Source organism: Bradyrhizobium sp. 62 (genome assembly GCF_023073035.1).
In the GTDB taxonomy this organism is placed as follows: Bacteria; Pseudomonadota; Alphaproteobacteria; order Rhizobiales; family Xanthobacteraceae; genus Bradyrhizobium.
In genome coordinates this window covers 1612143-1669145 of the sequence record NZ_JADPIT010000015.1, presented here as the reverse complement: position 1 = coordinate 1669145, position 57003 = coordinate 1612143, and the positions used below count along the sequence as shown (strand labels likewise).

The 57003-nt window shown below is 64.2% G+C and carries 50 protein-coding genes and 2 pseudogenes; 27 read left to right on the top strand and 25 right to left on the bottom strand.

Features of this window, described 5'->3' with window-relative positions:
• Together IVB47_RS18685 and IVB47_RS18680 are read left to right on the top strand one after the other, a co-directional pair.
• A partial coding sequence (locus IVB47_RS18685; protein ID WP_276576874.1) for a TCP-1/cpn60 chaperonin family protein occupies positions 1 to 512 on the top strand: 512 nt, incomplete at its 5' end.
• 201 nt (positions 513 to 713) lie between these two features.
• Positions 714 to 1925 (top strand): hypothetical protein, encoded by a 1212-nt coding sequence (locus IVB47_RS18680; RefSeq protein ID WP_027565441.1) that lies wholly within the window; start codon positions 714 to 716, stop codon positions 1923 to 1925.
• Positions 1926 to 2052: 127 nt separating this feature from the next.
• Here IVB47_RS18680 and IVB47_RS18675 read toward each other — a convergent pair whose 3' ends face one another.
• On the bottom strand, positions 2053 to 2451 hold the full coding sequence (locus IVB47_RS18675) for an META domain-containing protein (RefSeq protein WP_007614988.1): 399 nt from the start codon (positions 2449 to 2451) through the stop codon (positions 2053 to 2055).
• Positions 2452 to 2588: 137 nt separating this feature from the next.
• Entirely contained in the window at positions 2589 to 4253 is a 1665-nt protein-coding gene (locus tag IVB47_RS18670; RefSeq protein WP_027565443.1) for an L-lactate permease, read from the bottom strand.
• Positions 4254 to 4567: 314 nt separating this feature from the next.
• Here IVB47_RS18670 and IVB47_RS18665 point away from each other — a divergent pair, with 314 nt between their 5' ends.
• On the top strand, positions 4568 to 6331 hold the full coding sequence (locus IVB47_RS18665; protein ID WP_247463067.1) for an ABC transporter ATP-binding protein/permease: 1764 nt from the start codon (positions 4568 to 4570) through the stop codon (positions 6329 to 6331).
• Positions 6332 to 6568: 237 nt separating this feature from the next.
• On the opposite strand, the gene IVB47_RS18660 is transcribed toward IVB47_RS18665, so the two are convergent.
• The 5 genes from IVB47_RS18660 to IVB47_RS18640 form a co-directional block, all read right to left on the bottom strand.
• Entirely contained in the window at positions 6569 to 7573 is a 1005-nt protein-coding gene (locus IVB47_RS18660; RefSeq protein WP_247284644.1) for a TorF family putative porin, read from the bottom strand.
• 415 nt (positions 7574 to 7988) lie between these two features.
• Complete coding sequence (locus IVB47_RS18655; RefSeq protein WP_027565445.1) at positions 7989 to 8375, bottom strand: hypothetical protein; 387 nt, start codon at positions 8373 to 8375, stop codon at positions 7989 to 7991.
• A 100-nt stretch (positions 8376 to 8475) separates the two neighbouring features.
• On the bottom strand, positions 8476 to 9798 hold the full coding sequence (gene glcF / locus IVB47_RS18650) for a glycolate oxidase subunit GlcF (protein ID WP_247403996.1): 1323 nt from the start codon (positions 9796 to 9798) through the stop codon (positions 8476 to 8478).
• The gene (locus IVB47_RS18645) at positions 9799 to 11034 is read right to left on the bottom strand and encodes an FAD-binding protein (RefSeq protein ID WP_247463065.1); all 1236 of its coding nucleotides are present in this window, start codon (positions 11032 to 11034) and stop codon (positions 9799 to 9801) included. It abuts the gene before it with no gap.
• A 63-nt stretch (positions 11035 to 11097) separates the two neighbouring features.
• Positions 11098 to 12591 (bottom strand): FAD-linked oxidase C-terminal domain-containing protein, encoded by a 1494-nt coding sequence (locus tag IVB47_RS18640; RefSeq protein WP_085350117.1) that lies wholly within the window; start codon positions 12589 to 12591, stop codon positions 11098 to 11100.
• A 272-nt stretch (positions 12592 to 12863) separates the two neighbouring features.
• On the opposite strand from IVB47_RS18640, the gene cycA reads away from it, so the two are divergent.
• On the top strand, positions 12864 to 13259 hold the full coding sequence (gene cycA / locus IVB47_RS18635) for a cytochrome c-550 CycA (RefSeq protein WP_247357923.1): 396 nt from the start codon (positions 12864 to 12866) through the stop codon (positions 13257 to 13259).
• Between the two features lie 113 nt (positions 13260 to 13372).
• Here the strand turns inward: cycA and IVB47_RS18630 are convergent, their stop codons facing one another.
• Complete coding sequence (locus IVB47_RS18630) at positions 13373 to 14329, bottom strand: alpha/beta hydrolase (RefSeq protein WP_247463063.1); 957 nt, start codon at positions 14327 to 14329, stop codon at positions 13373 to 13375.
• 325 nt (positions 14330 to 14654) lie between these two features.
• Here IVB47_RS18630 and IVB47_RS18625 point away from each other — a divergent pair, with 325 nt between their 5' ends.
• The gene (locus tag IVB47_RS18625; RefSeq protein ID WP_007596968.1) at positions 14655 to 14837 is read left to right on the top strand and encodes a hypothetical protein; all 183 of its coding nucleotides are present in this window, start codon (positions 14655 to 14657) and stop codon (positions 14835 to 14837) included.
• 12 nt (positions 14838 to 14849) lie between these two features.
• On the opposite strand, the gene IVB47_RS18620 is transcribed toward IVB47_RS18625, so the two are convergent.
• The 3 genes from IVB47_RS18620 to ykgO all read right to left on the bottom strand — a co-directional run bounded on the left by IVB47_RS18620 (position 14850) and on the right by ykgO (position 16108).
• On the bottom strand, positions 14850 to 15110 hold the full coding sequence (locus IVB47_RS18620) for a hypothetical protein (protein WP_247463061.1): 261 nt from the start codon (positions 15108 to 15110) through the stop codon (positions 14850 to 14852).
• A gap of 123 nt (positions 15111 to 15233) precedes the next feature.
• Positions 15234 to 15875: a tetratricopeptide repeat protein gene (locus IVB47_RS18615; RefSeq protein WP_007596972.1), complete on the bottom strand. Its 642-nt coding sequence runs from the start codon at positions 15873 to 15875 to the stop codon at positions 15234 to 15236.
• Positions 15876 to 15982: 107 nt separating this feature from the next.
• Positions 15983 to 16108, bottom strand: coding sequence for a type B 50S ribosomal protein L36 (gene ykgO, locus IVB47_RS18610; protein ID WP_006611362.1), 126 nt, complete (start codon positions 16106 to 16108; stop codon positions 15983 to 15985).
• A gap of 351 nt (positions 16109 to 16459) precedes the next feature.
• Between ykgO and IVB47_RS18605 the strand changes: the two genes are divergently transcribed.
• Positions 16460 to 17344 carry an amidohydrolase family protein gene (locus IVB47_RS18605; protein ID WP_027565452.1) on the top strand — a complete coding sequence of 295 codons (885 nt, stop codon included), beginning with the start codon at positions 16460 to 16462 and terminating at the stop codon, positions 17342 to 17344.
• Positions 17345 to 17395: 51 nt separating this feature from the next.
• Here IVB47_RS18605 and IVB47_RS18600 read toward each other — a convergent pair whose 3' ends face one another.
• On the bottom strand, positions 17396 to 18130 hold the full coding sequence (locus tag IVB47_RS18600) for an SDR family oxidoreductase (RefSeq protein ID WP_247404007.1): 735 nt from the start codon (positions 18128 to 18130) through the stop codon (positions 17396 to 17398).
• Positions 18131 to 18214: 84 nt separating this feature from the next.
• Between IVB47_RS18600 and IVB47_RS18595 the strand changes: the two genes are divergently transcribed.
• Positions 18215 to 18637, top strand: coding sequence for a helix-turn-helix domain-containing protein (locus IVB47_RS18595; protein WP_247463059.1), 423 nt, complete (start codon positions 18215 to 18217; stop codon positions 18635 to 18637).
• Between the two features lie 24 nt (positions 18638 to 18661).
• Here the strand turns inward: IVB47_RS18595 and IVB47_RS18590 are convergent.
• Positions 18662 to 19000 (bottom strand): annotated as a pseudogene (locus tag IVB47_RS18590) (MerR family transcriptional regulator).
• 84 nt (positions 19001 to 19084) lie between these two features.
• Here IVB47_RS18590 and IVB47_RS18585 point away from each other — a divergent pair.
• The 3 genes from IVB47_RS18585 to IVB47_RS18575 all read left to right on the top strand — a co-directional run bounded on the left by IVB47_RS18585 (position 19085) and on the right by IVB47_RS18575 (position 21434).
• Positions 19085 to 20092: an NAD(P)-dependent alcohol dehydrogenase gene (locus IVB47_RS18585; protein ID WP_247463057.1), complete on the top strand. Its 1008-nt coding sequence runs from the start codon at positions 19085 to 19087 to the stop codon at positions 20090 to 20092.
• Between the two features lie 92 nt (positions 20093 to 20184).
• Positions 20185 to 20916, top strand: coding sequence for a haloacid dehalogenase type II (locus IVB47_RS18580; RefSeq protein ID WP_247404015.1), 732 nt, complete (start codon positions 20185 to 20187; stop codon positions 20914 to 20916).
• 41 nt (positions 20917 to 20957) lie between these two features.
• Complete coding sequence (locus tag IVB47_RS18575; protein ID WP_247404018.1) at positions 20958 to 21434, top strand: YbaK/EbsC family protein; 477 nt, start codon at positions 20958 to 20960, stop codon at positions 21432 to 21434.
• Here IVB47_RS18575 and IVB47_RS18570 read toward each other — a convergent pair.
• Together IVB47_RS18570 and IVB47_RS18565 are read right to left on the bottom strand one after the other, a co-directional pair.
• Positions 21431 to 21781: a hypothetical protein gene (locus tag IVB47_RS18570; RefSeq protein ID WP_247404020.1), complete on the bottom strand. Its 351-nt coding sequence runs from the start codon at positions 21779 to 21781 to the stop codon at positions 21431 to 21433. The two genes, IVB47_RS18575 and IVB47_RS18570, sit on opposite strands and share 4 nt — an antisense overlap.
• Before the next feature lie 95 nt (positions 21782 to 21876).
• Positions 21877 to 22860: a tripartite tricarboxylate transporter substrate binding protein gene (locus IVB47_RS18565; protein ID WP_247404023.1), complete on the bottom strand. Its 984-nt coding sequence runs from the start codon at positions 22858 to 22860 to the stop codon at positions 21877 to 21879.
• Positions 22861 to 23014: 154 nt separating this feature from the next.
• Between IVB47_RS18565 and IVB47_RS18560 the strand changes: the two genes are divergently transcribed.
• The gene (locus tag IVB47_RS18560; RefSeq protein WP_027520456.1) at positions 23015 to 23272 is read left to right on the top strand and encodes a hypothetical protein; all 258 of its coding nucleotides are present in this window, start codon (positions 23015 to 23017) and stop codon (positions 23270 to 23272) included.
• Between the two features lie 155 nt (positions 23273 to 23427).
• Here IVB47_RS18560 and IVB47_RS18555 read toward each other — a convergent pair whose 3' ends face one another.
• Positions 23428 to 24363, bottom strand: coding sequence for a LysR family transcriptional regulator (locus IVB47_RS18555; protein WP_247463055.1), 936 nt, complete (start codon positions 24361 to 24363; stop codon positions 23428 to 23430).
• 117 nt (positions 24364 to 24480) lie between these two features.
• Between IVB47_RS18555 and IVB47_RS18550 the strand changes: the two genes are divergently transcribed.
• The 3 genes from IVB47_RS18550 (at position 24481) to wrbA (ending at position 26650) form a co-directional block, all read left to right on the top strand.
• Entirely contained in the window at positions 24481 to 25233 is a 753-nt protein-coding gene (locus IVB47_RS18550; protein WP_247463053.1) for an SDR family oxidoreductase, read from the top strand.
• A 36-nt stretch (positions 25234 to 25269) separates the two neighbouring features.
• Positions 25270 to 25968, top strand: coding sequence for a pirin family protein (locus IVB47_RS18545; protein WP_027565463.1), 699 nt, complete (start codon positions 25270 to 25272; stop codon positions 25966 to 25968).
• 82 nt (positions 25969 to 26050) lie between these two features.
• Positions 26051 to 26650 (top strand): NAD(P)H:quinone oxidoreductase, encoded by a 600-nt coding sequence (gene wrbA, locus IVB47_RS18540; protein WP_027565464.1) that lies wholly within the window; start codon positions 26051 to 26053, stop codon positions 26648 to 26650.
• Between the two features lie 43 nt (positions 26651 to 26693).
• Here wrbA and IVB47_RS18535 read toward each other — a convergent pair whose 3' ends face one another.
• The 3 genes from IVB47_RS18535 to IVB47_RS18525 all read right to left on the bottom strand — a co-directional run bounded on the left by IVB47_RS18535 (position 26694) and on the right by IVB47_RS18525 (position 30410).
• A complete protein-coding gene (locus IVB47_RS18535; RefSeq protein ID WP_247463052.1) occupies positions 26694 to 27839 on the bottom strand; it encodes a GNAT family N-acetyltransferase in 1146 nt (381 codons plus the stop codon).
• Positions 27840 to 27904: 65 nt separating this feature from the next.
• Positions 27905 to 29305: an O-antigen ligase gene (locus IVB47_RS18530; RefSeq protein WP_247463050.1), complete on the bottom strand. Its 1401-nt coding sequence runs from the start codon at positions 29303 to 29305 to the stop codon at positions 27905 to 27907.
• 40 nt (positions 29306 to 29345) lie between these two features.
• Positions 29346 to 30410 (bottom strand): glycosyltransferase family 1 protein, encoded by a 1065-nt coding sequence (locus IVB47_RS18525; protein WP_247357906.1) that lies wholly within the window; start codon positions 30408 to 30410, stop codon positions 29346 to 29348.
• Positions 30411 to 30657: 247 nt separating this feature from the next.
• On the opposite strand from IVB47_RS18525, the gene IVB47_RS18520 reads away from it, so the two are divergent.
• Entirely contained in the window at positions 30658 to 31644 is a 987-nt protein-coding gene (locus IVB47_RS18520) for a glycosyltransferase (RefSeq protein ID WP_247463215.1), read from the top strand.
• A 15-nt stretch (positions 31645 to 31659) separates the two neighbouring features.
• Here the strand turns inward: IVB47_RS18520 and IVB47_RS18515 are convergent, their stop codons facing one another.
• Positions 31660 to 32688 (bottom strand): glycosyltransferase, encoded by a 1029-nt coding sequence (locus tag IVB47_RS18515; RefSeq protein ID WP_247463047.1) that lies wholly within the window; start codon positions 32686 to 32688, stop codon positions 31660 to 31662.
• A 394-nt stretch (positions 32689 to 33082) separates the two neighbouring features.
• Here IVB47_RS18515 and IVB47_RS18510 point away from each other — a divergent pair, with 394 nt between their 5' ends.
• The 4 genes from IVB47_RS18510 to IVB47_RS18495 all read left to right on the top strand — a co-directional run bounded on the left by IVB47_RS18510 (position 33083) and on the right by IVB47_RS18495 (position 37954).
• Positions 33083 to 33883 (top strand): methyltransferase, encoded by an 801-nt coding sequence (locus IVB47_RS18510; protein ID WP_247463045.1) that lies wholly within the window; start codon positions 33083 to 33085, stop codon positions 33881 to 33883.
• A gap of 291 nt (positions 33884 to 34174) precedes the next feature.
• A complete protein-coding gene (locus IVB47_RS18505; protein ID WP_247463043.1) occupies positions 34175 to 36538 on the top strand; it encodes a Wzz/FepE/Etk N-terminal domain-containing protein in 2364 nt (787 codons plus the stop codon).
• Positions 36531 to 37337: a WecB/TagA/CpsF family glycosyltransferase gene (locus tag IVB47_RS18500; RefSeq protein WP_027565472.1), complete on the top strand. Its 807-nt coding sequence runs from the start codon at positions 36531 to 36533 to the stop codon at positions 37335 to 37337. The genes IVB47_RS18505 and IVB47_RS18500 overlap by 8 nt, the downstream gene beginning before the upstream one ends.
• A 275-nt stretch (positions 37338 to 37612) precedes the next feature.
• Entirely contained in the window at positions 37613 to 37954 is a 342-nt protein-coding gene (locus tag IVB47_RS18495; protein WP_247463041.1) for a hypothetical protein, read from the top strand.
• Here the strand turns inward: IVB47_RS18495 and IVB47_RS18490 are convergent.
• On the bottom strand, positions 37928 to 42043 hold the full coding sequence (locus tag IVB47_RS18490; RefSeq protein ID WP_247463040.1) for a GAF domain-containing protein: 4116 nt from the start codon (positions 42041 to 42043) through the stop codon (positions 37928 to 37930). The two genes, IVB47_RS18495 and IVB47_RS18490, sit on opposite strands and share 27 nt — an antisense overlap.
• A 294-nt stretch (positions 42044 to 42337) precedes the next feature.
• On the opposite strand from IVB47_RS18490, the gene IVB47_RS18485 reads away from it, so the two are divergent.
• The 3 genes from IVB47_RS18485 to IVB47_RS18475 are packed head-to-tail and all read left to right on the top strand — an operon-like array spanning position 42338 to position 45595.
• Positions 42338 to 43390 (top strand): Ldh family oxidoreductase, encoded by a 1053-nt coding sequence (locus tag IVB47_RS18485; RefSeq protein WP_247463037.1) that lies wholly within the window; start codon positions 42338 to 42340, stop codon positions 43388 to 43390.
• A 36-nt stretch (positions 43391 to 43426) separates the two neighbouring features.
• The gene (locus IVB47_RS18480) at positions 43427 to 44794 is read left to right on the top strand and encodes an LLM class flavin-dependent oxidoreductase (protein WP_247463036.1); all 1368 of its coding nucleotides are present in this window, start codon (positions 43427 to 43429) and stop codon (positions 44792 to 44794) included.
• Between the two features lie 15 nt (positions 44795 to 44809).
• The gene (locus IVB47_RS18475) at positions 44810 to 45595 is read left to right on the top strand and encodes a fumarylacetoacetate hydrolase family protein (protein WP_247463034.1); all 786 of its coding nucleotides are present in this window, start codon (positions 44810 to 44812) and stop codon (positions 45593 to 45595) included.
• A 42-nt stretch (positions 45596 to 45637) separates the two neighbouring features.
• Here IVB47_RS18475 and IVB47_RS18470 read toward each other — a convergent pair whose 3' ends face one another.
• Positions 45638 to 46093, bottom strand: coding sequence for an Lrp/AsnC family transcriptional regulator (locus tag IVB47_RS18470; protein WP_027565478.1), 456 nt, complete (start codon positions 46091 to 46093; stop codon positions 45638 to 45640).
• Between the two features lie 150 nt (positions 46094 to 46243).
• Between IVB47_RS18470 and IVB47_RS18465 the strand changes: the two genes are divergently transcribed.
• Together IVB47_RS18465 and iaaH are read left to right on the top strand one after the other, a co-directional pair.
• Complete coding sequence (locus tag IVB47_RS18465) at positions 46244 to 49693, top strand: indolepyruvate ferredoxin oxidoreductase family protein (RefSeq protein WP_247463032.1); 3450 nt, start codon at positions 46244 to 46246, stop codon at positions 49691 to 49693.
• A gap of 75 nt (positions 49694 to 49768) precedes the next feature.
• On the top strand, positions 49769 to 51202 hold the full coding sequence (gene iaaH / locus IVB47_RS18460; RefSeq protein ID WP_247463030.1) for an indoleacetamide hydrolase: 1434 nt from the start codon (positions 49769 to 49771) through the stop codon (positions 51200 to 51202).
• Here the strand turns inward: iaaH and IVB47_RS18455 are convergent.
• Entirely contained in the window at positions 51197 to 52108 is a 912-nt protein-coding gene (locus tag IVB47_RS18455; RefSeq protein WP_027565481.1) for a LysR family transcriptional regulator, read from the bottom strand. The two genes, iaaH and IVB47_RS18455, sit on opposite strands and share 6 nt — an antisense overlap.
• 275 nt (positions 52109 to 52383) lie before the next feature.
• Between IVB47_RS18455 and IVB47_RS18450 the strand changes: the two genes are divergently transcribed.
• From IVB47_RS18450 to IVB47_RS18440, 3 genes are all read left to right on the top strand, one after another.
• Entirely contained in the window at positions 52384 to 53565 is a 1182-nt protein-coding gene (locus IVB47_RS18450) for an HlyD family secretion protein (RefSeq protein WP_247463029.1), read from the top strand.
• Positions 53566 to 53680: 115 nt separating this feature from the next.
• Positions 53681 to 55297 (top strand): MDR family MFS transporter, encoded by a 1617-nt coding sequence (locus IVB47_RS18445; protein ID WP_247463027.1) that lies wholly within the window; start codon positions 53681 to 53683, stop codon positions 55295 to 55297.
• A 29-nt stretch (positions 55298 to 55326) separates the two neighbouring features.
• Positions 55327 to 55788 carry a carboxymuconolactone decarboxylase family protein gene (locus IVB47_RS18440; protein ID WP_247463025.1) on the top strand — a complete coding sequence of 154 codons (462 nt, stop codon included), beginning with the start codon at positions 55327 to 55329 and terminating at the stop codon, positions 55786 to 55788.
• A 127-nt stretch (positions 55789 to 55915) separates the two neighbouring features.
• Here IVB47_RS18440 and IVB47_RS18435 read toward each other — a convergent pair whose 3' ends face one another.
• Positions 55916 to 56776: a D-amino-acid transaminase gene (locus IVB47_RS18435; protein WP_027565485.1), complete on the bottom strand. Its 861-nt coding sequence runs from the start codon at positions 56774 to 56776 to the stop codon at positions 55916 to 55918.
• A gap of 98 nt (positions 56777 to 56874) precedes the next feature.
• Positions 56875 to 57003: pseudogene (locus IVB47_RS18430) on the bottom strand (amino acid ABC transporter ATP-binding protein); the annotation flags it as partial.

Sequence of the window (57003 nt, the reverse complement as noted above, 5' to 3'; positions counted from 1 at the left end):
GCGGCGTCGCGGTGATCCGCGTCGGCGGTGCCACCGAGATCGAGGTCAAGGAGAAGAAGGACCGCGTCGAGGACGCGCTCAACGCCACCCGCGCCGCGGTGCAGGAGGGCATCGTTCCCGGCGGCGGCGTCGCGCTGCTCCGCGCCAAGAAGGCGGTTGGCCGTCTCACCAACGCCAATGCCGACGTCCAGGCCGGCATCAACATCGTGCTGAAGGCGCTGGAAGCCCCGATCCGCCAGATCTCCGAGAACGCGGGCGTGGAAGGCTCGATCGTCGTCGGCAAGATCCTGGAGAACAAGTCCGAGACCTTCGGCTTCGACGCCCAGACCGAGGAGTATGTCGACATGGTCGAGAAGGGCATCATCGACCCCGCCAAGGTGGTGCGCACCGCGCTCCAGGACGCCGCCTCGATCGCCGGCCTGCTGGTGACCACCGAGGCCATGGTCGCCGAGTCGCCGAAGAAGGACGCCGCGCCCGGCATGCCGGCCGGTGGCGGCATGGGCGGCTTCTAAGACCGATCCTTAGCCCACAGTGTTGCGAAGGCCGCCTCCGGGCGGCCTTCTTTTTTGGCAATCATGGCCCGTGCTTTCCAATTCAACCGGCGGCCAAAACCCACTACGGTGACGCCCGATTCGAATTGTTTGGGCCTGATCTCAACGGAAAACCGCTTCACACTTTCCGGATCATGCCCCATTGCCCCGGGGATTTCGTCGATGCGCGCGCTTGTGTTTTGCTCCACGGCCGTTCTGGCGGCTCTGCTTGCAGGTTCGCCTGAGGTCGCATCCGCCCAGATGAAGCTGGCGCCGAAGGCCACGGCGCCCGGCGGCGTCGAGACGCGCTATTTCACCTCGATCGACGGGCTGATGGATGGCAATGCCGACGTGATCCTGAAGGAGACACGCCAGGGCAAGACCGTCACCGCAGCCGTGCTCGACGTCTGCTATCCCGTCGCGAAGAATTCCGACCGCAAGGACCGCTTCGTCGTCAATCTCCAGGTCGCGGGCCAGAACCTGACGGGTACGACGCAGAGCCTCGGCGCGAAGGCGCCGGTCACCGTCAAGCTGCTGCGCAAACAGGCCGGAGACACGTTCGAATTCCGCGGCCAGATCAGCATTGGCCAGGCCGTGACCGAGGTCACCTCGCCCGACAATTCCGATCTCAGCGAGAAGGAATTCCTCGACAACCAGACCTCCGACGACGGTATCACGCCGCAGCCGAAGGATTTCACCGACGTCTCGCCGGAAGCGATCGCGGTCAAGGTCAAGCTGGATGCCGCGACCGAGTTCCTGAAGAGCCTGAAGGGCCAGGACGTCGAGGTGACGCTGGCGAGCCTCACCGTCGGCTGCGACGCGTTGCGCGCGGGCGAGCAGACCATCAACATGTCGGTCGATCCGGAGCGCGCCGGTGCGCTGCTGGCAAAATTCAAGGCGACGCCCGGCGTCACCGCCGCGGGCTGGACCGCGGGCATGACCGAGATGGACCGCACCATCCGCATTGCCGCCGCCGACTGGCGCGAGGGCGACAAGATCAACCGCGACAAGCTCGCGGCCGCGGTGGCTGGCGTGCTGAGCAGGACGCTCGCGGCAAAGCCGGTCTCGCAAAGCTTCAACCCGGCGACCGGCAAGCTCAAGCTGGTGTTCAAGCGGCCGAACCAGGACTTTCCCGCGCTCGAGCTCACCGACACGATCGAGGTTGCGGGTCTCGTCTCGCCCGACAAGCCGGGCACGACCGACAAGCTCATGCTCTGGGTCGGGAGTCCAGCGACCACGACCACCGACGAGAGCAGCGGCGCCAAGCTCAATCTCTCAGACGAAGCGACGGCCGACGAGGAAGGCGATCAGCCCGACGACAACGGTTCGGTCGAGGCGCTCGCCAAGGAGCTGAAGGGCCAGCGATGGGACGCCGACAAGTCGGTGTGGAAGTAGACGCAGACACCCCCTGTCAGTCATCGCCCGCGAAGGCGGGCGATCCAGTACTCCGAGACGGCCGTGGTTGAATCGATAGGCCGCGGCGTACTGGATTCCCCGCTTTCGCGGGGAATGACAGCGGTGGCTAATTTCCGTTGACCCGAAAGCGCAGCGGCTTGGGGCCGACGAGCGTCAGCACGTCGCCCTGGCGCTTCCAGGTCTCGACGCTGCCCAGCGCTGCAACGAGATCGTCGTCGGCCTGGGCCCTTGCGGGCGGGCAGGAGCGGTCCTGGATCTGGCCGGGGACGAAGATCACGGTGTTGCCGGCGACCGAGAACTGGCCCTTGCCGCCCTTGCACCAGAGCTCCAGCACGACCTCGCCATTGTCGCCGATCTCGATGTTCGGAATCCGCTTCGAGCCCGGCTGCGGCAGCGCCTCCAGCGTCATCTCGGTGCCGAACGGAAAACCGTCCTCCGCACGCGCGAGCGTGGACATCGCGAGCATTGCAACCGCCGCACACACCGTCTGCCTGAACGAAACCATGAAACCTCTCGACCGACCTGATTTGCGGCACCTTCTATAAGACGGCGGCGCCGTTGAGAAGGTTCGCGCATACGCGACGCAAAAATCCCCGCGGGGACGAATCCGCGGGGATTTGCTTCGAAGCGAATTGTGACCTGCTACTTCAGCACCATCGCCGTGAACGGCCAGACATAGGCCTGCAACGTCACGAACACGCCGACCAACGAGGCCAGCACGATCGAGTGCCAGAACACGAAGCGCAGGATCGTGCCTTCGTGCCCGTACCAATTCGTCGCAGTGGACGCGACCACGATCGACTGGGCGTCGATCATCTTGCCCATCACGCCGCCGGACGAGTTCGCCGCGGCCATCAGGATCGGCGACAGGCCAAGCTGCTCGGAGGTGATCTTCTGAAGATTTCCGAACAGCACGTTGGAGGCGGTATCCGATCCCGTCAGCGCCACGCCCAACCAGCCGAGCAGCGTGCCGAAGAAGGGATAGAGCACGCCGGTTGCAGCAAAGGCGAGGCCGAGCGTCGCGTCCACGCCGGAGAGCCGCGTCAGCGTGCCGATCGCGAGCATCGCCGAGATCGTGATCAGCGAGATCGCGCACAGCCGGATGGTGCGGCCGTACTGAATCACGAGCTTGCCGGGTCCGACGCCCATCAGGAAGCCGGAGATGATCGCGGCAATCAGCATGCCTGTGCCGGTGAACGAGAGATAGGTGAAGCCGAACACCGCACTCTCTTTCGTCGGCCCTGGTGCGACCGGCGGCATCTTGTTGATCATCTGATGCAGCTCGGGAACGGGGTAGTTCCAGGTGAAGATCGAGTTCGCCCAGGTCTTGAAGGCACCGTTGCCCCAGATCAGCATCACGATACAGACGATGATCCAAGGCAGCAGCGCGCTGAACATCTCGCTCTGCGTGAGCGGCGTCTTGTCGAGCGGTTTTGCGGCCGCCATGGTGGAGGTCGATTCATCACGGCTGCGCAGCGCCGGCGACAGCCAGAGCTGCCTGGGCTGCCACACCTTCAGGAACAGGATCAGCGCGCCCATCGAGATCAGCGACGCACCGATGTCGACGATCCAGGGGTTGACGAAGTTCGAGATCACGAATTGCGGGACTGCGAACGACACGCCGGTGACGAGAATCGCTGGCCAGACGTCCTTCATGCCCTTCCAGCCCGCGAACGCCCACACCACCCAGAACGGCACGATCAGCGAGAAGATCGGCAACTGCCGTCCGACCATCGCGCCGAGGATGTAGGGATCGAGCCCGGTGACCGAAGCGAGGCCCTGGATCGGCGTACCCAGCGCGCCAAAGGCGACCGGTGCTGTGTTGGCGATCAGCGACAGGCCGGAGGCCGCGAGCGGCGAGAAGCCGAGGCCGATCAGGACGGCACCGGTGATCGCGACCGGCGTGCCGAAGCCCGAAGCACCCTCGAAGAAGGCGCCGAACGAGAACGCGATCAGCAGCAATTGCAGCCGCCGGTCCTCGGTGACGCCGCCGACCGCGCGCTTGAGCAATTCGAAGCGTCCAGTGGTCACCGTCACCTGGTAAAGGAAGATGACGTTGAGAACGATCCAGCCGATCGGAAAGAAACCGGTGACGATGCCCAGCACCGAAGCGCGGATCGACATGTTGGCCGGCATGGTGAAGACGAAGATCGTGATCAAATTGGCCACGATCACGGCGATGACCGCCGCGATATGAGCCTGGACGCGGCCGCTCGCGATCAGGACCAGCAATGTGACGACAGGGACTGCCGCCGCGATCGTCGACAGCACAGGGCTGTGCAACGGGTCATAAACTTGATTCCACATGATCTTCCTCCCCCACGCATGTGTGCTGCAGGCGGCCCGCGTGGACAGCCGATCCTGCTTGACGCTGGAAGCGATAACCCCCGAGCTGGACGCGAATTCCTCGCGAATGCAGCGGTTCCCGTCCGCTCACAAGCTCGCGAAATCCCGAAGGCCCCCACCCCGCGCCGATGCGCCCCATGCTAGGGTTGCAAGCTGCGACAAGCCAACGCAAATTGCAGGACTTGCGACTTTAGTCTAAGCGCGCCGATTTTCGCCATCGTCCCAAGTCTTTGGCCCCGGGCAGTTGTGCACATCCCCTCAGGAGACAGAGCTCTGTGAAGAACATCAGCGCCACGCTCGCGATCGTCTGGCGAATCGCCGCCCCGTATTTCCGGTCGGAGGACAAATGGGCCGGCCGCGGCCTGCTCGCCGCTGTCATCGCGATGGAGCTGGCGCTGGTCGCGATCGACGTCCTGGTCAATCAATGGCAGAACCGGTTCTACAGCTCACTGCAGGCAAGTGACTGGGATAGTTTCGTCAGGGAGATCTGGATCTTCATCGGCCTCGCCTCCGCCTTCATCGCGCTGGCCGTCTACAAGCTGTATCTGAACCAGTGGCTTCAGATCCGCTGGCGGCAATGGCTGACCCGGCACTATCTGGGCGAATGGCTGCAAGGCGCCACCCACTACCGCATGCAGCTCAAGGGCGATGCGGCCGACAACCCGGACCAGCGCATCACCGAGGACGTCAAGAATTTCGTCGAGCAGACCCTGACCATCGGTCTCGGCCTGCTCTCGTCGATCGTGACGCTGTTCTCGTTCGTGATCATCCTTTGGGGGCTTTCCAACGCCGCGCCGTTGCACCTGTTCGGCGCCGATCTCATGATCCCCGGCTATCTGTGCTGGGGCGCGCTGGTCTACGCGATCTTCGGCACGGCGCTGACGCACTGGATCGGCGCCCCGCTGGTCAATCTCAATTTCGAGCAGCAGCGCTATGAAGCCGACTTCCGCTTCAATCTCGTCCGGGTCCGCGAAAATTCCGAGCAGATCGCGCTGCTCAAGGGCGAAGGCGCCGAGCGCGGCCGGCTGCTGGAGCGCTTCGGCTTCGTGATCGGCAATTGGTACGCCATCATGAGCCGCACCAAGCGCCTCACCGCGTTCACCGCGAGCTATCAGCAGGCCGCCGTGATCTTTCCCTACGTGCTGGTGGCGCCGGCCTTCTTCGCCAAGAAGATCCAGCTTGGCGACATGATGCAAACCGCGTCCGCCTTCTCCAGCGTACAGGGCGCATTGTCATTCTTCGTCACGGCGTACCGATCGCTGGCGGAATGGCGCTCGATCGTCGCCCGCCTCGACGGCTTCGAGATGTCGGTCGACGCGGCCGCGCACCTGCCGCCGCACGAGCCTGCGATTGCCCTCAAGGCCTCCGGCGGCAATCGCAATATCTCTCTCGAACAGCTCTGCGTGAACCTGCCGAGCGGCACGCCGCTTGTCGCCGCCGACGCCTTCTCCGTCCAGACGCCGGAGCGCGTGCTGGTGACCGGACCGTCGGGCTCCGGCAAGTCGACGCTGTTCCGGGCCATCGCCGGCATCTGGCCGTTCGGCACCGGCAGCATCTTCGTGCCGGAAAAGGCGAAGCTGATGATGCTGCCCCAGCGCCCATATTTCCCGGTCGGCGTGCTGCGCGACGCGGTGGTCTACCCGGCCGCGCCGGGCGCATTCGAAACCTCACGCGTCAGGGATGCGCTGATCGCAGTCGGGTTGCCCGACCTCGCCGAGCGGCTTGAGGAGGACGGTCATTGGAACCGGATGCTGTCGCTCGGCGAGCAGCAGCGCCTCGGGCTCGCCCGCGCGCTGCTGCATGCGCCGGACTATCTGTTCCTGGACGAGGCCACGGCCTCGCTCGACGAGCCATCCGAGGCCCGCCTGTACCGGTTGCTGGCGGAGAAGCTACCACAGGCCACCCTCGTCTCGATCGGCCACCGCTCGACGCTGGAAGCCTTCCATACCCGCAAGGTGACGATGGTGAAGCACGGCGCGATCCACGTCCTCGGTGACGGTGCCGTGTCGGTCGAGAAGGAGCCGAGCGCGGCACGCTGAGACGGTCCGACCAACCCTGAGGCTATGGCCCTTCGTTGCGGCCATTCTTCGACACGCCCGCCTTTGGCGGGCCCTCAGGATGAGGTCTGTCCTCGCGGTGAAATCCGTGCCCCCTCATGGTGAGGAGCCCGCAGGAGGCGGACGTCTCGAACCATGCAGGTGCCCCGGACTCCGCCCAAAAGCAAAAGGGCGGCAGGTTTGCCCTGCCGCCCTCATCAAGTCGCTTCGGGAAGAAGCTTACTTCAGGTTGCTCATCGCCGTCAGGTCGAACGACAGCTTGGCAATGCCGGCCGCGCCGCACCAGTTGGAGCCAGCGCCGCCCGGATTGATCGCGGTGACGTTGGTGGTGCCGGTGGCGTTGAAGGCGCTGGTGAAGGCGTTGCAATCACCCTTGTTCAGGTCGGTGTCGGAGTAACGCAGGTCCAGCGTGAACACCTTGTAGGTGAAGCCGATGCCGATGTTCCAGGTGTTGTAGTCCTTGTAGGGGATGCCGTTGGCGAAAACGGTGCCGACGCCGGTGCCGTAGAAGGCGTCCGAAGTACCGAACCACTGCCGGCCGAACTCACCCGACACATACATGCCCATGCCGGAGGGACCGAAGGCCGTGCTGGGCGCCGTGTACTTGGCGGTCAACGAAGCGTAGTTGCCCCAGGCACCCGAGTTCAGGAAGTTCGGCGAGTAGTACTCGGTCGCGCCGACCGTGAAGCTGTCGTTGATGGTGTAGTTCACCTTGCCGTAGACTTCGACGAAGCTGACGTCCTTCTTCATGACGTTGCCGTCGGCGAGGAAGATCGTGGTCGTGCTGACGCCGCAGACGTTGCCGCCGGGAATGCCGCCGGTGAGCACGTTGTCGGCGCAGCTGCCGCCCGGATACAGGTAGCCCCAGACGCCGATGTCGAACGCGAAGGCGCCGAAGGTCGGGCGGATACCGCCGTAGATGTCGACTTCAGCAGCGGCACGATTGGCGAAGGAGATGCTCTCGGCGGACACGCCGACGTAGAGCTGGAGGTCCTTGTTGATGTTGTAGCGCGGCTCGAAATAGGCCGCGACCGACGGCTTGTGGTTCGACTGCGTGACGCCGCGGAAGATGTAGTCGCTCATGATGGCGCCGCCGAAGGCGATATCCCAAGGGTCAAACGCGACCACCGGCGGGGCCTTCAGTGCCTTCACTCGCATGTCTGCCGCGAAAGCCGAGCCCGTCACCATTGCCAGCGCCGTTGCCAACAAAGCCACTTTTTTCATTTCGATCCCCATCACCAGTTCTAAGACCCCAGCCGGATCCCGGAAGCCCCGGAACGCACGACCTGATTGCAAATTTCGTAACTGCGGCAATCTGGATGGAGCGGCGTAAACCGAGAAGCAAAAAACGCGGGCATCTGCCGACTTTTTGGGCGTTCTGACGATTCCACGAAAGGTTGTCAGCCTGTGTGTCTTCTCGACCACATTATTTGCATTGCAAAGTGCACTGGCAGGCCCGGGTTAGTACGGGCCCGGCGGTACCGTGCTGGCCGCGCCACGAATCAGGCTGCTCCAGGACAAACACGCCGTCACGCCGATGCAAAAAGGCCGCAGCATCACCGCTGCGGCCTTCCTGTCGTCGATCATGGTCGTCGGATTGGATCCAGCCTTTGGCCTAATCTTGGGCCTAACTTTGGGCCTAACCTTGTCCTTCGGCCGGCGTCGTTTCCGCAGAAGACGAAGGCATCGCCCAGCTTGTCTCGGCGGCGGGCTCGGGAGCCGGAGCTGCCGGCGTTGACGGCTTCGGCGCGGGAGCTGCCTTCGCCTTCTTCGGCGCCGCTTTTTTCGCAGCCTTCTTGGCGGCCTTCTTAGGGGCAGCCTTCTTAGGGGCAGCCTTCTTAGCGGCTTTCTTGGCCGACTTCTTGGCGGCCTTCTTCGGCGCGGCCTTCTTGGCAGATTTCTTTGTGGCTTTCTTGGCAGACTTCTTCGCGGACTTCTTGGCTGCCTTCTTTGAGGTCTTCTTCGCCGCTACCGCCTTCTTGGCTTTTTTGGCCTTCTTGCTTTTTTTCTTCTTCGCTTTCGCCATCGTGGTCCTCCTGTTGCCGCCGAACAATGGTCGATCCGGGCGTCTTCAGCCGTCACCTCCGGACGAAAGCTCAGCCCTCGAAAGCTCAGTCTTCGAAAGCTCAGTCTTGCGCGTTCAATGCCGGCCGCGACCCGCCCGTAGCCCAATCGAGAAGCTCAATCGTGTGTACGACCGGAACTGACGTGCCACTGGCAATCTGCACCATGCAGCCGATATTGCCTGCGGCAATCATGTCCGGCTTGACGCTCGCGATGTTGGCGACCTTGCGATCACGCAACCGGCCCGCAAGCTCGGGCTGGAGAATGTTGTAGGTCCCCGCCGAACCGCAACACAAATGGCTCTCCGGCACATCTTTCACCACGAATCCATTATTGGAAAGCAATTCTTTCGGAAGGCCCGTGATTTTCTGTCCGTGCTGCAACGAACACGCAGAGTGATAGGCGACGACGATGTTGTCCTGTCGCGCGGTGGCCACGAGTCCAAGGCCGGCGACGTATTCAGTTATGTCCTTGGCGAGCGCGGAGACCTTCGCCGCATCGGCGGCAAACGCAGCGTCCTCGCGCAGAAGATAGCCGTAGTCCTTGATCACGGTGCCGCAGCCTGACGCCGTCACCAGGATGGCGTCGAGCCCCTCGCCGGCCGCTTCCGCGCGCCACGCCGCGACATTGGCGCGAGCCCGCCCCAATGCGTCCTGGTCGTTGCCGAGGTGATGGGTCAGCGCGCCGCAGCACTGCTCGTCCCTGACGAGGACGACCTCGATGCCGTGGCGCGTGAGGAGACTGATGGCGGCCTGGTTGATGCGCGGGGCCAGCACCTGCTGGGCGCAGCCCTGGAGCAGCGCGACCCGGCCGCGCTTCTTGCCGAGTGCCGCGAACACACTGCCGGCGGCGGGCCCCGGTGGCGGCAGCCGGTCCGGCGCCAGCGCCAGCATCGCCTTGAGGCGCAGGATCAGGCCGGGTGTCGCCGACGGCCGGGGCGTCGGCAGGAACGCGGCCAGCGGGCGGGCGAGCCGCGCCAGCCACATGCTGGCGCGGAAACGCTGCGGGTGCGGCAGGACGAAGGCCAGCACCCGGCGCAGCAGCCGCTCGGCGAGCGGCCGCTCGTAACGCTGCTCGATCCTGACCCGGGCCTGATCGACCAGATGCATATAATTCACCCCCGAGGGGCAGGTCGTCATGCAGGCCAGGCACGACAAGCAGCGGTCGACATGTTTGACCACTTCGGCCGTCGGCGTCTGGTCCTTCTCCAGCATCTCCTTGATCAGATAGATGCGGCCGCGCGGGCTATCGAGCTCGTCGCCAAGCAGCACATAAGTCGGACAGGTTGCGGTGCAGAAGCCGCAATGGACGCAGGCGCGCAGGATCTTGTCGGCTTCCGCGATGTCGGGATCGGCGAGCTGCGCGAGTGAGAATTCGGTCTTCATTCAGCAAGCGTCCCGCGTCAGCCGGCCCCGGTTGAGGATGGTCTTCGGATCGAAACTGGCGCGGACCCGCTCGCTCAACGCGGCAAGGCCAGGGGCCTGCGGGTGGAATACATCGATCGCGCGCCTGATGTCCTCGGCCGCCCGGATCAGCGTGGCGTGCCCGCCGGCCGCATTCACACGTTCGCGCACGGCCGTGGCATGCGCGTCCGGCTTCGGTGGCAACGCCGCCCAGATCAGTCCACCACCCCAATCGTAGATCACGTCGCCGCCGGTCTCGCGCGCCAGCAGCGTCCCGAGCGCCGCGCCCGACGCGGGCGGACAGACGATCCGCCAAACCGGCCAAGCCCCCAACGTGCCGTCAGCCGCGAACGGCAGGACGTCGCGGATCGTGGTCCATAGCGCCGCTGACACCGTGTCCTCGACGAGCGTTGCGGTTCCGAACGGCGCCAGCAATTCGCGCAGCGAGCCGGCACGGTGGGCGGTCGAGGCGGTAATGCCCTCAAGCCGCAGCACGGTCAGCGCCTCGCTTTGGCCTGCGATAGCGCCGAGACCTTCGATCTTGGTCCGGAACGCCGATGTCGGCAGATGCGCGGCCCCCGAGACGTCGAAGGGCGAGCCGAGCGCCGCCGTCATCGCCTTGTTGGCCGCGGCATCGTCGAGGCCGCGCAGCAACAGCGTCCGCTCGGCCTCCGGCTTCGGCATCACCTTCAGCGTGACCTCGGTCATGACCGACAGCGTGCCCCAGGAACCGGCGAGAAGCTTGCAGAGGTCGTAGCCGGTGACGTTCTTCACCACCTTGCCGCCGGTCTTGAAGCTATCGCCGAAACCGGAGACGGCATGCGCCCCGAGCAGATGGTCGCGCGCCCCGCCCGCCTTGATCCGGCGCGGACCGGCCAGGCCAGACGCAATCATGCCCCCAATGGTGCCGAGCGCGGGCGTGCCGAGCAGCGGCGCGGTGTTCATCGGCTCGAAGGCGAATTGCTGGTTCTTGGCATCGATCAGCGACAGCACGTCGGCCAGCGGCGCCCCGGCCTGCAGCGTGACAATGAGTTCGTTGGGCTCGTAGGCGGTGATGGCATTCAGCGCGGAAACGTCGAGCACCGCGTTGGTCGCCATCGCATGGCCGATGCCGCGCTTGGAGCCATGGCCGATGATCTCGAGCGGCTGCTCATTGGCAATCGCCGCGCGCACCACCTCTTCGACGTCTTTGGCGTCTCTGACCTTGAGCGTATCCACGCCTGTAGCGGGTAACGAAGTTTGCAGCGAAAATCAAATTTGGCGCGTTGCAGCGAGGCGACTCTAGAACCGCGGAATGTCCGGGAATGCCAGCTTCCCGGCGTGGACATGCATGCGGCCGAGCTCGGCGCATCGGTGCAGGGTCGGAAACACCTTTCCGGGATTGAGCAGGCCTTGCGCATCGAAGGCGCATTTCAGGCGCTGCTGCTGGTTGAGGTCGATCTCACTGAACATCTCAGGCATCAGATCGCGCTTCTCGATGCCGACGCCGTGTTCGCCGGTGAGCACGCCGCCGAACTCGACGCAGGCGCGCAGGATGTCGGCGCCGAAGGCTTCGGCGCGCTCGATCTCGCCGGGCTTGTTGGCGTCATAGAGGATCAGCGGATGCAGGTTGCCGTCGCCGGCATGGAACACGTTGGCGCAACCGAGCTGGTATTTTTCCGATAGCTCGCGGATGCGCGCCAGCGCTTTCGGCAGCGCACCGCGTGGGATGGTGCCGTCCATGCAGAGATAGTCCGGCGAGATGCGGCCGACGGCGGGGAACGCGGCTTTCCGGCCGGCCCAGAACAGATTGCGCTCAGCCTCCGAGGTCGAGATCTGGCAGGTGGTCGAGCCGCAAGCGTTCGCAATTGTCTCGACCCGCGTGATCAGCTCGTCGACCTCGATCTTGGGACCGTCGAGCTCGATGATGAGGAGGGCCTCGACATCGAGCGGATAGCCGGCGTGGACGAAGGCTTCCGCGGCGTGGATCGCGGGCTTGTCCATCATCTCCATGCCGCCGGGAATGATGCCGGCGCCGATGATGCGCGCCACGCATTCGCCGGCCGCCTCGACTTGCGCGAATCCGACCATCAGCGCGCGCGCCGTCTCCGGCTTTTGCAGGATGCGCACCGTGATCTCGGTGATGACACCGAGCAGGCCCTCCGAGCCGGTGATGACGCCCATCAGGTCGTAGCCGGAGTTCTCCGCCGATTTGCCGCCGATGCGCAGGATCTCCCCGCTCATCAGCACGATCTCGCAGCCGAGCACGTTGTTGGTGGTCATGCCGTATTTCAGGCAGTGCACGCCGCCGGAATTCTCCGCGACATTGCCGCCGATCGAGCAGGCGATCTGCGAGGACGGATCCGGCGCGTAGTAAAACCCGGCATGAGCGACGGCCTGGCTGATCGCGAGGTTGGTGACGCCGGGCTCGGTGACGACGGCGCGGTTGTCGAAATCGATCTCGCGGATGCGCTTGAACTTGCCGAGGCCCAGGAGCACGCCGTCTTCCAGTGGCAGCGCGCCGCCGGACAGCGAGGTGCCGGAGCCACGCGGGACCACCTTGATGCCCTGCCCTGCACAATATTTCAGGACCAGCGAAACCTGCTCGGTCGTGTCGGGCAGCACCACGACCATCGGCGGCTGCCGATAGGCCGTCAATCCGTCGGATTCATAGGCTCGCATCTCGGCGGCGCTATCGATCACGCCTTCGCCCGGTACGATTGCGCGCAATGCAGCCACGATTTCGGCGCGGCGCGCGAGCACGGCCTGGTCACTCGCGGGCATCATGATGGCCATAGCATTTCCTTCATGGCATATCGTTCCGGCCGAGGCCGCACGATCGATTTGTCGCGGTAAATCAACCACGTCCGCGGTGGTTTGGGTAGGCCATCCGAAAGTCAGATCGACGATCTTGCGCGAGTTCGCTCTGGGACAAGTAGGAAATCGTGAAACCTGCCATGGTTTGGCGGCTTGTCCAATCTGAGCAGGCCTGCCAAAACCGGCAGGTCCGACCATTGCCGATCAGGCATGCAACTGACCAGCCCCAGGGAAGAAACGAAGAGCACCCGATGACAAAACTGATTTTTGGCGCATTGACCATCCTCACCGCGATTGCCACCGCACCCAGCGCGATGGCGCAGGACGTCGCGGCCGGCAAATCTTCGTTCAACAAATGCCTGGCCTGTCACGCGATCGGCGAAGGCGCCAAGAACAAGGTCGGCCCCGAGCTCAACGGCCTCGACGGCCGCAAGTCCGGCACCGCGCCGGACTACAATTACTCCGACGCCAACAAGAATTCCGGCATCACCTGGAACGAGGCCGTGTTCAAGGAATACATCAAGGACCCCAAGGCCAAGATCCCCGGCACCAAGATGGCTTTCGCCGGCATCAAGAACGAAAACGAGATCAACAATCTCTGGGCCTACGTGTCGCAGTTCGACAAGGACGGGAAGATCAAGCAGTAAGCGCACGACAGGCGGTCGCTGGGCTGGAGCTTCGGTTCTGAACCGAAGCTCCAGCTTCTTGTTTTGACGCGTTTTCTTCACGCAAACCGGCATCCACTTCGCTCGAAAACGCTCTAATCGGCGGCCGCCTGCGCCGGGACGATTTTCCCGATCAGCGTCTCGATCTCGGTCTTCACGAGATCGGGCACCGCGTTCTGCACCATGTGGCCGAGATCGGGCAGCACGATCAGCTTGGCGTTCTGCACGGTGGCGGCGAATGGGCGCGCGTGAATGTCGGTCTTCACTGTCTTGTCGGGCTCGCCGGCGATGATCGTGACCGGCGCCGATATCTCGCCGTAGCGCGCGACCTGCGCGGCGACCGCTTCCTTCAGCGTCACCAGATCATACGCATTGGCGATGAACTCGCGCGGGCGCAGCAGCAGCGGCGTCGCGGAGTCCTGCACGAAACCATCCGGCATCATTTGCGGCAGGAAGACATTGCGCGCGCCGGGCTCGCTCAGGAAATAGCCCAGCGGCAGGGTTATGGTGTAGGCGAGCAGCGGGCCGATCACGGGCGTTGCGATGATCTCGTTGTAGCGGCCGACACCGCCGCGCCAGGGATGTGTGACGGGCGCGAGCATCACAAGGCCCGCGACGCGGCCGGGATGATCGAGCGCCAACTGCGCGCCGAGCGCGCCGCTCCAGGAATGCACCACGAAGACCGCGCGATCGATCCCGAGCTTGCCGAGCGCCTCATCGATCATCCGCGCCTGGATCTCCGGGGTCGAATCCTGCCGCCGCGCCCGCGTGCTCCAGCCGTGGCCGGGACGGTCGATCAGGATGACGCGGTGGTTCCTGGCGAGGAGATCGCCGAGCGGCCGCCGCATCGCTTCGAGGTTGGAGCTCGCGCCGTGCAGCATCACGACCGGCAGGCCCGAATCGCGCGGGCCGATATCGACGAGGTGAAGCACGGCACCATCGACCTCGATCATTCGGCCCTGCGGTGGAAACGCGCGCTGCACGGCGAGGACGCCGGCCTGCGTGACCAGCGCCAGCACAAGCAGCGCGGTCACGACTGACATCACGATCATGGATGGAATCCGGGCGATCCAGGGCACAGGGCAGTTACGTGGCTTGCGGGCGGCAGTTTCGCCCGGGGAGCCCCCACGCTCCACTTGAAATTCCGGGGCTGTGGATATGTGCATAATTCAAGCGGGAAAAACGCAATCAAATCAATGCCGCTCCCCGGAGTACGCAGGCTTCGAAAAGCTTCATGCCGTCGTCATCGCGGCTTCCTTATAATCGCCACGGTCGGTTCCGCCATTTAGACGCGGGTGGGCGCCGATCGTGCTCGCAACCCTCGGGGATGCGGGAAAGACCGGCAGGATTTATCCTGATTTGAACCGGAGAATTTCGATGAGCCTGAGGTCCAAAGATACTGCGATCGACGAGATCGTGGCAAGCTGCCACGGCGACCTGCGCGGTGCCGTGCGCGCGCTGCTGCTGATCAACGAGCACCTCGAGACGGAGCTTGCAAAGGCTTACGCCGCAGCGGTCGATCGCGGCCTCGCCGAGCGCGAAGGCAGCGTTTTGCACTAGGTTGCTGTCGACCTAGTTCGTGCTGTCCTCGTCCTTTTCCTCGTCAGGCGTGGGTGCGGGACAGGCGCGGATGGTCGAACGGGCAAGCTTGGCGTCGGCCTTCGATTTGTAGGGACCGTCACCGAACCAGACATCGCCGATGATCACGGGATTGCTGGTCACGATGTTGCATTTTCCGGTGGCGCGATTGCCGACCACCCAGAACAGTCCGTCGGCGAGGCTCACCGTGCCCGGCGCCAGCAGCAATATACCTACAAAGATCAAACGCTTCATGGCTGTGCTCCCGCCATGAAGGTAGGCCTGCGGCGGGGCAACCCAAACCCTCGTAACGCGGCGCGTGTCATCGTGGTTAATCGGCTTACGCCGCATTCGCTCGAGCAATGATCGACTTGTCCGCTAAATATCGCGGCCTTCGACCTTCTCGGTCAGCGCCTTGACCTGGTCGGGGATCTTCTCGAGGTGCGGATTGACGGCGAGCGCTTTGCGGTAGGCCTCGAGTGCGCGTTTTTCGTCGCCGACCTCCTGCATGATCATGCCGAGGCCTGCGAGCGCGCCGAAATGGCGGGGCTCGCGGATCAACACCTCGCGAATATCGGCGAGCGAGCGGCCGTAATCGTTCTGCATGTAGTAGAGCGTCGCGCGACGATTCCAGGCCTCGATGTAGTCGGGCCTGAGCTTGACGACCGAATCCAGCAGCTTGATCGCAACCTCGATCTTCTTTGCGTCGACCGCGGTCTTGGCCCGCGCCATCAGCAGCGCCGCGGTGTCGCTCGGGGTCTGGATCCAGATCGCCCAGATCCGCGCCTCGACATGCTTGGCGCTGGCTTCGTCGGGCGCAGCTTTCAGTGCGCCGAACAGGAAATCGAGATTCTTGGTGCGATCGACCTTGGGCAGCTTGGCCGGCGCTTCCGGAAGTTTCTTCTGCTTGCCGGGCGGAGTCGGTGGATCAATCTGCTGTGCCAGCGCCGGAGCGAGTCCGGCGGCTCCCAGTACGAGAGCCAGACACAGGGTGCGCGCGACGAAGAATCTCACTGCCATGGTCGAAGTCTAAACGCGCAGAGCCGCCCTTGCAAAGCAGGGGCGGCGTCAAACTCGTGTGAGACCGTGGTCTTGCGGGGCGCGCGCGGGCGTCCGGCAGGGCGAAATCAGCCCTGGCGAGCCTTGAAGCGGCGCTGCACCTTGTTGATCACATAGACCCGGCCCTTGCGGCGGACCAGGCGGTTGGCGCGATGGCGACCGCGCAGCGATTTCAGCGAGTTACGGACCTTCATGGCAGAATCCTGAACGTTCGAAAGGCCGTGTTCGGCACTACCGTTTCGGCACGCGCGAATGAGGCAAAATGAGATTTTCCCGCTGGCGGACCGACCGCCCGGGACGGGGCGGTTCTTAAGGCATGGGAGGACCGGATGTCAATGTTAACTGCCCCGATCCCACCCACCAAATTCTGGAAAACAACCCCATGCAAAGTAGAAGCGGCCGGATCGGCCCAATTTGGCGCGGACGACGCCTGTCCTACAACGCCTCGTCCCACAATGCCTTGTCCCACAATGTCTTGTCCCACAATGTCTTGCCAAGTTCGTTATATCATATAATCAATTCGGCAACCCGTCGGGAGGAAACCCATGCCGAAGCTGAAGCTGCCGAACATCGACGACGTCGTCGCCATCGACATCCATACCCACGCCGAAGAGCCTTGCGGCACCCATCCCGACGACGGCTATGACGACTTTCAGGCGCAGATGGCGGATTATTTCAAGTCGCCGCACAAGCATCCGCCGACCGTGCCGGAGACCGCCGCCTACTACCGCTCCAAGAACATCGCCGCGGTGATCTTCCCGGTCGACGCCGAGCGCGAAACCGGCTTCCGCCGCTACAAGAATGAGGAGATGCTGGAGATCGCCTCCGACCATCTCGACGTTCTCATCCCCTTCGTCTCGATCGACCCGCACAAGGGCAAGCTCGGTGTGCGCGAGGCGCGCAAGCTGATCGAGGAATACGGGGTGCGCGGCTTCAAATTCCACCCGACCATGCAGGGCTTCTACGCCAACGACCGCATGGCCTATCCGCTCTATGAAGAGATCAACAATGGCGGCGCGATCGCGCTGTTCCACACCGGCCAGACCGGCGTCGGCTCGGGCATGCCCGGCGGCATGGGGATGCGGCTGAAATATTCCAACCCGATGTACATGGACGACGTCGCGGCTGATTTCCCCGACCTCAAGATCATCCTCGCCCATCCCTCCTTCCCCTGGCAGGAAGAAGCGCTGTCGGTCGCGACCCACAAGCCCAACGTCTACATCGACCTCTCGGGCTGGTCGCCGAAATATTTCCCGCCGATCCTGGTCCGCTACATCAACTCGATCCTGCAGGACAAGATGCTGTTCGGTTCGGACTGGCCGGTGATCACGCCGGATCGCTGGCTGTCGGATTTCGCCAAGATCGAGATCCGCGACGAGATCCGGCCGAAGGTGCTGAAGGCCAACGCAAGGAAGCTGCTGGGGATCTAGAAAGCGCGTCGAGGGCTTCGATCCGGTAACCGAAGCCCTCACGCTCAAGTCTCAGACCTGTGCCAGGCCTCCATCCACGAAAACCTCGCCGCCGGTCATGAAGCTGCTGTCTGAGGACGCCAGGAACGCCGCAACCGCCCCCGTCTCGCTCGGGTCGCCGACGCGTCCGATCGGCGTCATGCTTCCGAGCGCATCGAAGGCTTCCTCGCCGACGATCTCCAGCGCCAGCTCCGTCTTGGTCGGCCCCGGTGACAGCACATTGACGCGGATGCCGGTGCCGCGCAGGTCCAGCGCCCAGCTGCGCGCCAGATTCCGGATCGCAGCCTTGGTCGCGCTGTAGATGCTGAACTGCGGCGTCCCCATCACCCCCGTGCTCGATCCGGTCAGGATGATCGACGACCCCTTCGTCATCAGCGGCAGGGCTTTCTGCACCGTGAACACCAGCCCCTTCACATTGACGTCGAAGATCTGATCGTAATGCTCGGGCGTGATCTCGCCGAGCGGCGCAAACAATCCGGTCCCAGCATTGGCGAACAGGATGTCGAGCCCGCCGCGTTCGGCCTTCACCGCCGCGTATAACCTGTCGAGGTCGGACATATCAGTCACCGAGCCCCTGACGGCGCGCGCCGAGGAACCCAGCTGCGCCACGGCGGCGTCGAGCGGCTCCTGCCGCCGCCCGAAGAGATAGACGAACGCGCCTTCGTCGATGAACCGTTTGGCCGCTCCAAATCCGATGCCGGTTCCGCCGCCCGTAACCACCGCCGACTTGCCTTGTAGTCTGCTCATGATGTGCTCCTTCACTAGGGTTGCACTGAGCTGGCGGCCTACCCACCTATCGACAAGTATGCACCTTTTGGTAAGTGCCCAAAAATGTCAGACACGATCTCTCCACCTGCGCAGGCTTCGCCACCTGTCCAAAGCTGCACCCCGACTTTGCCCGGCTTCACTTGCGGCCTCGACGCGACCCTGCGGGTCATCGCCGGCAAGTGGAAGCCGCTGATTCTGTACTTCCTCGCCCAGGGCGGGCCGACCCGCTACGGCGAGCTGCGGCGAGCCTTGCGCGACGTCAGCGACAAGGTGCTGATCCAGCAGCTCAAGGAGTTGGAGGCCGATGGTCTCGTGAAGCGGACCGACTACAAGGAGGTGCCGCCGCGGGTGGACTATAGCCTCACCCTTTTGGGTCACAGCCTCGCCCAAGCTCTCGTACCGCTCTGCGCGTGGGGCACCGAGCACATGGCGGAGGTCAGCCAGGTCTTCGCCGAGCGGGAGGCCTGGAATTCCAAGAGCCGGTGAATGTGATGGTCGAGATGCGTGCGATCAATTCACGCTTGCCAGATAGCCCGCCAAAATTGTCCTGAGCGTCTCGATACGTTCGTCGATCAGACCGACCTGCTGCGTGAGTATTTTTCGCAGCTCGTTGCACGGCGTGAAAGCCGGATCGTTGTTCCGCACGCAGGGGAGCAAGCGCTTGATGGTTTCGAGCGTCATCCCGGCGCCGCCGAGCATCTTGATGCGCCGCACCGTTTCCTCTTCGGCCTGGCCGTAGTCGCGATAGCCGGAGTTCGTCCGCAGCGGCGCGAGCAGTCCTTCGCCTTAGTAGTAGCGCAGCATTCGGACGCTGACCCCCGTCCGCCGGGAGAGTTCGCCGATCTTCATCTGAAGCCTCTTGACCCTGACAGCACTGTCAGACCCTACAGACTTTGCTCGTCCAAGTGAATGCCACTTGTGAAGGGAGCAACGATGAAAGCCTACCATTTGAATAGCCATGCTGGTGCTGGCCGCCTTGCGCGCGTCGAAATCAGCAAACCCGAACCCGCCAATGGCGAGGTCCGCATTCGGGTCGAAGCGGCAAGTCTGAATTACCGCGACCTCCTGATCCTCGACCGTGCAGGCCAAGGCGAGCTCAAGGGCCGCGTGCCACTCTCCGACGGTGCGGGTGTCGTTGACGCCATCGGCGCCGACGTCGCGCAATGGCGACTCGGAGACCACGTCGCTGGATCTTTCTTCCGCGATTGGATCTCGGGGCCGTTCAAGTCCAGCTATATTCCGTCATCCCTCGGTGGCAACACGATGGACGGAATGCTGGCTGAGTATGTCGTGCTGCCGGCGACCGCGCTGGTCTCAGTGCCGGCGCATCTGTCCGCGGTGGAGGCAGCGACCCTGCCCTGTGCCGGCGTCACGGCTTATGGCCTCATCGCACGCGCCGGGATGCGCAAAGGCGACACGCTGTTGGTCCAGGGAACAGGCGGCGTCGCGCTGTTCGGGCTTCAATTCGCGGTGGCGCTGGGGGCGCGTGCGATCGTGATATCCTCCTCGGATGAAAAACTCGCCCGCGCCAAGGCGCTGGGCGGCTCGATCCTCATCAACTATCGCGAGACGCCTGACTGGGATGTTGCCCTGATGAAGGCGACGAATGGCGCCGGGGCCAGTCATATCCTCGAACTCGGCGGTCCCGGCACCTATGATCGATCGCTGCGATCGGTCGCTTCGGGTGGCAAGATCGTCCAGATTGGTGTCTTGACGGGGTTCGGTCCCAAGCCCGACCTCGCGCGCCTTCAGTGGGAGAATGCCGACATCATCGGTGTCACCGTCGGATCGATCGAACACTTTGCCGCGATGAATCGCTTCCTGACCGAACACGCGATCCACCCGATCGTCGATCGGATCTATGGTTTCGATGAGGCACCCGAAGCGTATGCGCACCTGCGGACCGGCTCACATTTCGGCAAGGTCGTGATCAGGCTTTAGAAACCAGGGCCCAAGTCGCGATTCCGTCTTGGACCGATTTCGGGGCGCCTTGTATAGTCCGTGGACCGCAACGATCCCGGAGGACAGGTCAATTGAGCCTCAAAGCCGTTGTCTTCGATGCCTACGGAACGCTCTACGACATCCAGTCGGTCGCCGAGACCACCGAGGATGCGTTTCCGGGCTACGGTGAGATCATCACGCAGATCTGGCGGATCAAGCAGCTCGAATACACCTGGTTGCGCTCGCTGATGCGGCGCTACCAGGACTTCGCAGCCATCACGCGCGACTCGCTTGCCTATACGCTGCGCGTGCTCGGGCTCGCTTACGAGAACGAGGCATTCGAGCGCGTGATCGAGAAATATCTGCATCTCGATCTCTATGCGGATGCGACGGCAGCGCTCACGGCTCTGAAACCGCGAAAACTCGCCATCCTCTCCAACGGCAGTCCGGATATGCTGAATGCGCTCGTGCGCAACTCCGGCCTCGACGCCCTGCTCGACGCCACGATCAGCATCGACGCGAAGAAGATCTTCAAGCCGAGCCCGGAGGCCTATGAGCTGATCGGCGAGGTGCTCGGCACCGCGCCGGACGAGGCGCTGTTCGTCTCCTCCAATCCCTGGGATGTTGCGGGCGCGAAAGCATTCGGATTGAACGTTGCCTGGATCGAACGGGTGACGCCCGAAGCGATGGCGCTGGCTTGCGTCGAGAACGAACTCGTGGCACCGCTGACGATGTTCAAGGCGATCCGCACCCAGATGGACGAGCTCGGCTTTGCGCCCGATCATCGCGTCCGGGCGCTCTCGGAGCTGCCAAGGATTGCTTAGGCATCGCCGCCCGCCCATAAGTCTGGAATGAGCCGACCTGAATGAGCCTACAATCCGTTCGCGCCTTCTTCGCTGAAAAAGCCCCCGACATATCAGTCATCGAATCCCCGATCAGCTCCGCGACAGTGGCGCTGGCCGCCGAAGCCTATGGCGTCGAACCCGGAATGATCGCCAAGACGCTGTCGTTGCGGATCGGCGAGCGCGTGATCCTGATCGTCGCGGCCGGCACCTCGCGCATGGACAACAAGAAGGTGAAGGCCGCGTTCGGCGGCAAGCCGAAGATGCTGGGGCTGGAAGAGGTCGCGGAGGTCACCGGCCACGAGGTCGGCGGCGTCTGCCCGTTCGGACTGAGGGCGCCGCTGCCGGTCTATTGCGACGTCTCGCTGAAAGCGTTCGACGTGGTGGTGCCGGCCGCTGGCTCGACCCATAGCGCGGTGCGCATCACGCCGGAGCGGATGGCCGAGCTGACCGGGGCGGAATGGGTCGATGTCTGCGAAGTCAGGTCCGAAGCGCCCTAATCATCCTCGTCGTAAGGCCGGGGCTGGGTCGCCGGAGGCGGTGGCGCATTGTTATATCGTGGCGCCGGCGCGGCGCGATTGCCCGGAACCTGCTGCTGCGGCGGCATCTGGTTGTTGGACTGGAACACCGCGCGACAACCGCTGGAGAGCTGGGGCGTGTTCTGCCGCAAGCAGGCCGTAATGCGGCTCACATCAGGGATCTGGTCGCTGCACAGCCGCCACACATCCGGCGTGCAGGCCATCTGCTGCTCCATGGTTCCGCGATACTCTTCAGCGGATGCGGTGCCCTGCGCGACGATGCCGCCGATCGCAAGCGCCACACCCAGCGCAATCCGCTCTGTTCGCATGTCCGATTCCTTCGCGAGTCTCTCGAATTCTCTTCAATCAATGAGACGCGGAGAGGTTCTGGACCAACAAAAAATTGTGAAAACGGGCCAGGAACCTATTCTACCTTGCCGATCTTCTTCACTGCCGTAATCAGCCGCGCGCTGTCGACCGCCACGAACTCGGCAAACGCCGGCGCGTCCTGATAGGCAACGAGGCTGCCCGACATTTCGAAGGCCTTGAGCACGTCCGGGCTCGTCATCACCTGCGCCATCGCCTCGCGCAGGCGGGTCGCGATCGGCGCCGGCAGCGCGCTCTGCGCAAACAGCCCGGCCCAGATGTACATCTCGACGTCCTTGTAGCCGAGCTCCTGGAAGGTCGGTACATCGGGGAAGCTTGCGATGCGCTTGGCGCCGCAATTGCCGAGCACGCGCAGCTTGCCGTCCTCCACTTGCGGCTTCAGCGTTCCCGGTGCGGCGGCGATCGCCTGCACGGTGCCGCTGAGCAGCGCGGTGAGCGCTGGACCGGCGCCGCGAAACGGCACATGCAGCAGCTTGATGTCGGCGCTGCTCGCAAACATTTCCATCGCCACGTGCAGCGTGCCGTAAGGCCCGGACGAGCCATAGGTGATCTGGCCCGGGCGTTTCTTTGCGTCTTCGACGAAATCCTGCGCGGTCTTCCACGGCGCCGAGGCCGGCACGGCGAGCAGCGTGGGATCGGCCAGCACCCGCGCGATCGGCATGAACTGCGAGAGCTCGTAGGCGACCGGACGGTCGAACAGCCGGTCGGCTTCGGGCAGCACCGCGAGCGAGGACAGCGTCATCAGCAGCGTGTAGCCGTCGGGCTCGGCTCGCGCCGCCGCGGCATTGCCGACCGATCCACCGCCACCGCCGGCGCGGTTGTCGACGATGACCGCCTTGCCCAGGATTCGCTCCAGCGCCTGTGCGACCGGGCGCGCCGCGAGATCCGCCTGGCCGCCGGCCGGAAACGGCACGATCATGGTGACGTTGCGCGCGGGATAGACTTGCGCGAAAGCCACGCTCGACAACGAAGGCAACAACGGCAATGCGGCAGCGGCGCGCAGGACATCGCGTCGATCCATGGCAGATTTCCCCCTGTTTTCTTATTTCGGTGCCAGCCTAGCGTGACCGCCCGCAAGAACAAGCCGTGCGGCGGGATTAACGAAGCATTATCCATGTTCCGCCCGGTCAGGAACGCCCCCCGGACTCTACCGTTGCCTCGCAGGGAGTGGAGCGATGAATAGACTTCAGACCATTGACGTGGCGCTAGACGAGATGCTGGTGAATCTCGCCGCCATCGTCTTGCGGCTATCAAAACCCGACGTCACGCGGACGCCGGAAGCGCGACGCGCCTTGGCGCAATCCGTGCATCAATACGCAGTCTGCGCGAAGCGCTCGCGCGATCCGCGTGTCCATGATTTGAAGTCGCAGCTGGAAGAAACGTTGAAGCCGAACTTGCGCGTGGTCGCGCGTAATGATGTGACGGTGTCTTAGTCCAACTCCGTCATTGCGAGCGAAGCGAAGCAATCCAGGCTGCGAGCGAAGCGAAGCAATCCAGAATGCCCCGCGGAGACATTCTGGATTGCTTCGTCGCTTCGCTTCTCGCAATGACGGAGGTCGCTGAAGGCACTCGCTCTACGACGGCTTTGCTACGACGGCTTTGCCTTTCCGCGCACCTGCCGCTTGCACGTACCCGGCAGCTTCGCTGCGAGAAAATCGCCGAGCGCCTCGACGCGTGCGGGGCGCGGGCCGCCAGGTGGCGTCACCAGATGTACGGCGCCTTCAACCTGCTTCCAGTCCTTCAGGACCACTTCGACCTCGCCGGAGGAAATGGCCTCGCCGACGATGAATTCCGGAAGGTCGGCGATGCCGAGGCCGGCGATCAGCGCCGGCATTACCGCTTCGCCGTTGTTGACGCGGAGCTGACCGCCCGGACGCACGCTGGCCTGCTCGCCGGCCGAATTGGTGTAGTGCCAGACGTTGGGCGTCGAGAGATAGGCGTAGCTGAAACATTTGTGCTCGGCCAGATGCATCGGATGCGTCGGCCGTCCGTATTGCTTAAGATAGGACGGCGCCGCCACCGTAAAGCGCGGCATCGTGAAGAGCCGCCGCGCAATCAGCGAGGAATCCGGCAGCCGCGCGATCCGCACCGCCATGTCAAAGCCCTCGCCGATCAAATCGATGGTCGCATCGCTCAAGTGCAGATCGACCGAGACCTCCGGATAAGCCTCGAAGAACTCCGGCAGCAATGGCGCCACCGCCTTGATCCCGAATGTCATGGGGACGGCGAGCCGCACCAGGCCCCGCGGCGCTACCGACTGCGCCAGCGCTTCGTTCTCCGCCGCCTCGCCGTCGGACAGCAGGCGCGTCGCACGCTCGGCGAGCTTATGCCCGGCATCGGTCAGCGCGAGCCGGCGTGAGGTACGGTTGAACAGCCGGGCGCCGAGTCGCTCTTCGAGGCGCGTGACCGCCTTGGACACCGTCGCCTTGGACATCGCGAGTTCGCCCGCGGCCCCCGCAAACGACCGTAATTCCACGACTTTTGCGAAAATCGCGAGTGCCTCGAAATCGGGGAGTTTGGCCATAGAAGGGGATCCAACCGGGCTGTTTAAGGAAACAATGCGTTTCAACAGTTTCTATTTTTATACCACAGGCGGAGGCTTATCCAAGGGTCATCAGAAATTCAGGAATGGAGAAATCCAATGACCAAGAAGCTCTCAGGCAAGGTTGCCCTCGTCACCGGCGGCTCGCGCGGTATCGGCGCGGCCTCCGCCCGTGCACTCGCCGATCAAGGCGCGGACGTCGCCATCAGCTACGTCGCCTCTCCCGAAAAGGCGGAAGCGGTCGTCACCGAGTTGAAGGCCCGGGGCGTCAAGGCGCGCGCCTTCCGGGCGGACCAGGCCTCGGCCAAGGACGTGACGCAACTCGTCAAAGACGTCGCGAAGGAGTTCGGCCATCTCGACATCCTCGTCAACAATGCCGGCGTCGCTAGCGGAGGCGCGATCGACGATGCCAATGCCGACATCGAAGCGCTCGCCCGCCAGGATGCCATCAACGTGCATGGCGTGATCGCGGCGATCCGCGCCGCTTCGCAATTGATGGGGGAAGGCGGCCGCATCGTCACCGTCGGCTCGATGCTTGCCGATCGCGCCTCGTTCCCGGGTCTCGCGGACTACGTCGCCACCAAGGCCGCCGTGGTCGGTTACACCAAGGGCGCAGCGCGCGACCTCGGCCCGCGCGGCATTACCGTGAATGTGGTGCAGCCCGGCTCGATCGACACTGACATGAACCCGAAGGACGGCGGCGAGTTCGCCGAGACCCAGCGCAAGCAGCATGCGCTGCAGCGCTTCGGCCGCCCCGAGGAAGTCGCGGCTGGCGTCGTGTTCCTCGCAAGTCCGGAAGCCTCCTTCGTCACCGGCACGGTGCTCAACGTCGACGGCGGTTTCGGCGCCTGATCAAGGCGCCGCCCGCTCAAACAAGGAATTACGCAGATGATCGAACTCAGACCCTTCGCAAAGCTAGGCGGCGCCGATCACGGCTGGCTCAATGCCAAGCATCATTTCTCCTTCGCAAGCCATTATGACCCCGACAACATGGGTCACGGCGCCCTGCGGGTGTGGAACGACGACGAGATCGCGCCCAACACCGGCTTTCCCGCCCATCCCCACGCCAACATGGAAATCATCACCTATGTGCGCGAGGGCGCGATCACTCATCAGGACAGCCTCGGCAACGAAGGCCGCACCGAAGCGGGCGACGTGCAGGTGATGAGCGCCGGCAGCGGCATCCGCCACTCCGAATACAATCTCGAGCCGACCAGGACACGCATCTTCCAGATCTGGATCGAGCCGACCGCGCGCGGTGGCCAGCCGACCTGGGGCTCGAAGCCGTTTCCGAAAGGAGACCGCTCGGGCAAGCTCGTCACCATCGCGAGCGGCTTCGAGAATGACACGGACGCTCTGCCGATCCGCGCCGATGCGCGGGTGCTCGCCACCACACTGAAGGCGGGCGAGAGCGCGGAGTACGCGCCGGACAAGTCACGGCACCTTTATCTCGTGCCCGCGGCGGGGTCAGTCGAGATCAACGGCGTGCGCGTCAACGCCCGCGACGGTGCGGCGATCCGCGACGAGGACAGGCTGAAGATCACGGCACTGGAAGATTCCGAGATCGTGCTCGTCGACGCGGTTTAGCAACGCCTTCGTCATGCAGGCTTTGTCCCGGCATGACGCTCCCGACACCGACGCATCAAATCTGCATCCAACGGAGACCATCATGACCAAAGTTCTCGTCCTTTATTATTCCGCCTATGGCCACATCGAAGCGATGGCCAATGCCGTTGCGGAAGGCGCGCGCGAAGCCGGTGCCACCGTCGATATCAAGCGCGTGCCTGAGCTGGTGCCGGCCGAGGTCGCCAAGGCGTCCTATTACAAGCTCGACCAGACCGCCCCCGTCGCGACGATCGAGGACCTCGCAAACTACGACGCAATCATCGTCGGCACCGGCACCCGCTTCGGCCGCATGGCCTCGCAGATGGCGAACTTCCTCGACCAGGCCGGCGGTCTCTGGGCCAAGGGCGCGCTGCACGGCAAGGTCGGCGGCGCCTTCACGGCGACCGCGACCCAGCATGGCGGCCAGGAGACGACGCTGTTCTCGATCATCACCAACCTCTTGCATTTCGGCATGGTCGTGGTCGGCCTGAACTACGGCTTCGCCGGCCAGATGAAGCTCGACGAGATCACCGGCGGCGCACCTTACGGCGCCACCACGATCACCGGCGGCGACGGCAGCCGCCAGCCCAGCGCCAACGAGCTCGCCGGCGCACGCTATCAGGGCCGCCAGATCGCGGAGACAGCCAGGAAGCTGCACGGCTGAGCTACATGGCTAAGCTGCACGTCTGATGCGAGGGGAGCGCCCGTCAGCGCGCCCCCTTGCCCATAGCCCGCGCCGCAAAGGCGGCGAGCCTGGGGTGGCGGCGCGAGCCCTGCGCGGCGTGGTCACGCCACGCGAAGGGCATGCCGCGCCAGGACAGCGCGACGCTGACATCGGTCAGCGGTACCGGCTCGGCGCCGAAGCGACGCTTGTAGTTCTGGTTGCCGATGCTGAGATCGAAACGCCGCACGCCATCTGCATGCAGCGCCGCCATGGTGCGCTCGGTCACGAGCAGCCCCGGCGAGCAGCTCGACCAGGAATCGCCGGCATGGCTGATGCGCAGCAGGAAATAGGTCGCGCCGAACCTGACGCCGAGCGTGGTGGCGACGACGGCCTCATCGCAGACCAGCGCCGAGATGACGGCATAACCGTCCGCAACGCCCCGACGCGCGACCTCGCGATAGAACTGCGCATGGGTTTCGTCGTTGAGGACGAAGCGCGAACCAAGCTTTCGCATGCGCGCCTGCTGCTGGGCATCCATCACGTCCAGCAGCTCGCGCGCACGCGCGACATCGGTAGCGATCTCGAATCGCGCGCCGGCGTGACGGTTGAAGACGCGCCAGCAGCGCGGCATCTGCATGCGCTTGATCGAGGCCTGGTAATCTTCATAGTCGTCGCCGGTCAGCACGACGTTGCCGTTGAGCGAGCAGGACCCGACCCGGCCGAGCGACGCCAGCGGGTTCGGGTTGCCGCCGATCTGGGCCGGCATCTTCTTCAGGCGCAGCAAATCGAAGCGGTCCGGCAATGCGCGCAATGCGTCGATCAGCGCCTTGCCGATCGCCTCCGTCGCCGCCGCGTCCAACGCGGCATCGAGCGCCAGGATTGGCGCGTTGTTGTCGGAGACGCCGAGATCGGCGAATTCGACGATGCGGATGCCGCGCCTGAGGTGGCTGATCATCGGCACCATTGCGATGTCCCTGCCGGTCGTGGCATCGGAGATCAATGCAATCAGCGGCGAGTGACCGTGGAACGCCTCGTACCAGGCGCCGAGCCAGTAGCCATGCTGGAATGCAGTGCGATGGCCTGCGTTCAGGCGCGATGCGGCCCGCGGCCAATCACGCACGAAATCGACCGCGATTCCCGACGTGCTGGACACAAGACCATGTGGTTGCTCGACGCTGAGGATCGTCATCCGCGGGACATGCGATTACTGGGTGTTTCCAGATAGATTATGTTTTGTCGCGGCCACAAGTGACCTCACGGCTTATCGTTAAGCCGATGCAACTGCGGCGGCACCGGCTGCGACAAGTCGTCCGGTTCCGTTTCCGCGACGCATTGGAACCTGGCCAGGAAGTGCAGGCCGGCCACGGCAACTGCGAACATGAACCAGATCGGATTCTGCCGTTCCAGCAGGAAGGTTTCGGTGGCCCCGTAGTACAGGCCGAACAGCCACACGGTCAGGAACAGCTTTGCCAACGCACCACTGCGATTGTGAGTTCGGGCCGTCTGGAAATTGCCTAGCGGCGCGAGCACGAAGACGAGGATCACCAGCAACAGCCCCGGCAAGCCGATGGTGACCGCGAGGTCGAGATAGCTGTTGTGGCTGTGCGCCGCGCTCGTCGCCCATTCGGCGCCCTGGGCGGTCTGCCGCGCGGTCACGTCGTCCCAGAACGCGGCGTAGCCGTGACCGATGATCGGCTTCTCGGCGACAGCTGCGAGCGCGAACTCCCAGATGGCGGAACGGCCGGTGAAGGTGGGATCGAGCGGAAGCAGCCGCGTCGTCGCCCCGAGCGCCGGGCTCAGGACGCTGCCGACCGTCAGCAGGTTCATCACGATCAGCGGCACGAAGCAAATGATCCGCTTCAGCCACAGGCTCGGTGTGACGCAGACCAGCGAGGCGAGCGCGTAGATCGCAAGACACAGCACCGACGACGTCTTGCCGCCGGTGAAGATCAGGAAGAGTCCGGCCAGCGCGGCGATGGCCAGCCCCATCACGAACGAACCAATGGCAGACAAGTAAATGCCGACATAGATCAGGATGGTCATCACGGGCGAAGCGATGTTCTTGTGGCCGAAGCTTCCGCGCCAGTCGCCGGCCAACTGCGGCTCGGTGACGTCCAGTGCGGTGTGCATCGAGTATTGCGGCGCAACGAAGACGCCGAGATAGCAGAGCGCAAGCAGTGCGAGCGCGGCGCCGCCGAGACACAGGTTGAAGCTGCGCTGCGTCGGCGGCAACAATGGCAACAGCACCGCGAGCGACATCACGCTGGCTGCGAGCACGAAGCGCTGCATCGAGACTCCGCGGTTCTCGGAGAAGACGATGTTGATCAACAGCCAGCCGACCAGGCAGAGATGCAGCGGCGTCACCAAGGTCTTCAGCGCGGGCGCATCCGTTGCGGCGACGAACAATACCGCGACCACGGCCAATAGACCCCAGGAGACATAGGTGAGCGCCATTCGCCCGCCGACCACGGTGGTGACGTCCTCATTGCGCAGGTCAGGAAACGGATCGAGCGTCACCAGCACGAGGAGCAGGGCTGCGACTGCGACGAGGCAGCGCGCCGCCCGCACGGCGTTGACCCCCGCAAGCCCAACGCGCAGGACGTCGCCGAACGATCGGGCCTCGACGTCGGTCATGTCAGTGGCGCTGCGATCCATGGCTCGAGGTTGGTGGTGAAGCCGGGGGAAGCTCGAAGTCCTAGCCGATCCCTGTTAAGCATCCGTCAACCAGTCCGCCGGAGCTCTGCGGCGCCTGCTGCCGCACGATGCTCCGCGCGATCTCGTAATATTGCAGGGCACGCTGTTCCAGCGTGAGGTTGTCGAGCACGAAGCCGCGCGGATCGAACGTATCGGCGGCGCACCCGGCCCAGAAATCATCCCAGCCCGCCTCAAACCCGGCGATGTCGACGAACTTGGCGCCGCAACGATCGTCCCAGTACGGCACCGACGACACCGGCGCGAACTGAACGCGATGCGGATAATAATCGGGGTCCCGCCAGGGGCCGCCGGGATCCCAGGCCAGCACCGGCACGCCGCAAGACAATGCCTGCTGGTAGGCAATGCCCTGGCTCTCATTCTGGCAGAGGAAGATCATCGCACGCGATTGCGCGAGCGCGGCCCGATAGTCTTCTTCCTTGTAGCTGCCGTAACGCAGCTCGGTGAACGAGCGGCCTTCCCTCGTGAGCCGGGCGCGGACGGGTTCGATCAGCTCCGCCGCGTAGCGCTCGCGATCCCAATGCACCTTGTCGTAGATCAGGACATCGACGCTCTTTTGCGGCGTCGGCGACGGCGCCCAGAGATCCGTGTCGATGCCGATCGGCCAGGCCTCCGTGTCGGGCCAATGCGGTCGATACATGTCGGCGTACCACGGGCCGGGCACCACGACCTTCTTGACCGGCAGGCGCTTGAACAGGTCGGGATCGTCGAGTGGATGATTGTGGGCGGCGACGCCGAGCAGGATCGGATTTTTCCAGGCGAACTTGTCGAGCAGGAAGGTGCGGCCGATGATGCAGGCGAGTTCGCCCGGATGCCGCGCGATGTAGCCATAGTCGTTGACGCGATAGCGGATACCGAGCCGGTCGAGCCCCGCACAGAGATTGAGGAACACGCGGAGCTGCCCGCTCATGCGCGGCTCGCCGAGCAGCATGCGACGCGCCATGCGCCGCAAATGCCGATCGCCGGGAAACCAGCGATCGTCCTTGTCCTCGTAGAACAGGTTGAGGACCATGTCGTCGGGATCGTAGTCGAATGTCTTTGCGGGCACTGGGGTCCATCCGCGGCGGCCTGATGCGCATTCTCGCATGGGACCGGCTGCCGCACTCTTCCAAATTTGCCACAGGCTTAATGCCGGCGGCTTAACGCTAATTGACGAAACCAGCGCGGCGTTAGCCTTCACGGCGACGTTTTTTTCCCAATCCGAGTATCATTCGCGACGGCCAAGGTTGCGATCGATCGCATTGCCAACGCGCCAAAGCGCCCTGGTTAACAGACGGTTAAAGGCGAGTCGTATCTTGATCACCGCGGAAGAAATTCTCGAGTTGCCCGCCACATCGCGCGTCGTTCCGGCGGCGCGCCTCCCGCTGCAAGTCGGCTCAACCACATCGGTTTCCGTCGTCATTCCGGCCAAGAACGTTGCGGCCTATGTCGGCGAAACCCTCGCCAGCGCACTGGCTCAGGCTGAGGTCAGCGAAGTGATCGTCGTGGACGACGGCTCGACCGACGACACTACCGCCATCGTCCGCGCCATTCGTGACCCGCGACTGCGCCTGATCACCAACGGCGCCGCTGGCGTATCGGCAGCGCGCAATCTCGGCGCGCACCATGCGAGCAGCCAATGGCTGCTCTTCCTCGATGCCGACGATCGCCTGCGGCCCGGCGCCGTCGCGGCGCTGCTGGCGGCTGCGCGTGGCGCGCCACGAGCGGTTCTCGTCTACGGCGACTACAACACGATCGACAGCGAGGGACGGCAGATCGGCCGACGGGATCTGCTGAAAGGACGCCGCAAACCGTCCGGCGACGTGCTGGCGCGGCTCGCGGCCGGCAACTTCATCGTCAATGGCGGCATTGCGCTGGCACGTGCAGAGGCTTTCCGCGCCATCGGCGGCTTCGACGTCTCGCTCAGATATTGCGAGGACTGGCACTGCTGGTGCCGTCTTGCCGCGATCGGCGAATTCGAATTTGCGCCGAACCTGCTGCTCGACTACCGCCTGCACACGGCCAACACCATGAACGCGGCGGTGCGGACGCCACAGGATTTCTTTCCGGCGATCGCGCGGGTGTTCGACGACGGGCTGATCATGGCGCGATTGCCAGCGGGCATGGCAGCCGGGCTGCGCCAGGCCGCCGAGGTTCATCTCGTCACGTATTCGGCGATGCAGGCGGTCCGCTTCGGCAGATATCGCCAGGCCTTCGCCTATCTCGGGATGGTCGGGCGCCGCTCGCTCAAGTCGCTGCCACGCTCCGCTGTCAGGGTCGCCCTCGCCTGCTTTGGTATTTAGCCCGCCGGCTCGGCGTCAGGACACGATCTTGGAGGCCTCGTAGGGCTTCGGCTCGATGCCGAACGCGGCGAGCAGCGAGCCGAGCGCGACCATCACGGGATGCATCGCGACGACGGCCTTCGACGATTTCAGCAAAGCGGCCGCGCGCACCAGCGACAGCGGCAACCTCCCGAGCATCTGCGCAAACACCCACACGTGCGCCGCCGCGCCCTGCGCGGCCTTGGCCTGCACGCGATAATTGATCGCGCCGATGCGCAGGCCTCGCTTCACGATCCAGCCGAAACTGGTGCGGCTTTGCGGCACCGTCTCGGTGATGACTGCCTCCGCCGTCCAGTGGAACGTCATGCCGGCATCGCGGCACCGCACGAAGAAATCGCAGTCACCGCCCCCGAGGAAGTTGAAGCGGGGGTCGAAGGCGGGACGGGCGAACCTCTCGAACGCCGCACGCGTGATCAGGCAATTGCCACAGCCGTAGATCAGGGGCACAGCGCCGCTGTAATCATAGGCGGGACAGAAAACGGGGTGGCGCGAAAGCCAGGGCATGCTGCGGTCCTCGAAGACCGGCAGCACCGGCCCGCCGACCACATCGGCGCCGGTCGCCTCCGCGGTGCGGACCATCAGCTCGAGCCAATCGGGCGAGGCGATCTCGTCGTCGTCGATCATCAGGAACCGGGTCGCGGCGGGAAACAGCGCCAGCGCCGTCTCGAACGCGGCGTTGATCGCCTGGACGTTGCCTTGCCGTTTCTCGACCAGGCAGACACCCTGAAGCCTGCCATCGGCGAGATATTCCGCTGCCACCGGCGCGCTTTCGCGCCGGACCGCATCGTTCTCGACCATGACGACGGCGAAGGAGCGCGGGGTGCGCTGGCTCGCGAGCGAGTCCAGCGTCAACCGCAGATGCTGCGGGCGGCGGAAGCAGGGGATGCAGACGACGATACCAACCGACAGGTCGATAATCCGGGAGCTGGCCGCGATCTCCCGGTTGGGATCGCGCACGGCATCCGAGATACGCGTGGCGGACAGGTCTGTCGGGATCAATGTCATGACGTTCTAGATGTCCGAGATAGATTGAAAAAGCCCTGCTTCGATCCAGAGGATCAGCGCCGTCCCGCGACGGCACATCGCCGCGGGACAGGCACGTCCCAAAATGAACGGCCGGTTTGAGCCTGGCGACGGCGCCACGCCGCCGATTTTCCGCCATCCATGCACTTAACTGCTTCCGGGTGTTTCTGCTGCGAAATCTTGCGCGCGTAATACTGCAATTCGCGGTCCGCCGTGCCGATGGCGGCTGGCGCGGACGATACCGTAGTTAACGCACATGCTCATTAACCTGACCGTAAGCACTGCGACGGGTGAAGCGTCGCGGCATCGGATTTCCTCTACGGGTACACGAGATTTTTCCTGTAAATTTAAGTCGAACAAGCGCGGTCGGAAAAAAATGAACAAGCCAGCCACGATCGATTTCGCGACAGCCACGGCGGTCCAAATTCCCCCGGCCATTGCACACACTCAGGCGCTGCACGATCTCGTCCCCGGTGAAGCCCGCGATAGCCTGCTCGCCGTTCACGACGTGCTGCGCCGAGAACTGCCGCAGGGCCAGCTCGCGACCTACGAAGCCGGAGGCGGCTCGTGCAGCGTACTGCCACCGGAATTGCTGAGCCGCAGCAAGGTCACCGTCGTCGACATCGACGAGGACCAGGTTCGCAACAACAGCTACGCGGACGAAGCGATCCTCGGCGACGTCCAGACCTACCGCTTCGAGCGCGGGACCTTCGATCTGGTGATCTGCTATAACGTGATCGAACATCTTCCCAATGTCGACGCCGCACTCCTGAATTTCCGCGATGCGCTCAAGCGCGGCGGGATGATCCTGATCGGCGCGCCAAATCCGCGTTCGCTGTCCGGGGTCGTCACCAAATACTCGCCGCACTGGTTCCACGTCTGGTTCTACCGGCACATTCGCGGCATCAAGGATGCCGGCTTGCCGGGCGAGCCGCCGTTCCCGACCTTCTTCCATCCCCTGGTGTCGCTGCCGAGGCTCCAAGCGTTCGCCGCCGCCAATGGCCTCGAGATGATCTACCGCCGTGAGGTCGAGAGCCCGCGCTATCCCGAGATGCGCCGGCGCAAGCCGCTGTTCGCAGCCCTGGTCGACGCCGGTGCCGCCATGCTCAACGCCGTGCTCCCGCGCGGGACCGACGTCCGCCGCGGCGATTATCACGTCATCCTGCGGAAAAGCTGACGGCCATGGTGCGCGCGCGGCCGATGGCAAGACCAGCGAACCCTCGCGGCCACGACGCACGCGGTAACGAACCGTTAATCTCTGAAGGACCGCGTCATCGCAAGCGTCACGACGACGCGTCGAAGAGTGGCATGCGCTTAAACGCTTTGTTTGCCATTTCGGTGAATAGTCCCTCAATGAGTATGGTTAATTTTCCCTGTTGCGTTGAGTGGGCACCTATATCTGAGGTGCGTGGCGTAGAGCGAAGAGTACCCCCTCAGCACGCGGCACTTGGAATGAAAGCTGGGGATCATGCTTGACTACAACCAGCCGATAGACCGGGCCAGACCGGAGGCTCCGCAGCAGCGGCCTCGGGCCGGCTTCAACGTGCTGGAGCTGGTCAATCTGCTCTGGCGGCGGAAGATCGCGATTGCCGTTGCCGCGCTGCTCGGTGCGACGCTTGCCGTCACCGTGGGCAAGAGCCTGGCGCCCCGCTACACCGCCACCGCCCAGCTCTATGTCGACCCGCGCGAGCTTCAGCTCGTCGATCGCGAGCTAACGCCTCGCGCGCAGGACGTCTCCGGCATGTCGATGGTGGTCGAGAGCCAGGCGCGCCTGATCACCTCCAACAGCGTGCTGCTCCAGGTGATCCAGCAGGCTGATCTGGACAAGGACCCCGAATTCGGCGGGGCCGATGGCAAAGGCGTGATGTCGTCGCTGCTCGGCCTGATCGGCCTTCAGCCCCACGCGCCCTCCGCCACGGAGAAAAAGGAAGTGCAGCTCGCCGCCCTCGAGGCGCTGAACCGGCACATCACGATCCGCAAGACCGAGAAGAGCTTCATTGTCGACATCGAGGTCTGGTCGACCGATCCGGCGAAAGCGGCGATGCTCGCCAACACGCTGACCAGCGCCTACCTCGCGGAATCCCGCAACTCGCAGGCCTCGGCCGCACGGCGCGCCACCAACGATCTCTCCGGCCGCCTGAAGGAGCTGCGCGAGCGGCTGCGCAACGCCGAGACCGTGCTTGCGACCTACAAGGCCCAGAACAATTTCGTCGGCACCCAGGATGCGCTGATCAGCGACCAGCAGCTTTCCGCCAGCAACCAGCGGCTTTCCGCCGCCCGCGCCGCGACGATGGACGCGCAGGCGCGCCTCGACCAGATCGAGGCGAGCCGACGCACCACGGCAGATGCAGGCGCAAACTCCGAGGCGCTGCAATCGCCGACCATTGCGAACCTGCGCGCGCAATATGCCGACGCGCGCAAGAAATATGCGGAGCAAGCCGGCGAGCTCGGCCCGCGTCATCCGGCGCTGCGCCAGACCGAGAAGCAGGTCGAGGATCTCAAGCGCACCATCAACGAAGAGATCGACCGCTTCGCCCAGTCCGCCAAGAACGATCTGACGCGCGCCCGCGACTTTGAAGCCTCGCTCAGCCGGGCGCTGGAGGCGCAGAAGCGGCAGAGCGTCCAGCTCAGCCAGGCCGCCGTGCGCCTGCGCGAGCTCGAGCGCGAGGCCGATGCCAGCCGTGACGTCTATCAATCCTTCCTCAAGCGCTCGCGCGAGACCGAGGAGCAGGAGACGCTGAACACCTCGGCGGCCCGGATCATCGGCGAAGCGACGGTGCCGCAACGGCGCTCGTTCCCGCCGGCGATGAGCCTGTTCGCCATGATCGGTTTCATCTTCGGCGCAATCGCTGCATCGAGCTGGTTCGTCGCGGCCGAACTGCTGTTCGCCGGTACGTTCGTGCCGGCACCGGCGCCGGCCCGTCCCAATCGTACTCCGTTGCCGCGAGCTCCAGAGCCTTCGCGGGCGGCGGAGACTGCCCGGCCCCAGCCGGTCTCGCGAGCCCCGGAAGTCGCGGAGGCACTGCCGGAACTCCCCGCCCCGCCGCTGCAACCTTCGATGGTCGAGAAGCCCCTGATCGAAAAGCCGCTGATCGCGCGCCTGCAGGAGGCCGACGTCATCCACACGCTCGGTGCCATTCTCGCCACCGGCGGCGGCATCGACCTCACTCGGCTGGGCTGGCCGACGCTGCGCCCCGGCTTTCCACTGACGACGCTGCTCAACGCCTGGCGCGACATGCGCGCTACGGCGGCCCGGCGCGCCGGCGGAAAGACAATGCCGATCATCGCGCTCGTCGGTGCCAGCGAGACCACCGGGCGCAGCGTGACGGCGCTGAATTTCGCGCTCGCGGCCGCGCGCGACGGCGCCCGGGTGCTGATGATCGACGCCGACCATCAGGCGCACTCGCTCTCGAACAAGGTCAACCGTCCCCGCAAGAGCGAGCCGAGCAAGGTCGGATGGCTTTCGATCGGCAGCAAGGCCGCACGCGAGATCAAGACACTCAACGGCATCTCGGTATTGCCGGCCGTCGAAGGCGACGCTGGCAAGGCCACTGACGCCATCCGCAAGGCCATCGAGCAGGCGCGCTCCGCCGGCGGCTATGACCTCGTGATCCTCGACGGCCCCACGGCGCCACTCACGGCCGGCAGCCGTAAGCTGCTCGATGATGCCGACGCGCTGGTGGCGGTGTTGCCGACCAGCCTCGACATCAACGACGGCCTGGAAGAGATATTGAGCACGCTCGGCCGCGCCGAGCGCAAGCTCGTCGGCGTCGTGCTCGACGAACTCACCCCCATGGCCCAAGCTCGCCAACGAGGCAGACAATATGCTTGAGCGCCGCATCAATCTCGATGGCCGGGCCGCAACCGCTGACGTGCCGCGGATCACCATCGGCGGCCTTCGCATGGCCGCGCTCGACCTGGAAGCGACCGCAGATTTCATGATCGAGGCGACCGATCCGCGCCATCGCATCGGCCGTCCGCTGCACCTGACCTCGGCCAATGGCGAGGTGCTGGCGCGGTGCTCGACCGAACCGGAGACCGAGCGCCTGTTCCGCGGCGCCGACCTCATCAACGCCGATGGTCAGCCGCTGGTGGCGGCGTCCAGGCTGCAATCCTGGTTTCCGCTGCCCGAGCGCGTCGCCACGACGGATCTGTTTCACGTCGTCGCGCGCAAGGCCGAAGCGGTCGGCCGCACCTTTTACATGTTCGGCGCGAGCGAGGACGAGAACGCCGCGGCGGTCGAGAACGTCCGGAAGATGTATCCAAACCTCAAGATCGTCGGCCATAGCCACGGGTATCTCCGTGGCGATGCGCTGCGCGCGAAGGTCGACGAGATCAACGCGCTAGCGCCGGATTATCTCTGGGTTGCGCTGGGCGTGCCAAACGAGCAGGCCTTCGTCGAGGAATTCACGCCGCATCTCACCAATGTCGGCGTCATCAAGACATCCGGCGGCCTGTTCAACTTCTTGTCGGGAAGCCGCGCCCGCGCGCCGCGATGGATGCAGAAGATCGGCCTGGAATGGGCCTGGCGCACCTTGCTCGAGCCCCGCCGGCTGTTCTGGCGCTATCTGACCACCAACCCTCGCGCGATCTATCTGCTGTTCAGCCGCAACGGGCCCTTCAATCGCTGAGTTGACAACGACATGACCGCAGCCGGTTATCAGCCCCGCCTGCGCTATTTCAACGCCAGCGGCGCCGGTATTGCGCCTTGCGGGTCGGGCTCATAAGCGGCTAAAGAGACTGTCACAGTCGGCGTCGGCAACTTTCCCGGCCGCCGCATGTTTCTGTATGGCCGTCGACACAATCGGCTCAGCCAATAGTGCGAGCCAGCTTTTCACAGCGAAGGCCACGATCGAGTCCGCGCATCGGCCTGCTTTCAGGCGCGACCCAAGGGAGCACGGAACGAATGCATCAGGCCGCAAGCCTGCAATTCGAGCGCATGATGGACGAGCTCGTCCTCTGGCATGCCGTGCCGGAGGACGAACGATCGCCGGCGCCGGCCTGGTGGTGGGGTCCGGCGATGGCGGTGCTCGATACGCACGAGCCGATGCGACAGGTGTGGTGTCGTGAGCTCGGCCTTGGCGACGGCTCGGGCTTTGCCGAAGGCGCGCATGTCCTTATCACGCTCTTCGCCGAACAAACCTCACTTCCGTGGCCGAATGATTTTCCGCGCAAGGCGGAAATCAAGGAAGACGACGTCCGCGAGCTGCACCCGCAGCCGTCAGACGACAGCGCTTTTCAACCGTAGCGCCGCGGCCGCGGTGGCGGCATGGTCCGGCTCCGGCTGGAGCGGCGGCGCGTAGGGCGGCACCATCGGCCGCAGCAGCTCGGCCATCTGCCGCGCCGGAACGGGCTTGGAGATCAGGAAACCTTGCATCTCGTCACAGCCATGGGCGCGCAGGAAGGTCTCCTGCTCGACGTTCTCGACACCTTCCGCCACCACGGTCATGCCGAGCGCCTTGCCCATGCTGATGATCGCCTGCGCGATCGCCTGATCCTCCGCATCCTGCGGCAAGTCACGCACGAAGGAGCGGTCGATCTTGATGGTGTCGATCGGGAAATGCTTCATCAGCGACATCGACGAATAACCGGTCCCGAAATCGTCGATCGCCAGGCGAATGCCGCGGCTCTGGATGGCGTCGAGCACCTTGATCGCACGTCCGACGTTGCGCATCATCATGCTCTCGGTGACTTCGAGCTGGAGCAGAACCGGCGACATGCCGCTTGCAGCGAGCGCCTCGTCGATGTCCTGCAAGAGATGCTCGTCGACAAACTGGCGCGGCGACAGGTTCACCGCCATCGACACCGGTAATAGGCCCCGTCGCTGCCAGGCCATGGCCTGAGCGCAGGCCTCCTTCATTACCCAGCGGCCGATCGGCACAATCAGTCCGGTTTCCTCCGCCAGCGGGATGAACTGCGCCGGTGAGATATTGCCGAGATCGGGATGCGTCCAGCGCAGCAGGGCTTCCACGCCCGTGATCTGGCCGGTCACCACGTCCACCTTGGGCTGGTAGTTCAAAGTGAACTGATCCCGCTCCAGTGCCCGGCGCAGCGCGCTCTCCAGCGACAGCCGCTCGATCGACTGCGTGTTCACTTCCTTGGAGAAGAAGCGATAGCCGTTCTTGCCGTCCTCCTTGGCGAGATACATCGCCATGTCGGCGTTTTTTGTCAGCGTCAGCGCGTCGGCACCGTTGGCCGGATACATCGCAATGCCGATGGAGGCGGTGGTGTGGCACTCGTGGCCGGCCAACTCCATCGGCTTCGCGAGCACGCTGAGCAGTTCCGTCGCGATGCGCTGGACGTCGTCGATCTCGCCGCACTGGTCCAGGATCACCACGAACTCGTCGCCTCCGAGGCGCGCCACCACGTCGCTCGCTCGCAGCGCGCTGCGCAGTCGGTCGGCGACCTCGAGCAGGAGCAAATCGCCCGCCTCGTGGCCGAGCGAATCGTTGATGACCTTGAACCGGTCGAGATCGATGAACAGCACCGCGAAACGATGGTCATGGCGCTCCGCCGCATCGATTGCCGCGCGCAACATGGCACTGAATGTCTCGCGGTTAGGCAGGTTGGTCAGGCTGTCATAGGAGGCGAGATACTCGATCCGTTCGTCGGCCTTGTTCTTCTCGTCGGCGCGATCGAAATTCTCCATCGCGAAGGAGACGTTTTCGGCGAGACGCTGTAGCAGCTCGACGAACTCGTCGGTAAAGGCGGCAGGCTCCGTCGACATGTAGATCATGACGCCAACCGCCTGGTCGTGGGCGACCAGCGGGAATGCCGCGCCCGAGCGCGCGCCGTCGTCGCGGACGATGGCGTGGAAGGCGCGGACGCGATCGTCGTTGAGATAGTCGTTGCTGATGCATGGCTGGCGCGTGCGGAAAGCCGTGCCGCTCATCCCGCGGCCTTCCGGGCGATCGGGATCGATGGAGAGGCGGACGGTGCGGGTGGTGTCGGACGAAGGCCCGGCGCTGGCGACGATTTCCAGTTGGTCGCTGTCGGCGCTCGCGAGCGCGATGGTGGTCGAGGTGAATTTTGCGCCATTGGAGGCGGCAAGGCAGACGAGGTCGAACAGTTCGGCGCGCGACTTCGCTCGCATGATCGCCTCGTTGGTGGCGCTCAGCGCCGCAAACATGCGCGTCAGGCGTTCCTTCTGCGCCTCGGTGCGGGCCTTCTCCTCGGCACGATCGAAATTATCGAGGGCGAAAGAGACGTTTTCAGCCAGGCGACCAAGCAGCTCGACCAGATCGGGTGTAAACGTATTCTCTTCCGGTGCGAGGAAAAGCAGGATGCCAATAGGCTCTTGGCCGCCCCGCAGCAGTGGGAAGCTGGCAGCAGCCCGGGTTCCATCCTCGATCGCCTTGGTATGCCAGTGCACCGATCGCGGATCATTCAGATAATCGTTGATGACGCTGGCCCGGCGGGTCCGCAGCGACATCCCTATGATCCCTTGGCCCTCAGGATGGTCGGCTGAAACACAGCAGGTGCGTCCCACCATTCGTTCCTGAAGGCGTCCCTTGACGGCGACCACCCGGACAAGTTCACGTCTGTCGTCCATAATCCCGATTGTCGCGGAGGCGAACACCCCGCCCAGCACGGCGGCCTGGCACGCGACCTCGAACAGCTCCTCGCGCGTCTTGGCGCGCATGATGGCTTCGTTGGTCGCGCTCAGCGCCTCAAACATGCCACTCAGGCGATCACGCTGCTTGTCGGCCCGCGCTTTTTCGTCGGCCCGATCGAAATTCTCGAGCGCGAAGGCGACGTTGGCCTGGAGCTTGCGCAGCAGCTCGACGAATTCGTCCGTGAAAGTGCCGCGCTCGCGCGAGTTGAACAGGAATACGCCTTCGACCCTATCGCCGTTGAACAGTGGCAGCGCGGTCGAAGACGCAATGCCGTTGTGACGCGCGCTGGTGTGCCAGGGCTCGAGGCGGGCGTCGGCCAGAATGTCGTTGCTGATGCAAGGCTGCCGCGTCCGGAACGCAGTGCCGGTCAGCCCACGTCCCTCCGGCACCTTGTCGCTGACCGGCAATCTGAAGGTTCGTACCTCAGCGGCGTTCGGTCCAAAGGATGCGACAACGCGAAGCAGTCCCGCGTCGGCGTCGAGCAACGCGATCGAGGTCGAGGCGAACTTCGCGCCCTGCACCGTGGCTTCGCAAACCAGATCAAACAGTTCGCTGCGGGACCTTGCCCGCAGAATGGCCTCGTTCGTCGCGCTTAGCGCCGCGTACATGCGCGCCAGCCGTTCCTCCTCCAGGGCGATCTGGGCCTTCTCCTTGTCGCGGTCAAAGTTCTCGAGCGCAAAGCATACGGTTTCGGTCATGCGTAGCAACAGTGCGACGATGCCTTCGTCTTTCGCCCAGGCTTTGCTCACGAAGAAAAACAGCACGCCGATGCTGGTGCCGCGCTTGATCAAGGGAGCAGCCACGCAGGCGACGGCGCCGGCATTGACGTTGGCCTGCTCCCAGGTCGTCCCCTTGGTGCGATTGACGAGGTCCTCCTCGACGATCGCTTTCTGGGTCCGGAACACCTCACCGGAGATGCCCTTGCCGTAGGGACTCTCCGGATCAATCGAGTAGCGCGACTGTCTGATCAGATCCAGATTACGTCCGGTCGCTGCCACCGGCGTCAGCCATTCGGACTCCGGCTCGTGCAGCAGAACGAAAGTGCCAAGCGACTTGCCGCTATACACAGCGGCGTCGCAGACTCGCTGGTACAGATCCTGCTCGGTGCTGGCGTGAAGGATTGCTTCATTCGTCGCAGTGAGGGCGCCGAACATGCGGTTGAGCCGCCGCACTGCCCGCTCGCCATCCAGCCGCGCCGTCTCGCGCGCGAAATTCTCCAGCGCATGTGAGATATTGGTCGACATCCGCTCGAACAGCGAGACCATCGCCTCGTCGAGCGTACCTGCCCCCGAGCGCGTCACATACAACACCCCGATACTGCGACCGCCGCAGATCAGGGGGAGCGCCGCGGCTGCGCCGACACCCGCCCCGGCCGCGCCCTCGCGCCACGCGAGCGAGCGAGGATCGTTCAGGTAATCGTTGCTGATGCAGATCCCCTGGCTGCGAAAGGCTTCGCCGCCGACGCCCGATCCCTCCGGCGTACCGGCCTCCGTGGTGATCTCGATCGCACGCAGCCGCGCCACGTCATCGCCGCAGCCGGCCGCAAACCGCAGCCGCTGGCCATCCGGCTCCGCCAGGAAGACGGCGACGGCCATGAAGTCCCCACTCGAAAACCCGGCGTCGCAGACCTTCTGGTACAGCTCGTCCGGCGACTTCGCGTAAAGGATGGCTTCGTTGATGTCGCTCAACGCTGCGAGTGTGCGCGCGAGGGTCGTCTGCACGATCTCAACTCCCCAGCATTTCTGCCATTTTCTCCCGGGTAGCTTTATGAAGGCGATGGCCTAAGTGGGGGTTATTGGTTCCCGCAAACCGTCGATCAAAGTGAACGAGCTGCAAACAGCTGTCGCGAAACTGTCAAAAGTCGCTGTACTGGATGGCGGTTTCGGCCAAAGACGCGCTCCCTTTACGAATTTGCAGCCCTGTATTGGTTTACGGGAGATTGATATCGCATCTGTGCTTTGAGACGATGCCCTCAAGAACCAGAGCCCGCCAAGGGCGAGACCTGAGGAAACGCCATGCCGATCGTCCGGGCCGACCGCCTCACGCGCATCAGCGCCGCGCTGCTTCGTGCCGCCGGGGCTTCCGAGGAAGAGGCCGACGCGGTCGCAGGCGGCTGCGTCAACGCCAATCTCGCCGGCCACGACTCCCACGGCGTGATCGCCATTCCCACCTATGTCGACCGGATCAAGGCCGGCCACATCGTGCCCGGCGCCAAATGGACCATCGTGCAGGAATCGCCGACGACGACCGTAATCGACGGTCAGTGGGGGTTTGGCTTCCACGTCAACGCCAAGGCGATGGCGTTGACGATCGAGAAAGCGAAGACGGCGAATGTCGCCGCCTGCACCGTGTTCCGGCAAAGCCATGTCGGCCGCCTCGCCGCCTATCCGTTGATGGCGATGCGCGAAGGGATGATCGGGATTGCAACGGCGGATTCCGGCCGCTCGCCGAAGCACGTGGCGCCGTTCGGCGGCAGGGAGGCACGGCTCGGCACCAATCCGATCTCGATCGCGGTGCCGTCCGATCTCGATGCGCCGTTCTACCTGGACATGGCGACCTCTGCGGTCGCGGCCGGCAAGATCCAGCTCGCGGTCGCCCGCGGCGAGGAGATCCCGCCGGGGTGGATCATCGACGCCGAGGGACGACACACCACCGATCCGACCCAATACCGCAAGGGCGGCGCGCTGCTGCCGCTCGGCGGCACCGAGGGCTACAAGGGCAGCGGCCTCGCCGCCATGGTCGAGGTGCTGTGCGGCCTGCTCACCGGCCTCGGTTTCGGCGTCGAGCCCACGGGCCGGCACAATGACGGCTGCTTCATGGCCGTGTTCAAAGTCGCCGCGTTTCGCCCGCTGCACGACTTCAAGCGCGAGGTCGCCGAGTTCGCGCACTATCTCAAATCGACCCCGCCCTCCGAGGGCAGCAAGGGCGTGTTCTATCCCGGCGAGATCGAGGGCGTGCGCGAGCAGCAGCGCCTGCGCGACGGCATCGAGATCGAGGATGCCACCTGGGAAAAGCTGCGCGCGCTGGCGCGCGAGTACAGGCTCGATACGGTCCTCGACCTGGCCTGACGGATTTCGGCCTGACGCAATTCGGAGAACAGCAGCATGACGCGGCAGATGGTACTGGTCGGCTTCCTTCAGGCGCAGAACTGCACGAATTTGCCGAGCTCGTGGCGTCATCCGGACTCGCGCGACGATTCGATGTCGGCGGACTATTATCAGGAGATCGCTAAAATCCTCGAAGCCGGCAAGTTCCACATGGCCTTCTTCGACGACCGGCTGGCGATGCCGGACCGCTACGGCAACGATCACGCCCACACCGTCGAATACGGCATCCGCTGCGTGAAGATGGATCCCCTGATCGTGCTGACGACGATGGGCATGGTTACGGAGAAGCTCGGGTTGGGGGCGACCGGCTCGACAACTTATTTCGAGCCCTTCGACATCGCCCGCCGCTTCGCAACGCTCGACCTGATGTCGGGCGGACGGGCCGGGTGGAACGTCGTCACCTCGCTCAATGACGGCGAGGCACACAACATGGGGCGGGACACTCATCCCGAACATGATTCCCGCTACGACCGCGCCGACGAATTCATGGAGATCGTGCTCGGCCACTGGGATACCTGGGAAGACGGCGCGCTCATCATGGACAAAAAGAGCGGCCGCTTCGCCGATCCAGCCAAGGTGAAGCGGCTCGATCACAAGGGCCCATTCTACAAGTCGCGCGGTCCCTTCACGGTGCCGCGCTCTGATCAGGGCCATCCCGTGATCATCCAGGCCGGCGCGTCCGGCCGCGGCCAGCGCTTTGCCGGACGGTGGGGCGAGGTGATCTTCACCGCTGCACGCAATCTCGCCGCCGCCAAGGAAGGCTATGCGTCGGTGCGTAACGAGGCCGCGAAAGCCGGCCGCGATCCGGAGGCGATGTTTCTCTGCAACCTGACGACACCGGTTTGCGCCGCGACCAAAGCCGAGGCCGAAGACAAGATGGCGCTGATCAACAAGCTGCCGCTGCAGATCGACGCGCTGTCGCTGCTGGCCGAAGCGCTCAACTACGATTTCGCCTCCAAGAATCTCGACGAGCCGCTGACGACGGAAGAATTGAAGAGCATGCAGGGCATTCTGGGCATCCGCGACGGCGTGCTCAAGAACTCCGGCAAGAGCAATCCGAGCGCGCGCGACTTCGTCACCTTCTCCGGCCGCGGTCAGGTCCAGGATGCGATGGTTGGCGGCCCCAAGGAGATCGCGGACAAGCTCGAAGAAATGTTCGTCGAACGCGGCTGCGACGGGTTCGTCATCGCCGCGACCTATGTGCCCGGCTCCTATGCCGATTTCGTGCAACATATCGTACCGGAATTGCAGCGGCGCGGATTGTTCCAGAAGGAATATCGCGGCAAGACGCTGCGTGAAAATCTCGGGCTCAAGCGGCCGGCTGCCGGCGACTGGAAAGTGCAGCCGCGCGATGCCGCGGAATAACAACGGAGACACGGCATGCGCTGGCTGAAATTCACCGCCGCGGACAAGACGTCCTGGGGAATCGCCGAGGGTGACCAGGTCATCGCGATCGAGGGCGATCCCTTCGGCGAATGGCAACGCACCTCGCGCACGCATCCGCTGTCGCAGGTCAGAATCGACCTGCCGCTGATTCCGCGCACCTTCTACTGCGTCGGCTTGAATTACCTCAAGCATCTGAAGGAAGCCGCCGACAAGCGCGGCGAAGTGCCTGCTGTCCCCGACCGCCCCGAGATCGGCTATCGCGCGCAAAACGCGCTGATTGCGCATGACGAGGACGTGGTGATTCCGTCCTTTGCTACGGACAAGATCCACTACGAAGGCGAACTCGTCGTCGTCATCGGCAAGAAGGTCAAGCACCTGACCAAACAGAATGCGATGGATTGCGTCTTCGGCTACACCATCGGCAACGACGTCAGCGAGCGCAGCTGGCAGAAGGCCGACCGCAGCCTGTGGCGCTCGAAGAACGCCGACACGTTCAAGCCGATGGGCCCGTGGATCGAGACCGAAGCCGACCTCGACAAGATGGAAACGATCGTCCGGGTCAACGGCAAGGAAACCAACCGCTTCCACACCAACGACATGATCTTTGGCGTGGTGCCGTTCCTGGTCGAGCTGACCAAATACTTTACGTTATGGCCCGGCGACGTGATCTGGATGGGCACGGACGGAGCCTCGCCTGATATCAAGCACGGGGACGTCGTGGAGATCGACATCACCGGCATCGGAACGTTGCGGAACAGGTTCGTGCGGGAGGAGCGGTAGCTCACGTTGCACCAACAGTGTCGTCCCGACGAAGCGCTGCCCTCAAAACGGCAGCGCCACGCCCGTCTTGATCTCTTTCAGCACCACGTTGCTTCTCACATAGCGAATGCCGGGAATGCGGAACATGAAGTCGTCGAGGAATCTGTTGTAGGCCGCCATGTCCTGCACGACGACGCGCAAATGGTAATCGGCATCGCCCGTGGTCGCAAAGCACTCCAACACCTCACGCCGCGTGGTCACCCGCGCGACGAACTCGTCGACGAATTTTGCGTCGTGCCGTTCCAACGAGACGTGGAGGATCGCGGACATCGCAAAGCCGGCCTGCTCGCGCGCGACGAGGGCCGCATAGCCCTGGATGGCACCGCGCTCCTCCAGCGCGCGCACCCGGCGCCAGCACGCCGACGTCGACATGCCGACCGCGTCGGCGAGCTGCTGGTTGGTGGCGCGGCCGTCCTTCTGGAGATAGGCGAGAATCCGCGCGTCTTGGTCTTCGATCATGATAAGCACCAAAATGGATTAATCTACCGCTTTGTAAATTATCTCGGGTACTCCTACCACAATGGATGTTCTATTCGGGAAAATAGGTAGGACCTACCAGTCGCCCAGGCCTACCCTTCTCCCATGGCAAGGATGCCGCGGGAGGCCCGCATGGACGCCATTTCGTCACTCGACGCCTACGAGCTTTCCGACCGCTACGATCGCGAAGTGGGCCGCGTCTTCCTTACAGGCACGCAGGCCATCGTCCGCATTGCGCTCGACCAGGTGCGGCGCGACCGTGCCGCGGGGCTGAACACGGCGGGCTTCATTTCGGGCTATCGCGGTTCGCCGCTCGGCGGCATCGACCTCGAACTGTGGCGCATCCAGGAACGACTGAAGCGGGACCACATCGAATTCCTCCCGGCAGTGAACGAAGACCTTGCCGCAACCGCCGTGCTCGGCTCGCAACAGGTCGAGACGCAAGCCGACCGCGCGGTCGATGGTGTGTTCGGGCTCTGGTACGGCAAAGGCCCCGGCGTTGATCGCTCCGGCGATGCGCTGAAACACGGCAACGCCTACGGCTCCTCGCCGCATGGCGGCGTGCTGGTGGTCGCCGGCGACGACCATGGCTGCGTCTCGTCCTCGATGCCGCACCAGTCCGACGTGGCCTTCATGAGCTGGTTCATGCCGACGCTCCACCCCGCAAGCGTCAGCGAGTATCTGGAATTCGGCGAATATGGCTACGCCCTGAGCCGCTTCACCGGCATGTGGGTCGGCTTCAAGGCGATCTCGGAGATCGTGGAATCCGGCGCCTCCGTCGCGCTGCGGGCGCAGCGCGCCTTCCACATGCCGGACTTCACGCCGCCGCCCGGCGGCTTGCACTATCGCTGGCCCGATCTGCCCGGCCCGCAGATCGAGGAGCGGTTGGAGGCGAAGAAGCACGCGGTCTACGCCTTCGCCAAGGCCAATCCGATCGACCGTCACATCTACGACATCCCGGGCGCCACCTACGGCATCGTCACCACGGGCAAGGCGCATCTCGATCTGATGGAAGCGCTGCGGCTGATGGGTCTCGAGGAAGCAGCCTGCCGCAGTATCGGCATCGACATCTACAAGGTCGGAATGGTCTGGCCGCTGGCGCTGCATGACGCGATGGCGTTCGTGAAGGGCAAGCGCGAGATCCTCGTGGTCGAGGAGAAGCGCGGCATCATCGAAAGCCAGTTCAAGGAATATTTTTACGATTATCCGGGCGAAAAACCCGATCGCATGGTCGGAAAGCACGACGAAACCGGCGCGCGGCTGATCTCCTGGATCGGCGAATTGTCGCCGCGAGCGCTCGCTGGGGTGCTCGCACGCCGTCTCGATCCGATCTTCCCGGGCCTCAATCTCGCCGCGCGCGCAGCCGGCTTGATGCCTGAGGCCGCGCGCACGATCAACGTCTCTGGTGCGACGCGCACGCCCTATTTCTGCTCGGGATGCCCGCACAATACATCGACAAAGGTGCCCGAGGGATCGAAGGCGCTGGCCGGCATCGGCTGCCATTTCATGGCGAGCTGGATGGACCGCGAGACATCGTCCCTGATCCAGATGGGCGGCGAAGGCGTGAACTGGGCCGCCTCGTCACGCTTCACCGGCAACAAGCACGTTTTCCAGAATCTCGGCGAAGGCACCTATTATCATTCGGGCTCGATGGCGATCCGGCAGGCGATCGCGGCCAAAGCCAACATCACCTACAAGATCCTGTTCAACGATGCCGTCGCGATGACCGGCGGCCAACCCGTCGACGGCCCGATCAGCGTCCACGCCATCGCGCACAGCGTCCGCGCCGAGGGCGTTGCGCGCATCGCGCTGGTGTCGGACGATCCAGCGCTATTTTCGCCCGGCGACTTGCCGGTCGGCGTGTCCATCCATCCGCGCGAAGAGATGGACAATGTGCAGCGCGAGCTGCGCGAAATCTCGGGCGTCTCGGTGCTGATCTATCAGCAGACCTGCGCGACAGAGAAACGGCGTCGCCGCAAGCGTGGACAAATGGCCGACCCCAAACGCTTCGCCTATATCAACGATCTCGTCTGCGAAGGCTGCGGCGACTGCTCGGTTGAATCCAACTGCCTCAGCGTGGAGCCCAAGGAGACGCCGTTCGGCCGGAAGCGCCGGATCAATCTCTCATCCTGCAACAAGGACTTCTCCTGCCTCAACGGGTTCTGCCCGAGCTTCGTCACCGTCGAGGGCGCGACGCGCCGGAAAAAGGGCGCGAGCCGGATCAACCCGGTCGGCCACGCGGCCACGCTTCCGCTGCCCGCGCCCGCACCGCTCGACCGTCCCTATGATCTGCTCGTCACCGGCGTCGGTGGCACCGGCGTGATCACGGTCGGCGCGCTGATCGGCATGGCGGCGCATCTCGAACGAAACGGCGTCTCGGTGCTGGATTTTACCGGCTTTGCGCAGAAATTCGGGCCGGTGCTGAGCTACATCCGATTGGCTGCATCCCCCGACGCGTTGCATCAGGTCCGCATCGACCAGGGCGCGGCCGATGCGCTGATCGGCTGCGACCTCGTCGTCAGCTCCTCGCCAAAGGCATCCGGCACCTATCGGAAAGGCACGCGCGCCGCGGTCAACACCGCCGAGATGCCGACCGGCGACGTCGTCCGCTTCCGCGACGCAGATCTCGCCTCACCTGCCCGCCTGCGCGCGATCGGCCAGGTGATCGGCGACGGCAATCTCGACACCATCAACGCCAACGTGCTGGCCGAGCGCCTGCTCGGCGATGCCGTCTATGCCAACATCGTCATGCTGGGCTTTGCCTGGCAGCACGGACTGCTGCCGGTTTCGCTGTCGGCGCTGTTGCGCGCGATCGAGCTCAACGGCGTCGCGGTAGAACGCAACAAGCAGGCTTTCGCCTGGGGCCGGATTGCAGCGGCCGATCCCAACTTCTTGCCAAAGATGGACGACGCGCCCAAGGCAGAGACGCTCGACCAGCTGATCGACCGCCGCGCCGACTTCCTCACGGCCTATCAGAACGATGCGTATGCAACGCGCTATCGAGCACTCGTTGCAAACCTTCGCAAGGCCGAAGCCAAACTGAATAGCGGAGCATTGACCGAAGCGGTCGCGCGCGCGCTGTTCAAGCTGATGGCCTACAAGGACGAATACGAGGTGGCACGGCTGCACATGCAGAGCGGCTTCCTCGACGAATTGAAAGGCGAATTCGAAGGCGACTTCAGCATCCAATATCACCTCGCCCCGCCGTTCCTGCCGTCGAAGCGCGACGCTCGCGGACGTCCGCGCAAGCGCGCCTTCGGGCGATGGATCCAGATGCCGCTTGCCACGCTGGCGCGATTGAAAGGATTGCGCGGGACGCCGTTCGACCCGTTCGGCTACACGGCGGAACGGCGCGCGGAGCGGGAACTGATCACCTGGTACGACGGCGTCATCAGACGGCTGCTCGGCGGGCTCGACGCGGCGCATCTGCCAAGTCTGGTCGCCATTGCAAAAGCGCCGATGGATATCCGGGGCTACGGGCCGGTTAAGGACGCCGCGATCGGGAAGGTAAAGGCCGAGGTCGAGCGGCTGTTCGCCGAGCTCGACGCGCCATCACCTGCAAAGATGCGCGCCTACGGTTGACGGGGTGCCGACGAAGCTTCAGCCTCTGGAGCCGAGGCGCGCCCTGATGGCGCTCCTGCAACGGGGTGACGCCTCATGGATTTCGACCAGTTGACCCTGACCCAGGCTGTGGCCGACCTCCGCGCCGGAAAAATCACGAGCACCGCACTCACGACGGAAGCTCTCGCCCGCGCCACGGCCAATGCCGATCTGAATGCCTTCGTCACCCTGGACGAGGCCGGCGCCCTGAAAGCTGCGGCCGCATTCGACGCGAACGACAACAAGGACAACAAGGACAAGCCGCTCGGCGGCGTTCCCATCGTGATCAAGGACAATATCGAGGTCGCAGGACTCCCCTGCAGCGCGGGAACGCCAGCGCTGAAAAATTACGTTCCGAGGGCCGACGCGCCGGTGGTCGCAAAGCTGCGCGCGGCGGGCGCGGTCATCATCGGCAAAACCAGCATGCACGAGCTCGCCTTCGGCATCTCCGGCTACAACACCGCATTCAAGACCGGCGCGGAGTTCGGCGTGCGCAACGCCTATGACCGCGCCCTGATCGCCGGCGGCTCCTCCTCCGGAACGGGCGCCGCGATCGGCGCACGGATCGTCGCGGGCGGGCTCGGCACCGACACTGGCGGATCGGTCAGGGTTCCCGCCGCGCTGAATGGATGTGCCTCGCTCCGCCCGACGGTCGGACGCTATCCGCAGGCTGGCATCGCGCCAATCTCGCACACCCGCGACACCGCGGGTCCGATGGCAGCGACCGCGGCGGATGTCGCGCTGCTCGACCGCGTCATTGCAGGTGGCGATGCCGTTCAGGCGGCCGATCTGAGGCTGGTGCGGATCGGCATCGTAAAGACGATGCTGAGCAATCTCGACGCCGACACCGACGCCGCATTCCAGGCAGCCCTCACGAAAATGAAGACGCAGGGCATCACGATCGTTGAGATCGAGATGCCGCATCTGGCCGAACTCAACGTCCAGGTCGGCTTTCCCGTCGCGCTGTACGAGGCCTATGACGACATGGTGGCCTATCTGGCGCATAGCGGCACCGGCATCACCATTGACGCACTGGCGCGGGAGATCGCGAGCCCCGACGTCAAGGGCACCTATGACGGCCTCGTGATCCCGCGCAAGCTGCCAGGTCCAGACAATACGCTGGTCGATGCCGAGCCGATCTATGACGCGGCCATCAGGTCCGCGCGACCCGCCCTGCAGGCGCTCTACGGCAAGACCTTTGCGGACAACCGGCTCGATGCCATCGCCTTCCCGACCACGCCGCGTATCGCCATTGCCTCCAATCCCGATTCCAGCAGCCTGGAGAATTTCGCCCTGTTCATCCAGAACACCGATCCCGGCAGCAATGCCGGCATTCCCGGCATCCAGATTCCGATCGCGCTCGGCGCCCGGAGCAAACTGCCGATCGGGCTTGAATTGGACGGCCCCGCGGGCAGCGATCGCGGCCTGCTTGCGATCGGCATGGCACTCGACGCCGTGTTCGAGCGATTGCCGCCGCCGCGCCAATCATGAATACGGATTGATCAGCTTCTGCTGCTCGGCGCTGTGATGCACGAGCATGTCGATGAAAGTCCTGACCTTCGCCGACAGATGATGCCGGTGCGGATAGACGGCGTTCATCGACATCTCGACCGGCCGGTACTCGGGCAGCAGGCGAACGAGCCGACCGGCTTCGAGATCGTCCCGAACGAGAAAACCCGCCATCAGGCAGACGGCAGCGCCTTCCAGCGCCACCTTCCGCAAGGCCTCACCGCTGTTGGTGATGAAGCTGCCGGAAATCCGTACCGATGCGGGCGCGCCCTTGCGATCGAAAAAGCGCCAATCGTCGCCGAAGGGATAGTTCAAATGGCGCCCGCAATTGTGCGCCGTGAGCTCATCGAGCTTCTGCACGCGACCGTGCTTGTCGAGATAATCGTGCGAGCAGCACAGCACGTGACGCCAGGTGGCAAGGCTGCGGACGATCAGGCTCGAATCCGGCGGCGCGGTCATGCGCAGGGCAACGTCGTAGCCTTCTTCGATGAGGTCGATGTCCGCTTCGCCCATGCGCAGATCGATCTTGAGCTCTGGATAGGCCGACAGGAGCTTCGCCACCACGGGCGCGACGAACGGCACCATGTGCGTGGCGACGTGGATCCGCAGCGTCCCGCGCGGTACCGACTGCAATTCGCTCGCAATGTCGTCGGCCTGTTCGATATCGGCGAGGATCTGGATGCAGCGGTCGTAGTAGGCCTTGCCGATCTCGGTGAGATTGACCTTACGCGTGGTGCGCTGAAGCAGCCTCACCCCGAGCCGGTCTTCCAGCGCCTGAACGTGATTGCTCACCATCGTGGTCGACATGTTGAGCTTGCGGGCTGCTGCAGAGAAGCCGCCGGTCTCGACCACCCGGCTAAAGACTTCGAGGCTCGTCAATCGGTCCATGCCGACTGATTATCCGCTCTTGGTCGATAATCGCAAGGAATTCTGTCCGATTATCCGTCAGATTAGCTCGCGCGCGGATGGCGGATGGGTTAGCCGCAATCCCGCGACAGAGGCGGCAATCGCTCTGGGGCAGTCGCACCTCCGGCTCGGTAGACCATACGCGAAGGCGGGATTCCCGGACTATCCACTCTCAGCGGATAATCCTTCCGGTATTTCGCCGATTATCGATCGCGCGAAGAAGACCGATAGTCTCAGCCACCCGACAGGAGACTGCCATGTCCGAGATGCCCCGCACCGAAAACTTCCAGCAAGCGACTGAGGTACTGCAAGCTTCACCGCCGGTGCCGGTTCGTGGTCCGACCCGGAATATGGTTCGACGGGCGGCGTTGGCGCTCGCGTTCCTCGCGGGCACAGCAGCGATTGTCCATTACGGACACGACTACTGGGTCAACGGCCGTTATCTCGAGACAACCGACGACGCCTATGTGAAGGCCGACTCCACGATCGTCGCGCCAAAAGTCTCGGGCTACATCGCCAAGGTGCTGGTCAGCGACAACGAAAAGGTCAAAGCGGGCCATCTGCTGGCGAAGATCGACGACCGCGACTTCAAGGCAGCGCTCGACCAGGCCCGCGCCGATGTCGCTGCGGCGGAAGCGTCGGTGCGCAACCTCGACGCCCAGCTCGAACTCCAGCAGCCGATCATCGAGCAGAGCACGGCCGATGTCGCTGCTGCGGACGCGAATCTGAAATTTGCGCAGGAGGAGCGCGCCCGCTACGACGATTTGATGAAGTCGGGCTCAGGCACGATTCAGCGCGCACAACAGACTGACGCCGCGTTGCGCGCCAGCAACGCGCAACTGCAACATGCCAGGTCGGGCCTCGTGGCCGCGCAACGCAAGATCGACGTGCTCACCACCCAGCGCGCGCAGGCGACAGCCCAGCTCGAGCACGCGCGCGCGGTCGCGGAGCAGGCGACCCTGAATCTCTCCTACACCGAGATTACCGCGCCGGTCGACGGCACGGTTGGCGCCCGCTCACTGCGCGTGGGACAGTTCGTGCAGGCCGGCACGCAATTGATGGCGGTGGTGCCGCTCGATGCAGTCTATGTCGTGGCGAATTTCAAGGAGACGCAGCTCACTCATGTCCGCGCCGGCCAACCGGTCGAGCTGCACGTCGACAGTTTTCGCAATCAGACCCTTCGCGGCCATGTCGACAGCCTGTCGCCGGCGAGCGGCCTTGAATTCGCACTGCTGCCGCCCGACAACGCCACCGGCAATTTCACCAAGATCGTGCAACGGGTGCCGGTGAAGATCGTGCTCGACGACCACAGCCTGACCGGGCTGCTGCGCCCCGGCATGTCCGCGGCGCCGACTATCGACACCAAACAGGCCGTCATGGCCGAGCGCGAGACGGCCAAGCGCCTCGCCGATAATGCGGCGCGACCCAACGGAGGCTAAAGGCCGGCTCCGGCAGCAATATCAAGTACTGCCGGATGATCCTTCCCACGCTTCCGCGATGATCGAAGCCATCCGCCTGATGCATCCTGTCTCCGTACCCGAGACGAGGCCCTTCATGAGCACGCTCCAACCCGCCCTGAACGCCGCTTCCGCCGCCAGCCTTCCTGCTCCGGCCGCGGCCGCCACGCCGGTGGTTTCCACCAAGACCTGGATTGCCGTGATCGGCGCGACACTCGGCGCCTTCATGGCGGTGCTGAACATCCAGATCGTCAATGCCTCGCTCGCCGACATCCAGGGCGCGATCGGCGCCGGCATCGACGATGGCGGCTGGATCTCGACCTCTTATCTGATCGCGGAGATCGTGGTCATCCCGCTCTCGGGCTGGCTGGCGCAGGTGTTCTCGATCCGCATTTATCTGCTCACCAACGCGGTCCTGTTCCTGGTCCTGTCGGCCGCCTGTGCGCTGGCGCAGGACCTGCCGCAGATGATCGTGCTGCGGGCGGTGCAAGGGTTTACCGGCGGCGTGCTGATTCCGATGGCGTTCACGCTCATCATCACATTGCTGCCGCGCGGAAAGCAGCCGGTCGGCCTTGCGCTGTTCGCGCTGTCGGCGACGTTCGCGCCCGCGATCGGCCCGACCATCGGCGGCTATCTCACCGAAAATTTTGGCTGGCAGTACATCTTCTACGTCAATGTCGTCCCGGGCGGGATCATGGTCGGCATGCTCTGGTACGCGCTCGATGCAAAGCCCATGAAGCTTGGGCTGCTGCGCGACGGCGACTGGGCCGGCATCATCGCCATGGCGATCGGACTGTCGGCGCTGCAGACCGTGCTTGAGGAAGGCAACAAGGACGACTGGTTCGGCTCGCCCTTCATCGTCAAGCTGTCCGTCATCGCGGCCGTGGCGCTGACCGCCTTCCTGATCATCGAGCTCACCGTGAAGAAGCCGCTCCTCAACCTGCGCCTGCTGGTCCGCCGCAATTTCGGCTTCGGCATGCTCGCGAATTTCCTGCTGGGAATCGCGCTCTACGGCTCGGTGTTCATCCTGCCGCAATATCTGGCCCGCATCCAAGGCTACAATGCCGAGCAGATCGGCATGGTGCTGGCATGGACCGGCCTGCCGCAGCTCTTGCTGATCCCGCTGGTGCCGCGCTTGATGCAGAAGCTCGATGCGCGGCTCATCATCGGCGTCGGCTTCGTCCTGTTCGCGGCCTCCAACTTCATGAACATCTACATGACCGGCAACTATGCCGCCGATCAATTGCTCTGGCCCAATGTGGTTCGTGCGATCGGCCAGGCGCTGGTGATGGCGCCGCTGTCTGCGGTGGCGACCTCGGGCATCGAACCGGAGAACGCGGGCTCGGCCTCCGGCCTGTTCAACATGATGCGCAATCTCGGTGGCGCCGTCGGCATCGCGCTGTTGCAGACCCTGCTGACCAAGCGCGAGCAGTATCACTCCAACGTGCTGATGCAGTCGGTCTCGCTGTTCGAGCAGGCGACGCGGACGCGGCTGGAACAGCTCACCCAATACTTCGTCAATCACGGCATTCTCGAACGGGCGGACGCGTTGCATCGCGCCTATGTTGCGATCGGCCATATCGTGCAGAAGCAGGCCTATATCTTCGCCTTCAGCGACACCTTTTATCTGCTCGGCGTGGCACTGATCGTCGCGCTGATCGCCACCCTCTTCCTGAAGAAGGCCGGCCCCGCCTCGGCCGGCGGCGCCCACTGACATCACCCCAGCAAGCAAGGAGAACGACCATGAAACCCCGCATGAATTTCTACCAGGCCGCACCCGACACGATGAAGGCGCTGATGGCGCTGGAAGAGCAGATCCAGTCGACCGGCCTCGAGAAATCGCTGATCGAGCTCGTCAAGATCTGCGACGCGCGGATCAACGGCTGTGCCTTCTGCATCAACATGCACACCGAGGACGCCCGCAAGCGCGGCGAGACCGAGCAACGCATCTATCTACTCAGCGCCTGGCGCGAATCGCCGCTCTACACCGACCGCGAGCGCGCGGCGCTGGCCTGGACCGAATCAGTGACGCTGATCTCCGAGACGCACGCGCCTGATGACATCTACGAGCAGGTCCGCGCGCAATTCTCCGATGCGGAGACGGTGAACCTGACCATGCTGATCGGCGCCATCAATGCCTGGAACAGAATCGCGATCGCGTTCCGTGCGGTTCACCCGGTGAAGGTGAAGGCGTCGGTGGCGTAAGATGTTCTTCGCTGTCATGCCCCGCGCAGGCGGGGCATCCAGTATTCCAGAGACAGCGAGATTAATCACCGCCCGCGCGGCGGACTGGATCGCCCGCCTTCGCGGGCGGTGACACCGAGTGCGCCGCTTAAACCGCCGTCGCTTTGGCGAACTCCACGTAGATCTCGCGCAGCCGCGCGGCAAGCGGGCCGGGCTTGCCGTCGCCGACCTTCTTGCCGTCGATCGCAACCACCGGCTGGACGAACAGCGACGCCGAGGTGGCGAAGGCTTCCTTGGCGGCGAGCGCCTCGGCGACCGTGAAGGAACGCTCCTCGACGCGGAGCTGACGCTCTTCCGCCAGCGCCACCACCGCCTTGCGGGTGCAGCCCGGCAGGATCGCGTTGGAGTTCTTGCGGGTCACGATGACGTCGTCCTGGGTCAGGATGAACGCCGAGGACGAGCCGCCTTCGGTGACGTAGCCGTCTTCCAGCATCCAGGCCTCGCCCGCACCGGCTTCGGCCGCGGCCTGCTTTGCCAGCACTTGCGCGAGGAGTGCCACGCTCTTGATGTCGCGCCGCTCCCAGCGGATGTCGGGCACGGTGATCACGTTGATGCCGGTCTTGGCCGAGGCGGCGTTGATGATGTCCTTCTCCGACGTGAACATTACCAGGCTCGACTTGACGTCGCCCTTGGGGAAGGCGAAGTCGCGGCCCTTGTCGGCGCCGCGGGTGACCTGGAGATAGACGAGGCCGTTCTCGACCTTGTTGCGCGCGATCAGCTCCTTCTGGAGCTCGGTGATGCGCTCGACCGTCTCGGGCAGCTTCAGCTGGATCTCGCCGACCGAGCGCTCCAGCCGCGTCAGATGCGAGGCATTGTCGATCAGCTTGCCGTCGAGCACGGCCGAGACCTCGTAGATGCCGTCGGCAAACAGGAACCCGCGATCGAGCACCGAAATTTTGGCGTCCGAGAGCGGGACGAATGAGCCGTTGACATAGGCGATCGGATCCAAGGCAGGTCTCCTGGCGGGAAGAGAGATTTGGTGCGGTTATACGGGATTTGGCGACGCCCTGAAACCCGCCTTCGGCGCATCCCGGAATAACGCGAGAATTAATGCGACAGGATCTTCGACAAGAACTTCTGCGCGCGGTCGCTGCGGGGCTTGCCGAAGAAATCGTCCTTCGGGGCGTCCTCGACGATCTCGCCGCGGTCCATGAAGATCACGCGGTTGGCAACCTT

Excerpts from the sequence above, each read along its gene's own strand:
- IVB47_RS18465 (WP_247463032.1), top strand. The coding sequence starts at position 46,244 with ATGGACGCCATTTCGTCACTCGACGCCTACGAGCTTTCCGACCGCTAC.
- IVB47_RS18495 (WP_247463041.1), top strand. The coding sequence starts at position 37,613 with ATGCATCAGGCCGCAAGCCTGCAATTCGAGCGCATGATGGACGAGCTC.
- IVB47_RS18475 (WP_247463034.1), top strand. The coding sequence starts at position 44,810 with ATGCGCTGGCTGAAATTCACCGCCGCGGACAAGACGTCCTGGGGAATC.
- IVB47_RS18445 (WP_247463027.1), top strand. The coding sequence starts at position 53,681 with ATGAGCACGCTCCAACCCGCCCTGAACGCCGCTTCCGCCGCCAGCCTT.
- IVB47_RS18605 (WP_027565452.1), top strand. The coding sequence starts at position 16,460 with ATGCCGAAGCTGAAGCTGCCGAACATCGACGACGTCGTCGCCATCGAC.
- IVB47_RS18675 (WP_007614988.1), bottom strand. The coding sequence starts at position 2,451 with ATGGTTTCGTTCAGGCAGACGGTGTGTGCGGCGGTTGCAATGCTCGCG.
- IVB47_RS18620 (WP_247463061.1), bottom strand. The coding sequence starts at position 15,110 with ATGAAGCGTTTGATCTTTGTAGGTATATTGCTGCTGGCGCCGGGCACG.
- IVB47_RS18570 (WP_247404020.1), bottom strand. The coding sequence starts at position 21,781 with ATGCGAACAGAGCGGATTGCGCTGGGTGTGGCGCTTGCGATCGGCGGC.
- IVB47_RS18680 (WP_027565441.1), top strand. The coding sequence starts at position 714 with ATGCGCGCGCTTGTGTTTTGCTCCACGGCCGTTCTGGCGGCTCTGCTT.
- IVB47_RS18615 (WP_007596972.1), bottom strand. The coding sequence starts at position 15,875 with ATGGCAGTGAGATTCTTCGTCGCGCGCACCCTGTGTCTGGCTCTCGTA.
- IVB47_RS18575 (WP_247404018.1), top strand. The coding sequence starts at position 20,958 with ATGAGCCTACAATCCGTTCGCGCCTTCTTCGCTGAAAAAGCCCCCGAC.
- IVB47_RS18515 (WP_247463047.1), bottom strand. The coding sequence starts at position 32,688 with ATGACATTGATCCCGACAGACCTGTCCGCCACGCGTATCTCGGATGCC.
- IVB47_RS18505 (WP_247463043.1), top strand. The coding sequence starts at position 34,175 with ATGCTTGACTACAACCAGCCGATAGACCGGGCCAGACCGGAGGCTCCG.
- IVB47_RS18485 (WP_247463037.1), top strand. The coding sequence starts at position 42,338 with ATGCCGATCGTCCGGGCCGACCGCCTCACGCGCATCAGCGCCGCGCTG.
- ykgO (WP_006611362.1), bottom strand. The coding sequence starts at position 16,108 with ATGAAGGTCCGTAACTCGCTGAAATCGCTGCGCGGTCGCCATCGCGCC.
- wrbA (WP_027565464.1), top strand. The coding sequence starts at position 26,051 with ATGACCAAAGTTCTCGTCCTTTATTATTCCGCCTATGGCCACATCGAA.
- IVB47_RS18550 (WP_247463053.1), top strand. The coding sequence starts at position 24,481 with ATGACCAAGAAGCTCTCAGGCAAGGTTGCCCTCGTCACCGGCGGCTCG.
- IVB47_RS18640 (WP_085350117.1), bottom strand. The coding sequence starts at position 12,591 with ATGGCCATCATGATGCCCGCGAGTGACCAGGCCGTGCTCGCGCGCCGC.
- IVB47_RS18565 (WP_247404023.1), bottom strand. The coding sequence starts at position 22,860 with ATGGATCGACGCGATGTCCTGCGCGCCGCTGCCGCATTGCCGTTGTTG.
- IVB47_RS18480 (WP_247463036.1), top strand. The coding sequence starts at position 43,427 with ATGACGCGGCAGATGGTACTGGTCGGCTTCCTTCAGGCGCAGAACTGC.
- iaaH (WP_247463030.1), top strand. The coding sequence starts at position 49,769 with ATGGATTTCGACCAGTTGACCCTGACCCAGGCTGTGGCCGACCTCCGC.
- IVB47_RS18555 (WP_247463055.1), bottom strand. The coding sequence starts at position 24,363 with ATGGCCAAACTCCCCGATTTCGAGGCACTCGCGATTTTCGCAAAAGTC.
- IVB47_RS18625 (WP_007596968.1), top strand. The coding sequence starts at position 14,655 with ATGAGCCTGAGGTCCAAAGATACTGCGATCGACGAGATCGTGGCAAGC.
- glcF (WP_247403996.1), bottom strand. The coding sequence starts at position 9,798 with ATGAAGACCGAATTCTCACTCGCGCAGCTCGCCGATCCCGACATCGCG.
- IVB47_RS18585 (WP_247463057.1), top strand. The coding sequence starts at position 19,085 with ATGAAAGCCTACCATTTGAATAGCCATGCTGGTGCTGGCCGCCTTGCG.
- IVB47_RS18530 (WP_247463050.1), bottom strand. The coding sequence starts at position 29,305 with ATGGATCGCAGCGCCACTGACATGACCGACGTCGAGGCCCGATCGTTC.
- IVB47_RS18670 (WP_027565443.1), bottom strand. The coding sequence starts at position 4,253 with ATGTGGAATCAAGTTTATGACCCGTTGCACAGCCCTGTGCTGTCGACG.
- IVB47_RS18510 (WP_247463045.1), top strand. The coding sequence starts at position 33,083 with ATGAACAAGCCAGCCACGATCGATTTCGCGACAGCCACGGCGGTCCAA.
- IVB47_RS18440 (WP_247463025.1), top strand. The coding sequence starts at position 55,327 with ATGAAACCCCGCATGAATTTCTACCAGGCCGCACCCGACACGATGAAG.
- IVB47_RS18630 (WP_247463063.1), bottom strand. The coding sequence starts at position 14,329 with ATGATCGTGATGTCAGTCGTGACCGCGCTGCTTGTGCTGGCGCTGGTC.
- IVB47_RS18595 (WP_247463059.1), top strand. The coding sequence starts at position 18,215 with ATGTCAGACACGATCTCTCCACCTGCGCAGGCTTCGCCACCTGTCCAA.
- IVB47_RS18450 (WP_247463029.1), top strand. The coding sequence starts at position 52,384 with ATGTCCGAGATGCCCCGCACCGAAAACTTCCAGCAAGCGACTGAGGTA.
- IVB47_RS18600 (WP_247404007.1), bottom strand. The coding sequence starts at position 18,130 with ATGAGCAGACTACAAGGCAAGTCGGCGGTGGTTACGGGCGGCGGAACC.
- cycA (WP_247357923.1), top strand. The coding sequence starts at position 12,864 with ATGACAAAACTGATTTTTGGCGCATTGACCATCCTCACCGCGATTGCC.
- IVB47_RS18500 (WP_027565472.1), top strand. The coding sequence starts at position 36,531 with ATGCTTGAGCGCCGCATCAATCTCGATGGCCGGGCCGCAACCGCTGAC.
- IVB47_RS18455 (WP_027565481.1), bottom strand. The coding sequence starts at position 52,108 with ATGGACCGATTGACGAGCCTCGAAGTCTTTAGCCGGGTGGTCGAGACC.
- IVB47_RS18545 (WP_027565463.1), top strand. The coding sequence starts at position 25,270 with ATGATCGAACTCAGACCCTTCGCAAAGCTAGGCGGCGCCGATCACGGC.
- IVB47_RS18535 (WP_247463052.1), bottom strand. The coding sequence starts at position 27,839 with ATGACGATCCTCAGCGTCGAGCAACCACATGGTCTTGTGTCCAGCACG.
- IVB47_RS18660 (WP_247284644.1), bottom strand. The coding sequence starts at position 7,573 with ATGAAAAAAGTGGCTTTGTTGGCAACGGCGCTGGCAATGGTGACGGGC.
- IVB47_RS18655 (WP_027565445.1), bottom strand. The coding sequence starts at position 8,375 with ATGGCGAAAGCGAAGAAGAAAAAAAGCAAGAAGGCCAAAAAAGCCAAG.
- IVB47_RS18560 (WP_027520456.1), top strand. The coding sequence starts at position 23,015 with ATGAATAGACTTCAGACCATTGACGTGGCGCTAGACGAGATGCTGGTG.
- IVB47_RS18470 (WP_027565478.1), bottom strand. The coding sequence starts at position 46,093 with ATGATCGAAGACCAAGACGCGCGGATTCTCGCCTATCTCCAGAAGGAC.